Annotated in this window: 56 protein-coding genes (1 of these 56 running past the window's edge); 24 read left to right on the top strand and 32 right to left on the bottom strand. The window is 73.9% G+C overall.

The genetic code is table 11. The annotated features are described in order from the left end of the window. Positions 1-325 carry the 5' portion of an NAD-dependent epimerase/dehydratase family protein gene (locus ABTY15_RS28120; protein WP_350601366.1) on the bottom strand. It extends 572 nt beyond the left edge of the window, so the window shows 325 of its 897 coding nt (coding positions 1-325); its start codon is at positions 323-325; its stop codon lies off the left edge, out of view. A 45-nt stretch (positions 326-370) separates the two neighbouring features. On the opposite strand from ABTY15_RS28120, the gene ABTY15_RS28115 reads away from it, so the two are divergent. Beyond that, positions 371-907, top strand: coding sequence for an Lrp/AsnC family transcriptional regulator (locus tag ABTY15_RS28115; protein WP_350601364.1), 537 nt, complete (start codon positions 371-373; stop codon positions 905-907). 31 nt (positions 908-938) lie between these two features. On the opposite strand, the gene ABTY15_RS28110 is transcribed toward ABTY15_RS28115, so the two are convergent. The 7 genes from ABTY15_RS28110 to ABTY15_RS28080 all read right to left on the bottom strand — a co-directional run bounded on the left by ABTY15_RS28110 (position 939) and on the right by ABTY15_RS28080 (position 7787). After that, entirely contained in the window at positions 939-1283 is a 345-nt protein-coding gene (locus ABTY15_RS28110) for a hypothetical protein (protein ID WP_350601360.1), read from the bottom strand. 1 nt (position 1284) lies between these two features. Continuing rightward, positions 1285-2103, bottom strand: coding sequence for a VOC family protein (locus ABTY15_RS28105; RefSeq protein WP_350601359.1), 819 nt, complete (start codon positions 2101-2103; stop codon positions 1285-1287). A 106-nt stretch (positions 2104-2209) separates the two neighbouring features. Beyond that, positions 2210-2854: an alpha-ketoglutarate-dependent dioxygenase AlkB gene (locus tag ABTY15_RS28100; protein WP_350601357.1), complete on the bottom strand. Its 645-nt coding sequence runs from the start codon at positions 2852-2854 to the stop codon at positions 2210-2212. 207 nt (positions 2855-3061) lie between these two features. Continuing rightward, a complete protein-coding gene (locus tag ABTY15_RS28095; protein ID WP_350601354.1) occupies positions 3062-4171 on the bottom strand; it encodes a hypothetical protein in 1110 nt (369 codons plus the stop codon). A 228-nt stretch (positions 4172-4399) separates the two neighbouring features. Continuing rightward, a complete protein-coding gene (locus ABTY15_RS28090) occupies positions 4400-5842 on the bottom strand; it encodes a hypothetical protein (RefSeq protein ID WP_350601352.1) in 1443 nt (480 codons plus the stop codon). Between the two features lie 125 nt (positions 5843-5967). Further along, positions 5968-6465 (bottom strand): GNAT family N-acetyltransferase, encoded by a 498-nt coding sequence (locus ABTY15_RS28085; protein WP_350601351.1) that lies wholly within the window; start codon positions 6463-6465, stop codon positions 5968-5970. Further along, on the bottom strand, positions 6462-7787 hold the full coding sequence (locus ABTY15_RS28080) for a DUF6271 family protein (RefSeq protein ID WP_350601348.1): 1326 nt from the start codon (positions 7785-7787) through the stop codon (positions 6462-6464). Before ABTY15_RS28080 ends, ABTY15_RS28085 begins: the two co-directional genes overlap by 4 nt. Before the next feature lie 424 nt (positions 7788-8211). Between ABTY15_RS28080 and ABTY15_RS28075 the strand changes: the two genes are divergently transcribed. The 6 genes from ABTY15_RS28075 to ABTY15_RS28050 all read left to right on the top strand — a co-directional run bounded on the left by ABTY15_RS28075 (position 8212) and on the right by ABTY15_RS28050 (position 13868). After that, a complete protein-coding gene (locus tag ABTY15_RS28075) occupies positions 8212-9402 on the top strand; it encodes a peptidoglycan-binding protein (RefSeq protein WP_350601345.1) in 1191 nt (396 codons plus the stop codon). Between the two features lie 168 nt (positions 9403-9570). Further along, positions 9571-10578, top strand: coding sequence for an LLM class flavin-dependent oxidoreductase (locus ABTY15_RS28070; RefSeq protein WP_502893608.1), 1008 nt, complete (start codon positions 9571-9573; stop codon positions 10576-10578). Positions 10579-11193: 615 nt separating this feature from the next. Beyond that, on the top strand, positions 11194-11577 hold the full coding sequence (locus ABTY15_RS28065) for a hypothetical protein (protein WP_350601340.1): 384 nt from the start codon (positions 11194-11196) through the stop codon (positions 11575-11577). A 124-nt stretch (positions 11578-11701) separates the two neighbouring features. Beyond that, complete coding sequence (locus tag ABTY15_RS28060; protein WP_350601338.1) at positions 11702-12859, top strand: hypothetical protein; 1158 nt, start codon at positions 11702-11704, stop codon at positions 12857-12859. Between the two features lie 82 nt (positions 12860-12941). Next, positions 12942-13337: a roadblock/LC7 domain-containing protein gene (locus ABTY15_RS28055; protein WP_350601336.1), complete on the top strand. Its 396-nt coding sequence runs from the start codon at positions 12942-12944 to the stop codon at positions 13335-13337. A gap of 156 nt (positions 13338-13493) precedes the next feature. Continuing rightward, positions 13494-13868, top strand: coding sequence for a hypothetical protein (locus ABTY15_RS28050; protein ID WP_350601333.1), 375 nt, complete (start codon positions 13494-13496; stop codon positions 13866-13868). A gap of 124 nt (positions 13869-13992) precedes the next feature. Here ABTY15_RS28050 and ABTY15_RS28045 read toward each other — a convergent pair whose 3' ends face one another. The 9 genes from ABTY15_RS28045 to ABTY15_RS28005 form a co-directional block, all read right to left on the bottom strand. After that, entirely contained in the window at positions 13993-14418 is a 426-nt protein-coding gene (locus ABTY15_RS28045) for a DUF6188 family protein (RefSeq protein WP_350601331.1), read from the bottom strand. Between the two features lie 114 nt (positions 14419-14532). After that, a complete protein-coding gene (locus ABTY15_RS28040) occupies positions 14533-15714 on the bottom strand; it encodes an NUDIX hydrolase (RefSeq protein ID WP_350601329.1) in 1182 nt (393 codons plus the stop codon). Between the two features lie 169 nt (positions 15715-15883). Then, the gene (locus tag ABTY15_RS28035; protein ID WP_350601327.1) at positions 15884-16786 is read right to left on the bottom strand and encodes an SGNH/GDSL hydrolase family protein; all 903 of its coding nucleotides are present in this window, start codon (positions 16784-16786) and stop codon (positions 15884-15886) included. Further along, positions 16783-18009, bottom strand: a complete 1227-nt coding sequence (locus ABTY15_RS28030) for a glycosyltransferase (protein WP_350601325.1) — start codon at positions 18007-18009, stop codon at positions 16783-16785. The genes ABTY15_RS28035 and ABTY15_RS28030 overlap by 4 nt, the downstream gene beginning before the upstream one ends. Further along, positions 18006-19274, bottom strand: a complete 1269-nt coding sequence (locus ABTY15_RS28025) for a glycosyltransferase family 4 protein (RefSeq protein WP_350601324.1) — start codon at positions 19272-19274, stop codon at positions 18006-18008. Before ABTY15_RS28025 ends, ABTY15_RS28030 begins: the two co-directional genes overlap by 4 nt. A gap of 109 nt (positions 19275-19383) precedes the next feature. Further along, a complete protein-coding gene (locus tag ABTY15_RS28020) occupies positions 19384-19572 on the bottom strand; it encodes a YegP family protein (protein ID WP_350601322.1) in 189 nt (62 codons plus the stop codon). A 146-nt stretch (positions 19573-19718) separates the two neighbouring features. Beyond that, positions 19719-21428 carry an urease subunit alpha gene (locus ABTY15_RS28015; RefSeq protein ID WP_350601321.1) on the bottom strand — a complete coding sequence of 570 codons (1710 nt, stop codon included), beginning with the start codon at positions 21426-21428 and terminating at the stop codon, positions 19719-19721. Then, the gene (gene ureA / locus ABTY15_RS28010; RefSeq protein ID WP_350601318.1) at positions 21425-22174 is read right to left on the bottom strand and encodes an urease subunit gamma; all 750 of its coding nucleotides are present in this window, start codon (positions 22172-22174) and stop codon (positions 21425-21427) included. Before ureA ends, ABTY15_RS28015 begins: the two co-directional genes overlap by 4 nt. Positions 22175-22226: 52 nt before the next feature. After that, on the bottom strand, positions 22227-23417 hold the full coding sequence (locus ABTY15_RS28005) for an agmatine deiminase family protein (RefSeq protein ID WP_350601316.1): 1191 nt from the start codon (positions 23415-23417) through the stop codon (positions 22227-22229). A 172-nt stretch (positions 23418-23589) separates the two neighbouring features. Between ABTY15_RS28005 and tatA the strand changes: the two genes are divergently transcribed. Beyond that, a complete protein-coding gene (gene tatA / locus ABTY15_RS28000) occupies positions 23590-23904 on the top strand; it encodes a Sec-independent protein translocase subunit TatA (protein WP_350601314.1) in 315 nt (104 codons plus the stop codon). Beyond that, the gene (locus tag ABTY15_RS27995; protein WP_350601312.1) at positions 23901-24836 is read left to right on the top strand and encodes a DUF4436 family protein; all 936 of its coding nucleotides are present in this window, start codon (positions 23901-23903) and stop codon (positions 24834-24836) included. Before tatA ends, ABTY15_RS27995 begins: the two co-directional genes overlap by 4 nt. A gap of 126 nt (positions 24837-24962) precedes the next feature. Here ABTY15_RS27995 and ABTY15_RS27990 read toward each other — a convergent pair whose 3' ends face one another. After that, positions 24963-25601 carry a TetR/AcrR family transcriptional regulator gene (locus ABTY15_RS27990; protein WP_350601309.1) on the bottom strand — a complete coding sequence of 213 codons (639 nt, stop codon included), beginning with the start codon at positions 25599-25601 and terminating at the stop codon, positions 24963-24965. Between the two features lie 154 nt (positions 25602-25755). Here ABTY15_RS27990 and ABTY15_RS27985 point away from each other — a divergent pair, with 154 nt between their 5' ends. Then, positions 25756-26949 (top strand): agmatine deiminase family protein, encoded by a 1194-nt coding sequence (locus tag ABTY15_RS27985; protein WP_350601308.1) that lies wholly within the window; start codon positions 25756-25758, stop codon positions 26947-26949. Positions 26950-27058: 109 nt separating this feature from the next. On the opposite strand, the gene ABTY15_RS27980 is transcribed toward ABTY15_RS27985, so the two are convergent. The 3 genes from ABTY15_RS27980 to ABTY15_RS27970 all read right to left on the bottom strand — a co-directional run bounded on the left by ABTY15_RS27980 (position 27059) and on the right by ABTY15_RS27970 (position 30106). Further along, the gene (locus tag ABTY15_RS27980) at positions 27059-28216 is read right to left on the bottom strand and encodes an agmatine deiminase family protein (protein ID WP_350601306.1); all 1158 of its coding nucleotides are present in this window, start codon (positions 28214-28216) and stop codon (positions 27059-27061) included. A 48-nt stretch (positions 28217-28264) separates the two neighbouring features. Further along, positions 28265-29302 carry an agmatine deiminase family protein gene (locus ABTY15_RS27975; protein WP_350601303.1) on the bottom strand — a complete coding sequence of 346 codons (1038 nt, stop codon included), beginning with the start codon at positions 29300-29302 and terminating at the stop codon, positions 28265-28267. Positions 29303-29536: 234 nt separating this feature from the next. Then, complete coding sequence (locus ABTY15_RS27970) at positions 29537-30106, bottom strand: TetR/AcrR family transcriptional regulator (protein ID WP_350601300.1); 570 nt, start codon at positions 30104-30106, stop codon at positions 29537-29539. A gap of 161 nt (positions 30107-30267) precedes the next feature. Here ABTY15_RS27970 and ABTY15_RS27965 point away from each other — a divergent pair, with 161 nt between their 5' ends. The 11 genes from ABTY15_RS27965 to ABTY15_RS27915 all read left to right on the top strand — a co-directional run bounded on the left by ABTY15_RS27965 (position 30268) and on the right by ABTY15_RS27915 (position 41732). After that, positions 30268-31455, top strand: a complete 1188-nt coding sequence (locus ABTY15_RS27965; protein WP_350601297.1) for an agmatine deiminase family protein — start codon at positions 30268-30270, stop codon at positions 31453-31455. Positions 31456-31564: 109 nt separating this feature from the next. Further along, the gene (locus ABTY15_RS27960; RefSeq protein ID WP_350601295.1) at positions 31565-32575 is read left to right on the top strand and encodes an agmatine deiminase family protein; all 1011 of its coding nucleotides are present in this window, start codon (positions 31565-31567) and stop codon (positions 32573-32575) included. Positions 32576-32622: 47 nt separating this feature from the next. Then, on the top strand, positions 32623-34257 hold the full coding sequence (locus tag ABTY15_RS27955) for an ABC transporter substrate-binding protein (RefSeq protein WP_350601292.1): 1635 nt from the start codon (positions 32623-32625) through the stop codon (positions 34255-34257). After that, positions 34254-35213, top strand: coding sequence for an ABC transporter permease (locus ABTY15_RS27950; protein ID WP_350601291.1), 960 nt, complete (start codon positions 34254-34256; stop codon positions 35211-35213). Before ABTY15_RS27955 ends, ABTY15_RS27950 begins: the two co-directional genes overlap by 4 nt. Continuing rightward, a complete protein-coding gene (locus ABTY15_RS27945; protein WP_350601288.1) occupies positions 35210-36064 on the top strand; it encodes an ABC transporter permease in 855 nt (284 codons plus the stop codon). Before ABTY15_RS27950 ends, ABTY15_RS27945 begins: the two co-directional genes overlap by 4 nt. Before the next feature lie 76 nt (positions 36065-36140). Continuing rightward, positions 36141-37097, top strand: a complete 957-nt coding sequence (locus ABTY15_RS27940) for an ABC transporter ATP-binding protein (RefSeq protein WP_350601286.1) — start codon at positions 36141-36143, stop codon at positions 37095-37097. Next, positions 37090-37887: an ABC transporter ATP-binding protein gene (locus ABTY15_RS27935; RefSeq protein ID WP_350601284.1), complete on the top strand. Its 798-nt coding sequence runs from the start codon at positions 37090-37092 to the stop codon at positions 37885-37887. Before ABTY15_RS27940 ends, ABTY15_RS27935 begins: the two co-directional genes overlap by 8 nt. Positions 37888-37920: 33 nt before the next feature. Continuing rightward, positions 37921-39084: an agmatine deiminase family protein gene (locus tag ABTY15_RS27930; RefSeq protein WP_350601281.1), complete on the top strand. Its 1164-nt coding sequence runs from the start codon at positions 37921-37923 to the stop codon at positions 39082-39084. A gap of 101 nt (positions 39085-39185) precedes the next feature. Then, complete coding sequence (locus ABTY15_RS27925; protein ID WP_350601279.1) at positions 39186-40001, top strand: GNAT family N-acetyltransferase; 816 nt, start codon at positions 39186-39188, stop codon at positions 39999-40001. A gap of 128 nt (positions 40002-40129) precedes the next feature. Beyond that, on the top strand, positions 40130-41323 hold the full coding sequence (locus ABTY15_RS27920; RefSeq protein ID WP_350601276.1) for a hypothetical protein: 1194 nt from the start codon (positions 40130-40132) through the stop codon (positions 41321-41323). A gap of 199 nt (positions 41324-41522) precedes the next feature. Continuing rightward, positions 41523-41732, top strand: a complete 210-nt coding sequence (locus ABTY15_RS27915; RefSeq protein ID WP_350601273.1) for a hypothetical protein — start codon at positions 41523-41525, stop codon at positions 41730-41732. 44 nt (positions 41733-41776) lie between these two features. Here ABTY15_RS27915 and ABTY15_RS27910 read toward each other — a convergent pair whose 3' ends face one another. Both ABTY15_RS27910 and ABTY15_RS27905 read right to left on the bottom strand, forming a co-directional pair. Next, the gene (locus tag ABTY15_RS27910) at positions 41777-43873 is read right to left on the bottom strand and encodes an MMPL family transporter (protein ID WP_350601270.1); all 2097 of its coding nucleotides are present in this window, start codon (positions 43871-43873) and stop codon (positions 41777-41779) included. Positions 43874-43980: 107 nt separating this feature from the next. After that, a complete protein-coding gene (locus ABTY15_RS27905; protein ID WP_350601267.1) occupies positions 43981-44940 on the bottom strand; it encodes a deoxyribonuclease IV in 960 nt (319 codons plus the stop codon). A gap of 369 nt (positions 44941-45309) precedes the next feature. On the opposite strand from ABTY15_RS27905, the gene ABTY15_RS27900 reads away from it, so the two are divergent. Continuing rightward, a complete protein-coding gene (locus ABTY15_RS27900) occupies positions 45310-46389 on the top strand; it encodes a right-handed parallel beta-helix repeat-containing protein (protein WP_350601265.1) in 1080 nt (359 codons plus the stop codon). 55 nt (positions 46390-46444) lie between these two features. Next, positions 46445-47476: a methyltransferase gene (locus tag ABTY15_RS27895; RefSeq protein WP_350601263.1), complete on the top strand. Its 1032-nt coding sequence runs from the start codon at positions 46445-46447 to the stop codon at positions 47474-47476. Positions 47477-47577: 101 nt separating this feature from the next. Here the strand turns inward: ABTY15_RS27895 and ABTY15_RS27890 are convergent, their stop codons facing one another. The 9 genes from ABTY15_RS27890 to ABTY15_RS27850 form a co-directional block, all read right to left on the bottom strand. Further along, positions 47578-48285, bottom strand: coding sequence for a class F sortase (locus tag ABTY15_RS27890; protein WP_350601259.1), 708 nt, complete (start codon positions 48283-48285; stop codon positions 47578-47580). 86 nt (positions 48286-48371) lie between these two features. Further along, a complete protein-coding gene (locus tag ABTY15_RS27885; RefSeq protein WP_350601257.1) occupies positions 48372-48824 on the bottom strand; it encodes a hypothetical protein in 453 nt (150 codons plus the stop codon). Positions 48825-49138: 314 nt separating this feature from the next. Next, the gene (locus ABTY15_RS27880) at positions 49139-49468 is read right to left on the bottom strand and encodes a TcmI family type II polyketide cyclase (RefSeq protein ID WP_350601254.1); all 330 of its coding nucleotides are present in this window, start codon (positions 49466-49468) and stop codon (positions 49139-49141) included. Next, entirely contained in the window at positions 49465-49920 is a 456-nt protein-coding gene (locus tag ABTY15_RS27875) for an SRPBCC family protein (protein WP_350601252.1), read from the bottom strand. The genes ABTY15_RS27880 and ABTY15_RS27875 overlap by 4 nt, the downstream gene beginning before the upstream one ends. Before the next feature lies 1 nt (position 49921). Then, positions 49922-50182: an acyl carrier protein gene (locus tag ABTY15_RS27870; protein ID WP_350601249.1), complete on the bottom strand. Its 261-nt coding sequence runs from the start codon at positions 50180-50182 to the stop codon at positions 49922-49924. Between the two features lie 62 nt (positions 50183-50244). Beyond that, positions 50245-51486 (bottom strand): beta-ketoacyl synthase N-terminal-like domain-containing protein, encoded by a 1242-nt coding sequence (locus ABTY15_RS27865; RefSeq protein ID WP_350601246.1) that lies wholly within the window; start codon positions 51484-51486, stop codon positions 50245-50247. Positions 51487-51491: 5 nt separating this feature from the next. Next, on the bottom strand, positions 51492-52748 hold the full coding sequence (locus ABTY15_RS27860; RefSeq protein WP_350601243.1) for a beta-ketoacyl-[acyl-carrier-protein] synthase family protein: 1257 nt from the start codon (positions 52746-52748) through the stop codon (positions 51492-51494). Further along, a complete protein-coding gene (locus ABTY15_RS27855) occupies positions 52745-53170 on the bottom strand; it encodes a cupin domain-containing protein (protein WP_350601241.1) in 426 nt (141 codons plus the stop codon). Before ABTY15_RS27855 ends, ABTY15_RS27860 begins: the two co-directional genes overlap by 4 nt. Before the next feature lie 30 nt (positions 53171-53200). After that, positions 53201-54367 (bottom strand): SchA/CurD-like domain-containing protein, encoded by a 1167-nt coding sequence (locus ABTY15_RS27850; protein ID WP_350601238.1) that lies wholly within the window; start codon positions 54365-54367, stop codon positions 53201-53203. 304 nt (positions 54368-54671) lie between these two features. Between ABTY15_RS27850 and ABTY15_RS27845 the strand changes: the two genes are divergently transcribed. After that, positions 54672-56297 carry an FAD-dependent oxidoreductase gene (locus tag ABTY15_RS27845; protein WP_350601235.1) on the top strand — a complete coding sequence of 542 codons (1626 nt, stop codon included), beginning with the start codon at positions 54672-54674 and terminating at the stop codon, positions 56295-56297. Positions 56298-56348: the final 51 nt, after the last annotated feature.

The following is a 56348-nucleotide window of genomic DNA, read 5'->3' as shown; positions in this document are numbered from 1 at the left end:
CCGGGTGCGGCACGCCGGTGTCGTAGACCTCGATGGTGGAGGTCATCAGGTAGCGCCCGGTCCGCCCGGCGAAGGCGTGGACGGCGAGTTCGGCCTGCGGCGGCGTGTAGCAGACCTGGTCGACCACCACGTCGAAGTCGCGGCCGGCCAGCGCGGCGGTCAGTGCCGCCTCGTCCCCGCGGTCGGCGACCAGCTGGGTGATGCCGGGCGGCGGGGGCGTCGAGCCCCGGTTGAGCACGCTGACCTGCGCACCCGTGTCCCGCAGCAGGGTGGTCAAGTGCCGTCCGAAGTAGCGGTTTCCGCCGATGACGAGGATCTTTTCCATGCCCACAAGTGTTATGGTGCGGCGCGGTTCGATGAAGGGGAGATCGTGGGAGTTCAGGCGCTGCGACCGAAAGACCAACGGCAGTTCGGCGGTGCGGCCGAGGATTCCTCGGCGGGCCTGAAAACGGCCCTGGACGCGGTCGACATCAGGCTGCTGGAGCTGGTGCAGTCCGAGGGGCGGATCACGCTCAGCGAGCTCGGCCGGCGGGTCAACCTCAGCCCGGCCGCAGTCGGCGAGCGGGTCCGCCGGCTGGAGGCCAACGGCACCATCACCGGTTACGCGGCCCAGGTCGCGCCCGAGCGGCTGGGGTACGGCATCCGGGCGTTCGTCCGGGTCTCGCCGCACGCCCGGGTGACGGTGAAGTACCTGCGCAGCCAGGACCTGCTGAGCCGCCCGGAGATCCTGGAGGTGCACCACGTGATCGGCGAGGACTGCTGGGTCTTCAAGATCGCGGCACGGGACACCGCGCACCTGGAGGACCTGATCGAGACGATCTCGGTCCTCGGGCGGACCACGACCTCGGTGATCCTCTCCTCCCCGGTGGAGCAGCGGGTGCTGCTGCCGTCGGAGGAGCGGGCGTAGCACACCCCGGGCCCGGGTGGTCGCCGGTCGGCTACCGGTGGACGAACGTGTAGGCCTCGCGGGCGAGTTCGCCCCAGGGGAGGCGGGAGGCCGGGTCGAGCGCGAGCCATTCGCGCATCGGCCTGCCCTTGCCCCCGTCGTAGTGCACGCCCGCGCCGGCGGACACCAGCTCGTCCACCCGGGCGCGCGGCAGCTTGACGACCAGGCGGCCGGACGAGGCCAGCATCGCGAAGATGTGACCGTCCGTTTTGAGGGCGTCGGACCCGAAGCGGCGGGCGGTGCCGTCCGAACCGGGTGCGGTGACACCGGGGAGTTCGGCCAACTCCTCGACGAGGGCAGCGAATCGCTGCTCGGATTGCTGGGTTCCGTCGGTCATCTCAGGCCGCCTCCGCGGACTCGTCGGGTGGGACGGCGATCAGGGCGAACGCCGCGCCGCTGTCGTCCCGGACCAGTGCCGAGCGGCCGAACGGCGTCGGGTCGGGCCCGGTCAGTACGGTACCGCCGAGCGTGCGCACGTGGGCTGCGGCGCGGTCGGCGTCCGCCGTCGCGAACTGGGTGAGCCAGTCGGTGGCGGGCCGGTCGGTGCTGTCGGGGCCGGGTCCGGGACCGGGACCGGGGCCGGGTTCGGGGCTGTTGGGGCCGGGGCCGCCCGGGCCGATGCCGCCGGCCGGGAAGCCGTCGGCCCGGAAGACCGTGTAGCCGCCGTCCGGCCGGTCGTAGGTGTAGCCGAACACCTGCCGGTAGAAGGTGCGGGCGGCGTCCGGGTCGGCGGAGAGGTGCTCGTTCCAGGTGAAGGTGCCGGGTTCGTTGACCAGCCCGGCCCCGGCCACCGCGGCGCCCTGCCAGAGGCCGAACGTCACGCCGAGCGGGTCCACGGCGAGCGCCGCCCGGCCCAGGTCGGGCACCTCGTACGGTTCGCGGGCGAGCCGCCCGCCCGAGACCCGCACCAGTGCGGCGGTGTGGGCGGCGTCGGCGACGGCGAGGTAGGTGGTCCAGCCCGCCGGCCGCCCCTCGGGCGCCGCGGCGACCCCGGCGACCTGCGCCCCGTACAGCGTGGCGACCCACTCGGCCGGCCCGGTCGGGACGAACTCCCAGCCGAACAGCTCCCGGTAGAAACGCTGCGCCCGCTGGACGTCCGGCACCGTGAGCGCGACCCAGCACGGGACGCCCTCGTGGTACCTGCCCGCCTTCGGCATGCCGTTCTCCTACCGCCTTCCGTCTACCGCCCGCTGCCCGCCGCTGCTTCGTGGGCCCTCCCGGCCAGCCTCCGCGCCGGTCGTGCGGACGGCAACCGCGCCCCGCTCAGGCGACGCCGCGCGGCCGGAACTGGATGCTGATCCGCGGGCCCACCGGCCGGGCCGTCTTCGGGATGGCGTGCTCCCAGGTGCGCTGGCAGGAGCCGCCCATGACCACCAGGTCTCCGTGCCCCACCGGCTGCCGCACCACCGGCCCGCCGCCGTACCGGGGCCGCAGCAGCAGCGGCCGGGGCTCCCCGACGGACAGGATCGCCACCATGGTGTCCTCGCGGGCGCCGCGCCCGATCCGGTCCCCGTGCCAGGCCACGCTGTCCCGGCCGTCCCGGTAGTAGCAGAGCCCCAGCGTCCGGAACGGCTCGCCCAGCTCCGGCGCGTAGTGCCTGCTCAGCGCCGTCCGGGCGACCCCGAGTACGGGGTGCGGCGGTTCGGCGTGCTCGGGGTAGGAGGCCAGCAGCCGTGGCACGTCCACGACCCGCTCGTACATCTCCCGCCGCTCGGCCCGCCACGGCACGGTCGCCACCAGCTCCTCGAACACCTGGTCCGCCCCGCTCAGCCACCCCGGCAGCACGTCCAGCCACGCTCCGTCACCCAGCACGACCCGCCGGAGCCCGTCGAGCTCCCCGAGCCGCACTTCGCCGCCCCCGGTGTCGTCGAACAGCGAGGGCTGGAGGTGGACGGTGGTGTGGTGCATGGCTCCAGCCTACGCCCAAATTCGAACAGGTGAGCGAACGGGGGTTGGCGTGAGCTTTGGTGGCGCGGACGCTCTCCGACAAAGGGAAAGAAGGACGGCGCCGAGCACATCTGGATGAGCGCCCCGGCCCGGCAGCTGGTGGACGAGGCGCTCATGGGGGTTGCCGGGTTGCCGGGCGGGCACCCGGGGGCGCGTGCCCAGGGTGCTTCAGGAGACCGGGTCGGGTGCGGTGGCGTCAGGGGTCCGGCCGTCCTGGGCCTGCTGGGAGCGTTCGGCGAGCAGGCGGGCGAAGGCGGTCACGAGGGGGGTTGCGATGGTGGTGGAGCCGGGGCCCGTGGCGCGCAGGTAGAGGAGCGTGGTGCCGACCCGGACGAGCGCCTCCGTGCCCCCGTTGCCCTGCTTGCGGGCGGCGCTCTGGTCGCCGATCCGCGGAATGGAGATCGAATCGGTCGCGCTCGGCCCACCGGTGCGGTTCAGCGTGAAGTCGAAGGCCCGGCCCGCGGTCTCGGCGGTGGCGAAGGTGAGCACGGTGAACTGCACGCTGTGGCCGGATGCGGAGCGGAACTTCGCGGTGGCATAGGTCAGTTGCTCCGCGCAGTCGTCCGGGAGGATGCACGGGGCGTCGCTGCTCGTGGCCGTCCCCGACGTCGGCTCGGTCTGTATCTTCCAGCCGCCCGGCAGAGCCCGCAGGTCGGGCAGGATGCCCTGCGCCTGGCCGGGGTCGCGCAGCACCGTGGCGGCGTGCGCCAGGCCGGGCCGGCCAGGCTGGAGGAGAGGGCGCGACCCGAGGTTGATGCCGACCGCGACCAGCGCGGCCACCGTGACGAGCGCCAGGGCCGCGATGATGCCCGCGCTGCCGCGCCGGGCGGACGCGGCGGACGCGCCGGCCTGGGCGCCGACGGCCGTGGCGTCGAGGGTGGTTGGGGAGAAGACGGACGAGCCGTCGGGGTGCCCGGTCTCGCCCGTCGTGGCCTGGCCGGACTTGGCTGCGGCGGCTTTGGCGGCCGCGGCCGGGGTCAGCCGGAGGTGGACGGTCGGAGGCCCCGTGGGGCGGCCGAGTTCGGTGGTGGTCAGGTACTGGGCGAACGCCGGGTCGGTGGCGAGGAGTTCGGTGACGGCGGCGGTGAGCTCGGCCCGTGCCCGGGTGTCGCCCGGGTCCGCTTCGATCGCCTCCACTGCCCGGATGCCGGTCGGTGTCGCCCGCAGCCGGGCCCGGACGAGCTCCGCCACCGCCCGACCCGGGCCACCGGCCACACCGCCGGCCACCCGTACCAGCGCCCCCACCACGACGGGGACCAGGTCTTGGCCATCGCTCATGGCAACTCCCCCTGCCGTACGAGCCGTTGACACCACGATCCCGGACCGGGCGGTGCTTCGTACCCCGGTCGGACGGAACGGAGACGGAACTGCAACGAGCCCGGCACCGCGCCGGGGCGGGTGGGGCGACCGTGGCTGGTGGGGCGGACCGGACCGGGCCGGACCGGGCCGGGCCGGGCCGGGGGCGGGCGGCGGAGTGGCTGGTGCCGCGGGAGTCCGACGACCGCCCTACGGGATGAGGGCGACCATGGCGGCCGGTGGCAGCGCCGGGTTGGCGGCGGCGGCCTCGGACACCCGGGGGTCGGCGGAGGCCAGGCAGACCGCGAGGGCGGCCGGGGTGGCGTGCGGGTGCCGGGCGATCGCGCGCAGCGCCCGGACCGCCGGGGCCTGAGCGGTGGCGAGGCGTTCCAGCAGGTCGGCGGGCGCACCGGGGTTGGCGGCCACGCCGACGGCCACCTGAGCGCCGAACCGCTCGACCATGGTGGCCAGTTGGGTGGGGGAGAGGCCGGGGTGCGGGGCGATCGATCTGACCACCTTGGCGTCCGGGTCGGCGGCCAGCCGGTCGCGGACGGGGGCGGGCAAGCCGCGGTGCTGGGCGACGAGCATCCGGACGCGGGGCCGCAACGAGCTGGCGAGATCGGCGAGTTCGGCCGGGGTGGCGGTGGCGATACGGGGGAGCAGGGTAGGGCCGATCCGGACGGTGGTGGCGATCCGGGACAGCAGGTCGAGCGGGACGTGCGGATGGTGGGCGATCCGGCGCCGGATGTCGTGGCCGTCGTCCAGGGCGAGCCGGTGCAGCAGCGGAGTGCCGACCGCCGGGTTCTCGGCGAGGTTGCCGCGCACCCAGGGGGCGGGGTCCTCGGCGAGGTACCGGTAGGCCTCGTCGGGCAGGCCGGGGTGGGTGGCGAGGCGCTCGCGCAGGGGCAGTTCGGGGTCGCCGACGAACCGGGCGGCCGCCTCGCCCGGGGTGGCGGGGTTGCCCAGGGCCAGCTGGCGGACCTCCACCGCGTCGTCGAGCAGCGCCGCCAGGACCTCCGGTGGTGTGGCCTCGTTCCCCGCGACGGCTCTGCGCACCTCCGGGTCGGGGTGGGCGGCGAGGCGCCGCAGCAGGTCCGTCCGCTCGGTGTGGAAGGCGAGTTCGGCGGCGACCTCGCCGATCCGGTCGGCGGCGAGCAGGTCCGCCACGTCGGCGGGCAGCGCGGGGCAGGAGGCGAGCCGCACCCGCACCTCTGCCGTGTCGCCCGGCTCGTCCGGGACGAACAGCCGTGCCCAGGCCGGATCCCCGCGACCCTCCTCCAGCAGGGCGAGGGCGACCAGCGGCCGCGCGACGGGGTCGACGTCCGCGGCCCGCAGCCCGCCGCTGTAGGCGAGCCAGATGGCGGCCGAATCGAAGCGGTCGGCCAGCGCCCGGACCTGGGCCCGGGTGAGGTCGGTCCGCTCCGCGAGCGCGTCGGCCAGGTCTTCCGGGCTCACGCCGACGCCGGCCGCCACGGCTGCGTCCTGGTCGGTGTCGGCCCGGTCGGTCCGGTCGGCATGGTCCTCGGGGCCGGCACGGTCCTCGCGGGCGTCGCGGGCCCGTGCCGGGGCGACGTCGGCGAGGGTGAGCAGGCGGTCGACGAGCGCGGGCGGCAGGGCGGGATTGCCGGCGAGGGCGAGCAGCAGCGAAGGCACGCGGGCATTCTGCCCGGCACCCGGTCGAGGCGCTGCCGAGTTGCGCTCGGGCCGGAGTCGGGCCGGTCGGGTGGACGACTCGTCGTGATCCCCGCGTCGGCCCGGGCGCCGCACCGAGCCGCCGCTCAGTCCACGGGCATCGACATGTAGACCGCCCGCTTCCCGTAGCAGGCCGGCACCGTCACCTCGCGGTGGGAGCGGTAGCCGAGCAGCCGTAGCAGGATGTCCGTGCCGCGCACCGCGACCATGGATATCCGCTCGAAGCCCTGCCCGCGCGCCTGCTCGCGGAAGTGCCCCATGAACCGCAGTGCGACGTCCCGGCCGCGCAACTCCTCGGCGATCACGAGGTCGTGCACGTGCAGGTTGGCGGAGTCGTACACCGTCTGCTCCGGTCGGGCCAGGTCGGGGCAGTGCAGGGGCGGGTACGGGAGGCTCAGCAGGTAGCCGCGGACCCGGCCGTGCTCCTCCAGCACGAAGCAGGTGGCGGGCGAGCCGCGGCCCCGGGACTGCAGTGCCTCCCGGCCCTCGGACAGCCCGTCGGCCGTGTAGGCGGCCTGTTCGAGCGCCACCACCGTGTCCCAGTCCCGCTCGGCCAGCGGGCGGAACCGGATGTCGTCACTCACCTGACCGGCACCTCCGCGGGGAGGGGCCGTTCGGCGCGGGCGGCGGCGATCAGGTCGGCCCAGACGCCGATCAGCAGGGCGAAGCGTTCGGCGTCCGACTGCGCCTCGTCGAGCAGCCGTGCCCGCCGGGGGGCCAGGTGGTCGGCGAACTCGGCGTACTTGCCGCCCAGGTGCCGGTAGCAGCGGTCGAGGACGTCCAGCCGGCGGACGTTCTCCGTGCGGTCCCAGGCGGCGCTGCGCCGGACGGAGTCGAGGACCGGGGCGGTGCGTACGTGGTGCCGTTCGTCGAGCAGGTCTCCTCCGAGGGCCGTCATCTCGCCGTAGACGGGGTGCAGGTACAGCATCGAGAGCAGGAACTTGACGAACCGCAGCTGGTAGGCGGTGAACCCGGGGCCGGTGCGGCGTTCGGGGGTGTAGTAGTTGACGATGTGCCGGTTGTGGACGACCCCGGGCAGGCCGGAGTCGAGGACCACGTGCAGCAGGAAGTAGTCGCTGCCGATGGTCTCGGTCGCGGGCGGCAGCGGCAGCTGCTCGTAGACGCGGCGGTCCAGCCCGATGTTGCACATGTCCACCCGCCAGATGTCGGGCGTGCCGAGGACCGACTCGTCGGCGCGGAACGGTTCGGTGCCGCCGCCGGTGAAGGAGGCCTCGACGAGCTCCCGCTTCTCCTCCTCCGACCAGACCGGCGGTGCCCACAGGCCGACCACGTCGTGGTAGGTGGCCGGGTCCAGTTCGCGGATCTCGCCTATGTCCACCGAGAGCTCGCCGACGAAGGATCCGCCGACCAGGACGACGGGCTTCTCGGCGTCCTGCGGTTGGAGTTCGCTGCGGGTGACGTCGGCCGCCGCCTCGGCCGCCCGCCGGCCGAGGGACAGCAGTTCGTGGTGGACGGGGAAGACCTTGCGGCCGTCCAGGACCTGGTACGCGCTGTCGGAGTCCCGCCGGTGCACGGAGTCGCAGCCGAGCGCGGCCGCGACCAGGAAGACCCGGTTGGTGCAGGCGCCGTAGGAGACGGCGTCCGGGAGCATCAGGTCGAGCAGCAGCTCCGGATCGGGTGCGGCGCCGGCGCGCCGGATCACCCGCCGGAGGAAGTCCCGCTGCCGGGGTTCGTCGAGGTGGTGCACGTGGACCCGGGGAGTGGTGGGCAGTGCGGCGACGGCCGCGGCGTTCTCCGCGAACGCGGGGCCCGGTGAGGTGTCGAGGACCAGCAGGTGCACCTCGACCTCGAAGTGCGCAGCGGCGTGGGCCGCCTCCTCGGCGACGGCCGCGATGGTGGCGGCGCAGCCCCGGTCGGTGGGCAGGGCGAGGCAGACGCGTCTCACGGCGGGTCCTCCCGTTGGCTCGTCGGAATCGTTCGAAGGGTGAACTCGCCCTTCCAGAGGGCGAGTTCGCGGAGCGCCCCGAGTGTCCGCCGCCGGGGCTCGCCTGTCGACAACCGTGGACTAGACCATTTTGCTTGTCAACGATTGACAGACCGGGTCCGGCCGGGGTGGGATGTGCCGCCGCCGCCGCCGCCGCCGCCGGGAGCGCGGGCCCGCTCGGACCACCGACCGCGCGCGGGCGTGCGCGCCCGGGTGTGCCGCGAGGGCGCCCGCTTCGCACGCGAGGCCGAATACCCCTCGACAACCCGAACGGCCGCTCGGGTGAGGGCGGTTCGTTGCCACACATTCCGCCGTTGGGGTCAATCCGGGGCACGAACCTGCCGATACCGGCAGCGACGTTCGTACGCCGTCCGGAGGAGACCGCATGCCCGATCTGTGGCTGCCCGGTGCCGAGATCCATGACCTCGGCGACCACGCGCCGACCGACCAGCAGTACCCGCCGAAGGCCATCGCCCACATCACCTGGGACCGCAACGCCACCGCCGCCGCCCCGCAGGACTGGTGCACCTTCGACGACCTGGTCGGGTACTTCACCGGCAGCGGCGCCGGCAACGCGCCGCACCTCGTCTGGGACCCGTTCAGCGGGCGGACGGCGCAGCTGTTCCCCGCCGACTCCCGCTCGAAGAGCCTGCTCAGCCCGCCGGAGAGCCCCACCCGCACCAACCGGGCCGGGCGGGTGGTCATCCAGATCGAGGCGGTGTTCTTCCCGTACTGCCGCTACGGGGGCGCCGTGTACCCGAGGCTCGTCGACACGCCCTGTCTCGGCTGGGACCGGCTGCACGCCTGGATCGCGTCCTGGGGCGTCCCCGACCTCTGGCCGATGGGCCGGCCCACCGACTTCTCCGACCACCGCGACGAGGGGGTGTGGGAGACCCGCGGCGGCTGGTACGCGCACGCCCACGTCCCGTTCAACGACCACAGCGACCCGGGCTCCTGGCCCGACTTCACGACCGTCCCGACGATCCCGCCGCCGCACCAGCACCCCGTGCCCCCGCCGGAGCCGGCCCCGGCTCGGTACCAGGTCACCATCAACGGCCTGCCGTACGGCTACGACGCCCGCGGCTACCAGGTCACCGCCGTCGGGCGGGGGCTGGTGTCCCAGGGCTTCGGCGGCCACTACCACTCCGGCCCGGGTCCGACCTGGACCGACGCGGACACCGAGAACTACGCGGACTACCAGCGGAGCCTGGGCTACGCCGGCCAGGACGCGGACGGGGTCCCGGGCGAGGGCTCGCTGCGCCGGCTGCTCGGCTACGTGCCGGGACCGCGGACGGTCTCGACGGCGCACGTCGTCGCGGCCGCCCGAACCGACCCGGGTGCCGAGCAGGGGCACCGCACCTACGGCTCGGAGGCGGCGATCGTCGAGCAGGCCCTGGCGGACGAGGGGCTGCTCGAACAGCGCTGGGTGGACGGCTCGTTCGGCAGCCGGACGGTGGCCGCGTACGCCGCGTGGCAGCGCCGCTGCGGCTACTCCGACTCGGACGCCGACGGTATCCCCGGGCCGGAGTCGCTCCACCGCCTGGGGGCGGCGCGGGGCTTCACCGTCACCGACTGACCGCGGACCGCGCGGGAGCGGGAGCGGGAGTGCGTGAGGGTCGCGGTCCGTCCGATCCCGGGTCGTCCCGGATCGTCGAGGATCGTCCCGGCCGTCGCGCTCCCGCTCTGCCCGTTCACCGCCACCCGGGGGGAATGCCCGCGCCGAGGGCGGGCGTTCTCCCCGGACGTGACCACCGAAGCACCAGTGACCAGGCTCTCCGTACTCGACCGCTCCCGGACGAGACAGGGCGAGGAGCCGGCGCAGGCGCTGCGGAACACGGTGGCCCTCGCACGCGAGGCCGAACGGCTGGGCTACCACCGGTTCTGGGTCTCCGAGCACCACGGTGTGCCGGGGGTGGCGGGATCGGCGCCCACCGTGCTGGCCGCGGCGGTGGCGGCGGCGACCACGCGGATCCGGGTCGGCACCGGTGGGGTGATGTTGCCCAACCACCGACCCATGGTGGTGGCCGAGCAGTTCGGAGTGCTCGCCGCCCTCTTTCCGGGCCGGATCGACATGGGGCTCGGCCGGTCGGTGGGCTTCACCGACGGCGTCCGGCGGGCGCTCGGCCGGGAGAAGGAGGCCGCGGACGACTTCGGTGCGCAGCTGGCCGAACTGCTCGGCTACTTCGACGGCTCGCAGCGGACCCACCGCGACGTCCACGCCCGCCCGGCCGAGGGCCTGCGGGTGCCGGCCTTCGTCCTGGCAACCGGCGCCGGCGCCGACCTGGCCGCCGAGGCCGGACTGCCGCTGGTCATCGCCGCCGCGCGAGGGGAGGAGCGGATGCTGGCCGCGATCGACCGCTACCGCGACCGGTTCCGCCCCTCCGTGCAGGCCGCCGAGCCGTACGTCGTCGTCTCGGGCACGGTCGCGGTCGCCGGGACCGCCGACCGGGCGCGGGAGCTGCTCGTCCCGGAGGCCTGGTCCAGCGCCTACTCCCGCACCCACGGCGAGTTCCCGCCGCTCGCCCCCGCCGCCGAGGTCCGGGCCCGGCCGATGTCCGAACGCGAACGCGCCGCCTACGAGCAGTCGCTGAAGGGCCACATCGCCGGCACCCCGGAGCAGGCCGTCGCCGAGCTCGCCGCCCTGGTGGCGCGCAGCGGCGCGGACGAGTTCCTGGTCACCACCAGCACCTACGACCGTACCGCGCTCCTCGACTCCTACCGACTGCTCGCCGAGGCGGTCGGCCAGGCCTGATCCGGGTCCCGGCCCCGGTCCCCGGCCCTCCTGCTGCCCGGGGCGCTGTCGCCCGTCCCTCCGGTTTCTGAACAGGCCTGATGACCTGCTAATGTTCTTCCCGTCGAGAGGAAATGATCTCTCGAACAGGCGTCAGCGGTGCTACCAGAGCACGTCCTACTTTCAGTAGGAAGAGTCCGTGCAACCCGGGCCTGGCGCTCCACTCGAAGGGGCTCGTTCCGTCCAACGGAACGGGCCCCTTCGTCGTTGTCGGACGCGTTCTCCCGCCGTCGTCGCGGCACGCGTCGCCCGACCCTTCCGGGCGCGGTCCCCTCTATCGCATTTCGTGGCCGAAACCCTTCTGCGCAGCCGAGTATCGGCCAAGGTCGCGTTCCAGGTGGCCGACGGAGGATGTGCGGGCGCAACGCTCGGGCCAGCGGGTTCGTCGGTTACCGGGCGTTGATGCTCCGTCACACCTTGGCCGGAATGAACTGCTTCTGGTGTGAATATGCCATTGGAATGTTCGTCATACGGAATCCGGTCAGTAGCCTTCCGTGTCGAACCCGCCACTGATGGTGGCGGTTCCGGCCGGTGCCGTGCTGCGCCCGGCCGCCCCCATTCCGCGAAGGAGCCGGTGTGCCGGGTATCGACGAATGCCTCTCCGGAGCGATGGCGATCCCCGGCGCCCGCTCCGCGAGCCTGGTCGACTGGAGCAGCGGGCTGGCGCTCGGCAGCCTCGGGCAGAGCCCGACCGGCGAGCACGAGACCGCGGCCGCCGAGACAACCGACCTGGTACGGGCAGCCGTTGAGGGCCAGACCTTCACCGGGGCGGAGGACCGACGGTCACCGTTGCAGGACATCATCCTCACTGCGAGCCGGAGTTACCACCTGATCTGCTTCATCGACACCGTTTTCGACAGCCGGCTCGTCCTCCACCTCTGGCTGGACCGCGACGAGGGCAACCTCGCCGGCGCCCGCTACCGCCTCCAGTCCCTCGCCGAGGAACTGGTGCTCGGGTGAGCGGGACACCTGCGGTGGCGGTCGGGTTTCGGCCAGCGCGCGACCCGGGCCACCTGCGCGAGTTGCGCGCGGTCCGCCACCCGGGCCACCCCGGCCACCCGTGCAGCGCCGGGCGGTGGGTGGCATGACCCTCTCCCCAACCGCCGTCCTGCCGTCCGTCGTTCCCCGGACTCCTGGCGAGGCGGTCGACCTGCTCGCCGCCCGCCGGTCCACCGGCGCCCTGCACGGCCCGCTCGGCAGCCTCTACTTCATCGACGGACAGGTGACCAACGCCGACTCGCCCCGCGCCCCCGGCCTGGCCGACCTGCTCACCGGCTGCGGCCGGATCACGTCGGAGGACTGGGCGCAGCTGGTCGAAGCCCACGGCCCGCACGCCGGGGTCGGGGAGGCGCTCGTCGAGTACGGCCGGCTCACCCGGGGCGAACTCGAACTCGGCCACCTGGGCACGCTCTTCGACGCCGCGTTCTTCGTCCTCGCGGACCTGGCGGGCGGGGTCTGGCGCTTCGAACCCGACATCCGGCACTGGCTCGGACCGGTGACGGCGGTCGACGCCGGCCGGGTGCAGCGCGAGGTCGAGCGCCGACAGCTGCTGCTGGACCGGATCTGGCCGTGGCCGCAGCTCGACACCGCACCCGTCCGTCCGGCCGAACGGCCCCGGCAGCTCACGCAACCGGCGCAGCCCGCGCGTCGCGTGGTGGGGCGGCGCCAGCGCGAGCTGCTCGACCACGCCGATGGCCGAAGAACCCCGGCCGACCTGGCGCGCCTGCTCGGCCGGTCCGGGTTCGGGGTGACGGCGGACGTCCGGCGCCTGGCCGCCGCCGGACTGCTCGACGCCCCGCGCGTCGAGGGCCCCGACCACGGCCTCCCGGGTCAGGAGACCCCGCACCACGAAACCTCGCACGAAGCCCCGCACGAGCCTCCGCGCCGCACCCACCCGCGCCACGCGGGCCCGCCCGCCGCCGCACCGGCCGGTCCCCCCGGAGCGCCGGCGGCTCCCGTACCACCCGTAACCCCCGGCGCGCCGGCACCACCCAGAGCACCCACCGCCCAGACCGCACCCACAGCACGCGCCACCTCCGCAACCTCCGCAGCCGCGGCACCGAGTCCCGCCCGCGGCCTGCACCGTCGGGTCCCCGGCGCCACCCTCACCGGCGCCGGGGCCGCCGGCCTCACCCACTCGGCCCGCCCGCCGACACCGGCAGCGGCCCACCCGCTGACCGTCCCCGACCCGGACATCGCGCTCCTGACCCGGGTCCGAACCCTTCTGGAGGCCCGACTTTGAACCACTCTCCGCCCGCGACCCCGCCGTCCCGGCCATGAGGCGGGCGCTCAAGCAGCGTGTCGGAAGGAGACAACTGATCGCCTTGGAGACCGAGCTGCTCGCCGAACTCCGCGCCGTCAAGCACCGGGTCCCGCACCTCGCGGGCGGCCTGGTGGCCAGCGTGGACGGCCTGCTGGTCGCGCACGACACCCATGGGACCGAACCCTCGGGCCTGGCCGCGATGACCGCGGCCTCGCTCTCACTGGCCCAGCGGCTCGCCGACACCACCGGTCAGGGGGAGTTCCGCGAGTCGCTGGTGCGCGGTGAGCACGGCTACGTCGCCACCTACGCGGCCGGCGGCAGCTGCGTGCTGACCCTGCTGGCGCACCCGGACGTCAACGTCGGCCGACTGCACCTGGAGGCCCGCCGCTCCGCCCAGCGGATCACGGGGCTGCTCAACGAGGCCCTCATGCCCAGGGATCCGCGCGACGTGGGCTGACCGGCCCGCTCCCGACGGGCCGCCCGCCCGGCCCGCCCGGCCGCCCGACCGACCCGCCCCCACAGACCGACCTGTCGACCAACCGACCAACCGACCAACCGACCAACCGACCGACCGACCTATCCATCCCCCAACGAACGAACGGAAGTTACCGACATGAGCGACGCAGCCGGCGCACTCAAGCAGGCCATGACCAGCATCGAGGGCGCCATCGGGGCCGCACTCGTGGACTACAACAGCGGCATGGCCCTCGCCACCCTGGACGGCCCCGGCGGCCTGGACCTCAACGTGGCCGCCGCCGGGAACACCGACGTGGTCCGCGCCAAGATGCGCACCATGGACATGCTCGGCCTGGGGGACGGGATCGAGGACATCCTGATCACCCTCAGCACCCAGTACCACCTGATCCGCCCGCTCACCAGCCGCAGCGGCAAGGGCCTGTTCCTCTACCTCGCGCTGGACAAGGCGCGCGCCAACCTGGCGATGGCCCGCCACCAGCTCCTCAAGATCGAGGCCGACCTGGAGGTCTGAGCCGAAGGGGCCGCACCAGGCCGTGCGGCGCCGTACGCAAGGACGCACGACGCCGCACCAGGCCGATCCAGGACGCACGGGCCCTGACCGGCCGTGCGGCTCCCGGCAGTGCCCGGCGGTGGCCTCAGGCCCCGCCGGGCACCGTCCAGCCGACTTCGCCGCCCGGCAGCCCGGCGCACACCGCACCCTCGGCGGTCTCGACGCTCCACGGCGCGAGCAGTGCGTGCGGCGGTACGGACAGTGCGCCGCCCTCGGCGAAGCCCAGCTCCAGCCCGCCGGCCAGGGTGATCCGGGCGGTGTCGACGGTCCGGCCGACGAGGGCGAGCAGGGGTGCGGTCGGACGGATGGTCAGCGCGGGGAAGAAGTGCTCCACCTCGGCGGGGGCGTCGAAGGACGGTGCCGCGAACCGGAACTCGTGCGCCACCCGGACGGTCACCGGCCCCTCCAGTCTGAGGTCGAGCCGACCGCCGCCGCTGACCGCCTCCACCCGCCGGCCGGTCAGCACCTCCGTGATCCCGTTGGCGATTCCAGGCGTGATCCCGTTCTGCATGTCCCCAGTGTGCCCACCGGCCGCTCGTCGAGCCAGGCCGAACCACGATCCGGCCACCGCCCCCGCGCGGCCCACCGGACCCGGCCCGCGCCGCCTACCGGACGATCCACCCGCCTACCCGACGGCCTGCCCCCGGACCAGCTCGACCGGCCCACCGGCCGCCTCCCGGGCGGCGAGCGCGGCGGCCGTCCGGGCCCAGGACGGCGCGGTCAGCAGTTCCTGCGCCTCCTCCGGCGTGCAGAGCCGCCACTCCACCAGCTCGTCCTCCGGCAACGTGATCGTGTCGAGCATGCGGTCCGTCACCGTGCCCCCGTCGAACAGGTAGACCAGGACGGCGGTGTCCCGGCCCGTCGCGGGGTCGGCGTCCGGCTCGGCGGCCGCGCCGGGCTGCCAGTCCAGCGCCAGCAGCCGCCCCGGTTCGACCTCCCACCCGAGCTCCTCGCGGACCTCCCGCCGGGTGGCCGCCCGGGGCAGTTCCCGGTCCGCCTCGATGCCGCCGCCGGGCAGCGTCCAGTACGGCACCTGCCCGCGCGGCCCGTCCCACGGCCGCAGCCGGACGAGCAGCACCCGCCCGGCCGCGTCGGTGAACACGGCCCGCGCCTTGGCCCGGATCCGCGGCCGGGTGGCGAGGTAGGTGGCCCGGTCGAGCGGCGGCTCCAGCCGTCCCGCCGCGCCCTCCGGCAGGTCCGTCCCGGCCATCGCAACCGTCCCAGCCATCCCAGCCGTCCCAGTCACCCCGGCGAGCCCGGTGTACTCGGGCGGCGGCCCGACGGTGAGGTGGTCGAGCGTGTGCCCGGCGGGCAGGCTGTCCTCCAGCTCCAGCGGACCGGCCGTCCGCGGCGCCCGCAGGCAGGACGTGACCCGCCGGGAGAGCCGGGGCGGCAGCGCGTGAGCGGCTTGGTCCGGGGTCAGCCAGGCCCAGCCGCCGACCTCCGCCAGGTCCGGCCGGAACGCCGCCGCCTGCTCGGGCGTGAGCGGTTCCGCCCAGTACAGGTACGCGGCGATCGGCGGCCGGTGGTGGTCGAGCGTCCAGTCGACGCAGGCCAGCGGCCCGAGCCGGGGCGTGAACCCGAGCTCCTCGGCCACCTCGCGCAGGGCGGTGTCCCGGGGCGAGCGGTCCTGCGGCTCCCAGCCGCCGCCCGGGATCGCCACCGGGTGCTTCCGGTCGTACGGCAGGCGCACCACCAGCACCCGCCCCTGGTCGTCCGGGAACAACACCCCGGCCGCCGCCAACAGTTCCCGCCCGGACAGCTCCCGCTCGACCAGTTCCGGTCCACCCGTGGGTGACGCCTCCACCGCTACTCCCTCCGCCGGGCCCGATCCGTCGGCCCCGGGCTTCGGCAGGCCACGCGCTTCAGCGGGCCTCCTGCTGCCGACGACACCCACGGATACCCGCACGGTTCCCCTCGCACGCCATGTCTGATCATCAGTCAACCCGCCGAGGGTCCCGCCGGGCCGGCCCGCCTCACCCCAACGAGGCCAGCGCCTGCGCTGCCGCCCGGGCCATCTGCTCGTCGTGACGACCGGTCGCGCCGCGCACCCGGGCCGCCCCCTCGGACGCCGCCAGGGCCAGCAGGCCGGGCAGCAGGTCCGTGCTGCGGGCGGCGACCCAGCGGGTGCCCTGGGTGGCCATCCACCACAGGTCGGCGGCCCGGCCGGGCGGGGGCTCGGCGGGCTCGGCGACCGGTGGCGGGCCGAGGCGGTGACCGGCGCCGAGCGGCCGGTCCGTACCGGCGAGCAGCTCGTGGAACCGGCGGGCGATCAGGTGGTGGCCCTCGGCGCTGGGGTGCAGTCGGTCCACGCTCAGCAGTCGCCGCTCCTGGCACCAGGGCAGGTCGGCGATGTGCAGGTGGAGGGCCCGGTGGCGGGCGGTGAGCGCGTGGACGACGGTGTTGACCGCACGCATCCGCCGGGCGAGCGGTCGGGCGAGCGGCGCGGGCAGCCGGAGCAGGGTGCCGGGATCGGGCAGGCAGGCGGTCAGCAACCTGGCGCCGTGGCCGGACAGTTCACCGAGCGTGGCGTCCAACTCCAGGGTGGCGGCCCGGATGTCGAATCCGGACCGCAGGGTGTCGTTGCCGCCGACCACCACGGCCGCCAGCCGGGGGCGCAGCGCCAGCGCCGCCGGTAGCTGACGTACCGTCAACTCGCTCGCCAGGGCGCCGCTGAACGCCAGGTTGGTGAACTCGACGCCCGCCCCCTCGGGCGCCAGCGAATGGGCGAGGACGGCGGCCCAGCCGCGCCACCCGTCGCCGACCGGGTCGCCGACCCCCTCCGTGAGCGAGTCCCCGAGCGCCACGAAGCGGACCGGCTCACCCGGCGCGGGGCGTCTCTCCGTCGCTCGCGCGGGCCCGGCGCCGAGCATGCTCATCTCCGAGCCCCCTTCTCCTCGGCGGGCCCTGCCGATGCCGACGTCTCCACCGACGCCCGCACGTCCGCCTGGGGAGCGTCCCGCACCCCGTGTGCCGCCAGGAACGCCGCCACCGCCGCCGGCCAGCCGTACCGTTCGGCCTGCGCCCGGGTCGCGGCGCGGCGCGCCTCCTCCGGCCGGGCCAGCAACTCCCGTACGGCTGCGGCGAATCCGGCCCCGGTGTCGGCGGCGGCCACCCCGGCGAGCCCGATCAGTCCGGGCAGCGCCGAGGAGCGGCTGACCGCCACCGGGGTCCCGCAGGCCAGCGCCTCCATCGCGGCCAGCCCGAAGGTCTCCACCGGCCCGGGCGCCAGCACCACGTCCGCGCAGCCGAGCAGCCGGGCCAGGGCGTCGCGTCGACTCAGGTGCCCGAGGAAGCGCACCGGCAGCCGCAGCCGTTCGGCCCGCGCCGCCAACCGGTCGCGCAGCGGGCCGGTGCCGGCGACCACCAGGACGGCGGGCAGCCGCCTCGCCCGCAGGTCGGCCAGTGCCTCGATCGCCCGCTCGGGCCGCTTCTCCGCCGAGAGACGGGAGCAGAGCACCAGCAGCAGCTCACCCGGTTCGGCGTAGCGCGCCCGTTCGTACGCCCGCGCGGGCTCCGGCAGCGGGCGCATGGCGTCCAGGTCCACGCCGAGCGGTGCCCGCGCCAGGTTCGGTACGCCGAGCCGCCGGAACTCCGCCGCCGCCCAGTCGGTCGTGCAGACCACGGAGTCGTAGGCGCGGGCCGTCGCGGTGTTGAGCCGGTCGGCGGCCGCGCGGGCGAGCGGGCCGGGCAGGCCCCAGGTGCGCAGCACTCCGGCGGCGCTCTCGTGCGACACCATCACCGAACGGACGCCGTGCCGCCGTGCCCATGCGCCGGTCCAGCGCAGCGTGGTGCGGTCGGACACCTCCAGCCGGTCGGGGGAGAGCCGGGTCAGCTCGGCCGCCACCGCGCGCCGGTCGGTGAGCAGCCGGTACCCGCCGGAGCCCGGCAGCACGGGCCCGGGCAGGGTGATCACCAGGCCCTGCCCGGTCTCCTGCTCGCCGCGCCGCTCCCCGGGCACGATCAGCACCGGCCGGTGTCCGGCGGCCAGGTATCCGGCGCCCAGGTGCCGCAGCGCGGTGCGCAGGCCGCCCGAGACCGGGGTGACGAAGTTGGCGAGCCGGACGATCCGCAGCGGCTCGCGGGAGGACGTGGCCGTCATACCGGCAGCTCCTCCGAAACGGTCGCCGACTCCGCGACCCCCACCGCCTCCGGCCCGACCCCCACCGCCTCCGGCCCGACGGCCACCGAACGAGGTGCCGCACCGTCCACCGACACCGCCCCCCGGTGCTCGGCCAGCACCTCCTCGTAGTGCCGCAGCAGCATGTCCCCGACCGCCTCCCAGGTCCGCGCGGTCACCTCCGCCCGCCCGGCGCGCCCGTAGGCGGCCCGCAGCCCGGGGTCGGCGGCCAGCGCCGCGACCGCCCGGGCCACCGCCGCTCCGTCCCGGGGCGGCACCAGCAGGCCGGTCCGGTGGTGTCCGACGAGGTCCAACGGTCCACCGGCGGCCGGGCCGATCACCGGCACGCCGCTGGCCATGGCCTCCTGGATGGTCTGACAGAAGGTCTCCAGCGGGCCGGTGTGCACGAACATGTCCAGGGTCGCGAAGCAGCGGGCCAGCTCCTCGCCCGTCCGGCGGCCGAGGAACACCGCGCCGGGCATCGAGGCCTTCAGCCCAGGTGCCGACGGTCCGTCGCCGATCACCACCACCCGGACCCCGGGCAGCGCCGAGGCCGCGGCCAGCAGGTCGACCCGCTTCTCGGGCGCCAGCCGGCCCACGTACCCGACCAGCACCTCCCCGCCGGGGGCGAGCGCCCGGTGCAGGGCCTCGTCCCGGTGCCGGGGGTGGAACCGCGCCGAGTCGACGCCGCGCGGCCACAGCTGCACCCGGGGCACCCCGTGCGCGGTGAGGTCCTGTGCGGCCGGGGTGGACGGCGCCAGCGTGCGGGCGGCCGCCCGGTGGACCGTCCGGATCCGGCGCCAGGCGGCGGCCTCGCCGAGCCCCCGCCCGGCGCGGTAGGCGTGCGCGTAGCCGGCGAGGTCGGTCTGGTAGACGGCGACGGCCGGCACGCCCAGCCGGGCGGCCACCTGCATCCCGCGCGCGCCGAGCACGAACGGGCTGGCCAGGTGCACGAGGTCGGGCCGGTGCCCGGCGACGGCGGCCGCCAGCTGCCGGCTCGGCAGCGCGATCCGCACCTGCGGGTACCCGGGCAGCGGGACGGACGGGATGCGGACCACCGGCAGCTCCGCCGCGTCGGCCCCGGCGCCGAAGGTCTGCGGCGGGCACTCGGCGCCGCGTGCCGGCGTGGGGGTGACGACCAGCGGCTGGTGGCCCCGGCGGACCAGGTGCTCGGCCGTCCGCAGCACGCTGTGGGCGACTCCGTTGACCTCGGGCGGAAAGGATTCGGTGACGATGACGACGCGCATGCCAGTGTTCTGTCCGCGTCCGGCATGCACCCGGCCAAAGGGATCTGTCGTACAAGCGAACGCGGGTCGGCGATTTGCACCACCGACCCGCGCCCCGCACCGCGCCGCCTCAGGCCGGCCCGGCCGCCTCCTTGAGCTCCGCGTACGGAGCGAGCTTGCGGATCGACTCGATGCTCCTGATGCAGTCGTCCCGGCTCTCCTGCGGGTCGCCGGTCACCACGATCGATCCGTTGCTCGCCTTGAGGTGGAACCGGTGCATCCCGGTCTCATCCATGTACAGCTCGAACTTCCCAGCCATGCCAGTCGCAGCCTCTCGCTCGGTCAGCCCCCTCGCTCCGCAACCTAGGGCCCGCCCCGGCGACCCGCCCGCCGACCGGACCCGTTCGGGTCAGGTGCCGCTCGCGGGCCCGGTCGGGCCAGGGCTTCGGGGGCGGCGGCCGCCGGTCACAGGAAGTAGAGCCGGCTGAGTGCGACCTCCTGGGCGGGCTCGGAGTGCAGCGGGGTGCCGTCGAGGGTCACCAGGCCGCTCCGGGCGTCCACCGCGACGCTGCCCAGACGGCTGTTGCGGATCATGTCGCCGGGTCCGATGCCGCGCGTGTTCCGGACGGCGACGCGGCGACGGCGGGTCGTCATGGTGTCGTGCGGGCGGTCCCGGCTGCCGGATTCGGCGGCGGCGCGGCTGACGAAGGCCACCGACAGGTCGGCGGGGGTGGCGCCGTGGGCGCCGAACAGCGGTCCCAGGACCAGGGGTTGGCAGGTCTCGGTGGCGCCGTTGGGGTCGCCCGTCACCCCGTAGGCGGGGAAGCCGGCCTTGAGCACGAGCTGTGGCTTGGCGCCGAAGGAGGCGGGCCGCCAGAGCACGATGTCGGCGAGCTTGCCGACCTCGATCGAGCCGACCTCGTGCGAAAGCCCGTGTGCGATGGCCGGGTTGATCGTCAGCTTGGCGACGTAGCGCAGCACCCGCTCGTTGTCGTCCTGCGGCCCGTCGCCCTCCAGCGGCCCGAGTTCGGCCTTCATCTTCCCCGCCATGGCGAAGGTACGGCGCACGGTCTCGCCGGCCCGGCCCATGCCCTGGGCGTCGGAGGAGGTGATGCCGATGGCCCCCAGGTCGTGCAGCACGTCCTCGGCGCCCATGGTGCCGGCCCGGATGCGGTCGCGGGCCATGGCGGCGTCGCCGGGCAGGTCGGTCTTGAGGCCGTGGACGGAGACGATCATCCCGTAGTGCTCGGCGACCGCGTCGCGGCCGAACGGCAGGGTGGGGTTGGTGGAGGAGCCGATGACGTTCGGCACGCCGGCCATCTTGAGGACGTTGGGGACGTGTCCGCCGCCGCAGCCCTCGATGTGGAAGGCGTGGATGGTCCGGCCCTCCAGCACCTTGAGGGTGTCCTCGACCGACAGGCACTCGTTCAACCCGTCGGTGTGCAGGGCGACTTGGACGTCATGCGCCTCGGCCACCGACAGCGCGGTGTCCAGGGCGCGGGTGTGCGCGCCCATGTCCTCGTGCACCTTGAACCCGCAGGCGCCGCCCTCGGCCAGCGCCTCCACCAGCGGAGCCGGGTGCGAGGAGGAACCACGGCCCAGGAAGCCGATGTTGACCGGCCAGGCGTCGAAGGAATTGAAGGCGTGCCGCAGCGCCCAGGGCGAGTTGACGCCGACGCCCCAGACCGGGCCGAACTCCTGGCCGATGATCGTGGTGACGCCGGAGGCCAGCGAGGCCTCCATGATCCGCGGGGACATCAGGTGGACGTGGGTGTCGATGGCGCCGGCGGTGGCGATCAGCCCCTCGCCGGAGACGATCGCCGTCCCGGTGCCCACCACGACGTCCACACCGTCGAGCGTGTCCGGGTTGCCGGCCCGGCCGATCGAGGCGATCCGGCCCTCCCAGATGCCGATCGAGGTCTTCCGGATGCCCTGGATCGCGTCGATCACCAGCACATTGCTGATCACCACGTCGCAGGTGTCCCGGACGGCGGCCGCCTTCAGGTGCAGGCCGTCCCGGGCGGTCTTGCCGAAGCCGACCAGGAACTCGTCGCCCGGCGCCTGGGAGTCGGACTCGACCCGGACGACCAGCCCGCTGTCCCCGAGCCGGACCCGGTCCCCGGTGCGCGGGCCGTGCACGGCCGCGTACTCGTGCGCCTCGATGGTGCTGCTCACCGCTCGTTCTCCGCTCCGTCGTGGTTGCCGTTCACTCCGGGGCAATCCCGTCCGTCGTCGTCGCCGTTCACCCCGAGGTATCCCTGTTCGGCGGCCCGCCGCAGCGCCTCCCGCCGGACCCGGGGCGAGTCCAGCGGCCCGTCCACCAGCCCGGCGAAGCCGATCGCGACCCGCTCGCCGCCGATCGGCACCAGCCCGACCTCGACGGTGGCGCCCGGGTCGAAGCGGACCGAGGAGCCGGCCGGGACGGCCAGGTGCATGCCGTACGCGGCGGCGCGCTCGAAGTCCAGGCGCGGGTTGGCCTCGAAGAAGTGGAAGTGCGAGGTGACCGAGACCGGCACCTCGGCGGTGTTGCGGACCGCCAGCGTGCGGACCGGCCGCGGTACGGGGGCGGAGCCCTCGCCGAGGAGGACGGCGCCGGGGGCCGCCTCGCCGAGGCCGCCGCCGCCGAACGGGTCGGCGATGACGGCGAGCCGGGTGCCGTCCTGGAACACGGCCTCGACCTGGATCTCGGTGACCAGGTCCGGCACGCCGGGCAGTACGTCGTCGGCGGTGAGGACGGCGCGGCCGAGCGCCACGGCCTCGGCCAGCCGCAGCCCGTCGCGGGCGGCCTCGCAGACGGTGTCCGAGATCAGCGCGGTGGCCTCGGGGATGTTGAGGCGCAGGCCGCGGGCCCGGCGGGCACGGGCGAGTTCGGCGGCGGTGAAGATCAGCAGCCGGTCGCGTTCGGTGGGGGTCAGCTGCACGGGGGTGGGTTCTCCCTCGGGGTACGGGGTGCGGGGTGCGGGGTGGTCGGCGTCAGCCGGCGGGCTGGTCGTGGGTGGAGCAGTGGATGCCGCCGCCGCCGGAGGCGATGGTGTCGATCTGCAGCGGCACGATCTCGCGGCCCGGGAAGTGGTCCCGGAACACCTCCTGCGCGTGGTCGTCGGCTCGGGGGTCGCCGAACAGCGGCAGGTAGACGGCCTTGTTGCCGATGTAGAAGTTCATGTACGAGGAGACGAAGGCGTCGCCGCGGCCGGTGGTCTTGTCCGGGTCGGGCTGGCTGATCTCGACGACCGTCAGCTTCTTGCCGGTGGCGTCGGTCGCGTCCGCCAGCACGGCCCGGGCCTGGTCGGCCGAGCGGGACCAGACGTCCGCCGGGGTGCCGGGGAAGGCGCGGTCCAGGAAGACCACGCCGGGTGCGGCGAACCGGGCCAGGCAGTCGACGTGGGCGTCGGTGATGTCCTTGCCCTTGACGCCAGCCAGCCAGATCACCTTGGTGACACCCAGGGCCTGCTTGAGCTCCGCCTCGACCTGGTCGCGGTTGCGCCCGGGGTTGCGGTTGTCGTTGACCACGGAGCTCTCGGTGACCAGCAGGGTGCCCAGACCGTCGGTCTCGAAGGAGCCGCCCTCGGCGGTGAGCGGGGTCTCGACCCGCTCGATCCCGTACGTGTCCAGCACCGCCCGGGCGATCCGGGCGTCGTTGGTGTGCTCCTGCTTGCCGCCCCAGCCGCTGAAGTTGAAGTCGACGCCCTTGACCTTGCCGCCCTCCTCGACGAACACCGGCACGGTGTCGCGGGCCCACAGGTCGTCCACCGGGACGGACAGCAGCTCGACGTCCTTGCCACAGGCGTTGCGGGCCGAGGTCTCCTGGCCGGGGCGGACGAGCAGGACCAGCGGTTCGCGTTCGCCGATGGCCCGGGCCACCTCGGCGATGTCCTTCCGTACTGCCCCGAGGTGCTCGCCCCAGACGTTCTCGGAGGCCGGCCAGGCCATGAACGTCCGCTCGTGCTTCTCCCACTCGCCGCCCAGCCTGCGTCCGCGCGCCGGGGCGGAGGCCGGAGTGGCGGCCGTGGCAGCCCCGGTCGGCTGCTCGGCGGCAGCGGAGGACGGGGCTGCCGGGTCGGCGGGGTCCGCACCGGAGGCGCAGGCGGTCGCGCCGAGGGCGAGCACCGAGGCACCGGCGAGGGAGCGCAGCACCGTGCGGCGGGCAAGGAACGACTGGGTCACGGTGAACTCCCGTGGGGCTGAGGGTGGATCGGTAGGCGCCGGGACTGCACTGTTCCATTGACTGAAAAATCAGTCAAGCTCTATGGTGAAGCCACCCAAACCATCCCGAGACGACCCGGGCCGCCGCGCGGGCGGCTCCGGTCACGACGAAGAAAGGCCTGGTGAGGCGGCGATGCTGCGCAATGGTCTGGAGCCCTGGCACCTCCTGGTGGTGCTGGCTGTGGTGGTGCTGCTCTTCGGCTCCAAGAAGCTGCCCGACATGGCGCGCGGACTGGGGAAGTCGATGCGCATCCTCAAGGCCGAGACGGCGGCCATGCGGGAGGACGACCCGCCCGCCGGCGCGAGCCCGTCAGCCGCGGCGAGCCCGTCCCCCGGGGCGACCCCGTCCGTCGGTGCGGTACCGCCCGCTGACCCGACCCCGACCCCGACCCCGACCCCGGCCGCGAGACCGACGGCCGAGCCGGACCGGCGGTCGTCCCGACCGTGATCACCGACGACATCAGCGCACCCCCCGCGGCCCCGCGCCGACGCTCCCGCTCCCGCTCCCGCCCCCGCCGCCGTTGGCGGTTCGCCGCCGTCCTGGCGGTGGTCGTCGCGCTGTGCGGCAGCGGCATCGGGCTCTACCTCAACGAACGCAACACCCGCGAGCAGACCCGCGAGCTGGCGCTCCCGTCGGTACCGGACTGGATCGAACTCGACGTCACCGCACAGGACGTGGATCCGGCGGCCCAGCAGTTGACGCTCTACGTCACCCCGGTCCCGCACGGCCGGTTCGCCGCCGGACCGGACTCCCAGACGTTCAGCCGCCCGGTCGAGATCTCCGTCACCGGTACCCCCAAGGTGACCATCAAGGCAGCCGAGGGCGAGACCGCGGCATCGCAGCTCGTCCAGGTGGGGATGTACGACGGCACCAAGACCGACTACCCCTTCGACCGCTACCGGATGGAGGTCGGCTTCGCTGCCACCAGCGGGGCCTCGGCCGTGCCGGTCGGCCTGGTCTTCACCGACACCGACCCGTTCTTCGTCCTGCGCCCGCAGGCCGCGGCCGCGAGCACCGGCGCCGTGACCCTGGACGCGAAGGTCACCCGCTCCCGCAGCACCTTCATCCTCTCCTGGTTCATGATCGCGGCGATGTGGGCCCTGGCCCTCGCCGTGCTCGGCGCGGCCGAGGTGCTCTACCGCAAGCGGGAGGGCCTGGTCTGGCCCTCGCTGGGCTGGATGGCGGCGAGCCTGTTCGCCCTGATCGGCATGCGCAACGCGGCCCCCGGCTCGCCGCCGATCGGATCGCTGATGGACTACGTCGCGTTCTTCTGGGCCGAGGGGATCATCGCCGCCAGCCTGACCTGGACCGCCTGGTGCGGCATCCGCACCGAGCACCGGCTGCGCCGCGAGCAGGAGGCCGCTGCGGACGGGGCGTGAAGCGGCCGCCCGCGCCCGGCCCGGGCGGTGGGTCGCCCTGACCCGGACCCGCCCCCGGCCCGGGCGGTGGGTCGCCCTGACCCGCACCCGCCGCCGGCCGGGCGGACGTCCGCGCCCCCGCCCCGGTCACCCGGTGGACGACAGCGCGGCCATCAGCGTCCGCAGCACCTGCCCGGCGTCCACCGTCCCGTCGAGCGATCCGATGGCGGCCAGCCCGTCCACCGCGGCGGCGAAGGCCTCGCCGAGCGGGCGGGGGTCGGAGCCGTCACCGCGCTCGTCCGCCAGGGTCCGGAACAGGCGGACGAAGCAGGACCGCCACCGCCCGTACTCCGCCTCCAGGCTGGCCCGGACCCGCTCGTCGTTGAGGGCGAGCCAGTGCAGGGCCGCGTGCAGGCGCGCCAGGTCGGGGCTCTCGGGCCGGGTGAGCAGGGCCAGCACCCGCTCGGCCCGCTCGGCGAAGCCGCCCGGACCGTCCACCGCCTCCTCCAGCGGGGTGATCCACTCCGGCCGGATGTCGACCACCACCGCGACGATCAGTTCGGTGCGGTCCGCGAAGTGGTAGTGGCACATGCCGTGCGAAACGCCGGACAGCGCGGCCACATTGCGGGTGGTGAACCGGCCGGCGTCGCCGCCCGCGAGCAGCGTCCGGGCCGCCGCGATCAGCCTGGTCCGGGTCTGCTCGCCCTTGCTGGACGCCCGCGTCCGACCGGTGCCGCCCGGCGCGGAGGACGCTTGCCGCTCTGTGCCTGTCGCCCGTGTCGCCATGGCCGCCACTGTAACGACCGGGAGGCGCGGGGGAGGGGCGGGCCGGAATCCGGTCCGGGCGGATTCCTGCGCGGGATATTGACCGAGCGCTTGGCCAGTTCTACGTTCTGGGTCAACTCCACGGCACATCACCGGAATTGACACGGAGGTAGGAGTGGACGATCGCGATCACCCCAGCACCGACCCGACGCCCGGCGACGGGAACGGGAGCCTCGGCAGGCGCGGGTTCCTGACGGCCGCCGGACTGACCGTCGCCGGTGCCGCGCTGGGCGCGGCGACCGCCGGCCGGGCGGCGGCCGACCCGCGCCGCACGCCCCGCACCGCCACGGCGTCCGCCGCCGGCTACGCCGTCCCGCTGGACACCGTCCCGCACACCCGGACGTGGATGGCCTGGCCGGACAACAGCACCATCTGGAAGGGCAAGCTCGGCGGCGCCCAGTCGAACATCGCCCTGATCGCCAGGACCATCGCCAAGTACGAGCCGGTGACGATGTGCGCGAACCCGGCCAGCGTCGCCAGGGCGCAGTCGATGTGCGGCTCACGCGTCACCGTCATCGGCTCCGTCCCGGTCGACGACTGCTGGATGCGCGACACCGGCCCGGTCTTCCGCACCAACGGCGCGGGCGGCCTCGACGCGATCGGCCTCAACTTCAACGGCTGGGGCAACAAGCAGAACCCGCACGGCAACGACGCCCTGGTGGCCCAGCGCGTCGCGGCCTACCTCGGCATCCCGTTCACGGCCGCCGGGCTCGTCACCGAAGGCGGCGCCGTCGAGACCGATGCCGCCGGCACCCTGATGGCGACCCGCAGCAGCATCGTCAACTCCAACCGCAACCCCGGGATGTCCCAGGCCCAGATCGAGACCGCCCTGTGCGCGGCCTACGGCGCGTCCAAGGTGATCTGGTTCCCCGGGATCCAGGGCCAGGACATCACCGACGACCACGTCGACGCCACCTCGAGGTTCCTCGGCGCCGCCTCGGCGGTGGTCCAGCTGCCGCTGCCCACCGACACCGACGTCTGGTCCAACGACGAGCGCCAGCAGTACCAGATCCTGTCGACCTCGACCGGCGCGCTGGGCACCCCGGTCACGGTCGCCCGGATCCAGGGCCCCGACTACAACCTGATCCGCTCGACCAACCCCGACTTCGTCGGCTCCTACGCCAACTACTACCTCTGCAACAACGCGGTGATCTCCGCCCAGTTCGGCGACACCGCGGCCGACGCCGCCGCGCGGAGCGCGCTCGCGCGGCTCTTCCCCGGCCGGACCGTCGAGCAGCTCAACATCGACTACATCGGCGCGGGCGGTGGCGGGATCCACTGCGTCACCCAGCAGCAGCCCGCGGTGTGAGTCACCGGGGACGCACGAGCGGTGCGGCCGCTCCGACGATCGGACCGGCCGCACCGCTTCGCCCCGGCCGGGAGGTCCGCGCCGATCGGCCCGGACCCTCCCGGCCCGGTCAGCCGGCGGCGGGGATGTCGTGGGTGGCGCAGTGGATGCCGCCCCCGCCGGCCGCGATCGCGTCGATCTTCACCGGGACGATCTCCCGGTCCGGGAAGTGCTGCTTGAGGATCTGCTGGGCGCGGTCGTCGGCCCGGCCGTCCCCGAACCTGGGCAGGTAGACGCCCTTCGAACCGACGTAGAAGTTCATGTAGGAGGAGACGAAGGCGTCGCCGCGCCCGGTGATCTTGTCGGGGTCGGGCTGCTGGAGCTCGATGACCTGCAACTGCTTGCCGCGCGCGTCGGTGGCGCTCTTCAGGACGCCGCGCGCCTGGTCGGCGGAGCGCGACCAGACGTCGGCGGGCGTGCCCGGGAAGGCCTGGTCGAGCAGCACGACGCCGGGCGCGACGAAGCGGGTCAGGCAGTCGACGTGGGCGTCGGTGATGTCCTTGCCCTTGACGCCGGCCAGCCAGATCACCTTGGTGACGCCGAGCACCTTCTTCAGCTCGGCCTCGACCTCGTCCCGGCTCATGCCGGGGTTGCGGTTGTCGTTGACCACGGAGCTCTCGGTGACCAGCAGGGTGCCCAGGCCGTCGGTCTCGAAGGAGCCGCCCTCGGCGACCAGCCTGGTCTCGACCCGCTCGACGCCGTACTTGGCCAGGACGGCCCGGGCGATCCTGGAGTCGTTGCCGTGCTGCTGCTTGTTGCCCCAGCCGTTGAAGTTGAAGTCGACGCCCTTGACCTTGCCGCCCTCCTCGACGAACACCGGCAGGGTGTCCCGGGCCCACAGGTCGTCCACCGCCACCGGTACCACCTCGACGGCCGAGCCGCAGGCCTTCTGCGCGGCCTCCTGCTGCTCGGGCCGGGCCATCAGGACGACCGGTTCGCGGGCGGCGATGGCCTGGGCGAGGCCCGCGATGTCCCGGCGGACGTCGCCGAGCTGCTCGCCCCAGACGTTCTCGGAGGTGGGCCAGGACATCACCGTACGCAGGTGCTTCTCCCACTCCGCGCCGAACCGGCGGGCCCCGGCCGCGGCCGAGCCGCCGGGCTGCGGGGTCGAGGCGGCGTCCTCGGCGGCGAGGTCGTCGAGGTCGGAGCAGGCGGTCAGGCCGAGGGCCAGCACGCCGGCGCCGGCCAGGGAGCGCAGCACGGTGCGGCGGGACAGGTCAGTGGTCATACGAGGTCTCCGGGCGGGGATTTCGAGGGTGGGCCGGGGGTGCGGGGGTTACGGCAGCGGTTCGTGCATGGTCGAGCAGTGGATGCCGCCGCCGCCGGCCATCAGCCGGTCGACGTCGAGCTGGACGACCCGGCGGCCGGGGAAGGCCGCGGCGAGGGTGTCCCGCGCGGCGGCGTCCTTGTACGGGTCGCCGAACTGGGCGGTGATGACGCCGCCGTTGACGAGGTGGAAGTTGAGGTAGGAGTCGACGAACTTGGAGCTGCGGGAGCGGACGGTGTCCGGGCCGTGCACCGGGATCACCTGGAGCCGGCGGCCCCGGGCGTCGGTGGCGGCGGACAGGATCGCGAACTGCTCGCGGGCGTCCCGCGCCCAGGCGTCGTTGCGGTCGGTCGGCGGCAGCTGGACCATCACCACGCCGGGCCGGATGAACCGGGAGGTGACGTCGACATGGTCGTCGGTGATGTCCTGGCCCTTGATCCCGGGCAGCCAGATCATCTTGTCCGCGCCGTAGGCGTCCAGGACGGCGTCCTCGATCTCGTCCCGGCTCATGCCGCGGTTGCGGTTCTTGTTGACCAGGCTGCTCTCGGTGGCCATCACCGTGCCGTCGCCGTCGGTCTCGATGGCGCCGCCCTCGCCGACGAAGTCCGCGTAGGAGTGGCGCAGGCCCCGGCGGGCGGCGACGAGCTCGGCGACCCGGGCGTCGTCGTGGTGGACCTGCTTGTTACCCCAGCCGTTGAAGTTGAGGACCACGGCGTCCAGGCCGCCGTAGCCGTCCCGGCGGAAGACCGGGGCGATGTCGCGCATCCACAGGTCGTCGGTGGGGATCGTGGTGATCACCTCCACGGTGGGGCCGCACCACGAGCGGGCCTTGTCCGCGGTGTAGTCGTCGGGGGCGCACATGACCACCGGCTCGAACTCGGCGATCGTGCGGGCGATCAGGGCGATGTCCTCCTGGACGCCGCCCAGGCGCAGCCCCCACACGCCCCGGCGGGAGGGCCAGGACATCCAGGTCCGGGCGTGCGGGACGTCGTCCGCCGGCACCCAGGGGCCCGACTCGCTGGAGTGGTCTTCGTGGTAGTAGCTCACGGGGGTCTCCTGATCGTGCGGTGGTGCGCAGGTGCGTCTCCACTCTCCGCACTGTGGCGCGCCGGGGCGCAGTGGGACGGGCGGGACCGGCAGCGCCTGCTGTCACCAGCAGCGTCGCACTGACTGAATAGTCAGTCAAGTTGGGAGCCGTGACATCACCCCTGTCGCAGGGATCGTCACGGAGTGCGGTGCCGCCTCCGCTGCGCTGCCGCGGGGGCCTCGGCGCGCGCCGGCTCAGCGCTCCAGTTCCGCCTCGACGGCCCCGTGCAGGAGCCGGCGGGCATGGTCGAGGCTCAGCGAGCCGCTGAGCCAGCGCACGCTGAGGCCCTCGATCAGGGCGGTGAGCCGTTCGGCGGCGGCCGCGTGCGCGGGGGCGGTGCCGGTGGGGTCGGCGCGGGCGAGGAGTTCGGCGATGTCGTGCACCCAGGTGTGGGTGCTCCTCGCCAGCTCCTCGCGCAGCTCCGGTTCGAAGACGGCGGTGGCCCGCAACTCGCCCCAGGCGGTGCTGTTCTCGCGCACCTCGGCAGTGTCCTGGAGTTCGCGCAGCAGGACCCGCTCCAGGTCGCTGCGCGGGTCCCCGGTCCGGGGCGGGGGCTCCTGGTCGGCGGTGTAGTGGTCGGCGCGGTCGCTGATGAACTCCAGCGTCCGGCGCAGGGTGCCGGCCCGGTCGGTGAAGTGGTAGTAGATCAGCGCGGTCGAGACACCGGCCTCCGCGGCCAGCTCGCCCATGCGCAGTCCGCGTACGCCGCGCCGGGCGATGACGCGGGTGGCGGCTTTGAGTATTCCTGTCCGGCGGTCCGACATGATCACGAACTCTACCGGGCTCCGGGGCCGCTCGTTGCACAATCCTGACGAAACTTTCAGAACTAGCGGGTAACTGCACTCCAGGGGCTTGACTGAATTTTCAGTGCGGTGAAGGATGCGGGGCAACCCCCACACCTCCCACCTCATCCAGGGAGCGTTCCTTGAACACCCACACCCCCTCACGACGGAGCCTGCTCCGGTTCGGCGCCGCGGCCGTACCGCTGGCCGCGCTCGGAGCGGCCTTCCCGGCCATGGCCCGGGCCGACGAGGCACCGCAAGTCCAGGCCGGCGAGGCGGCCACCGCCACACCGAGGCTGCGGATGCCGGCCGAGAGCGACCGGCACGACCGCACGTTCATGGCTTGGCCCGCCCTGTCGTCGATCTGGGGCCGCAAGCTGTCGGCGGTCCGCGACGACATCGCCCGGGTCGCCTACGAGATCTCCCGCTACGAGCCGGTCGTCCTGGTTGCCCGCCCCGGGCAGGCCGCCGGCGCCAGGTACTGGTGCGGTCGCGGCAGTACCTACGGCATCACCGTCGTCGAGATCCCCAACGACGACCTGTGGATCCGCGACTTCGGCCCGACCTTCACGGTCGCGCCGGGCGCCGTCGCCGGGGTGGACACCAACTTCAACGGCTGGGGCAAGACCGGCACCTCCTACTACCAGCCCTTCGCCAAGGACGCCGCGGTCGCCGCGACCCTCCTCGCCGAGTACGGCGTCAGCCGCGTCAGCGCCCCCTTCGTCGGCGAGGGCGGTGCCCTGGAGACCGACGGCCAGGGCACTCTGCTGGCCACCGTCAGCTCGCTGGTCAACCCCAACCGCAACCCGGGCATGACCCAGGATCAGGTCGAACAGGCCCTGAAGAGCTCGCTCGGGATGGACAAGGTGATCTGGCTCGCCGGCCTGGCCGGCCAGGACATCACCGACGACCACATCGACTGCCTGGCCCGTTTCACCGCGCCCGGCCGGGTCGTCCTCGACCAGCCCGGCCCCGGCACCGACCAGCTCTGGATCGACGTCTACCAGCAGGCCAAGCAGGTCCTGCGGAACGCGACCGACGCCCAGGGCCGCGCCCTGACCGTGGTGGAGCTCCCCGGCCCGGACCGCGCCCTGATCCGCGGCCGCGGCAAGGACTTCCTGTCCAGCTACACCAACTTCTACGTCGCCAACGGGGCCGTGTTCGTGCCCCAGTTCGGCGACGGCTACGCCGACGGCATCGCCTACGCCGTCCTGCAAGCCGAGTTCCCGGACCGCGACATCGTCCAGATCAACATCGACAACATCGCCTCCGGCGGTGGCGGCATCCACTGCGCCACCCAGTCCCAGCCCGCCGTACCGGCGGCCCGGTGACGTCCGGCGGCCCGCCCGGAACCCCCACGGCGGCGGGCCGCCGGGTCTCGGCCCCGACCCCGACCCTGCCCAACGGCACCCGATCAGCTCCAACCGGAAGAGGAATCCCGTGACGTTCCGAATGCCCGCAGAGTGGACCGACCACGAGAGCTGCCTGATGGCCTGGCCCGTACGGCCGGAGCTGTGGGGCGACACCTTGGACGAGGTGAAGCGCGAGTACGCGGCGGTCGCCCGCGCCATCGCGGAGTTCGAGCCGGTCACCATGGTGGCGCCGCCCGGCCACGGCGACGACGCCCGCTCGATCTGCGGCGAGGGCATCGCCGTCGTCGAACTCCCGCTGGACGACTCCTGGTTCCGCGACAGCGCGCCGATCTTCGTCCTGGACGGGAACGGCGGGCGCGCCGGCGTCGACTTCCGCTTCAACGCCTGGGGCGGCAAGCACCACCCCTGGGACGCCGACGACCGGATCAGCGCCCTGCTGCTGGACCACCTCGACGTCCCGGCGATCCGCTCCGAGATGATCCTCGAAGGCGGGGCGATCACCGTGGACGGCGAGGGCACGCTGATCACCACCGAGCAGTGCCTGCTCCACCCGAACCGCAACCCGGACCTGAGCCGGGAGGAGATCGAGGCGGAGCTCAAGGCCCGCCTCGGCGTCGTCAAGGTGATCTGGCTCCCCTACGGCGGCCTGCTGGACACCGAGACCGACGGACACGTCGACGGGGTCTGCGCCTTCGTCGCCCCCGGCAAGGTGATCGTGCAGCTGCCCGCCGATCCCGAGCACCCGGACTACGTGCGGATGCGGGCCAACCGCGCCGTCCTGGAGCACTCCACCGACGCCCAGGGCCGGCCCTTCGAGATCATCGAGGTCCCGCAGGCCGCATTCGTCGAGGTCGACGGCAGCCGCGTCGAGGTCGGCTACCTGAACTTCTACCTGGCCAACGGCGGTGTCGTCGTCCCGGTCGCCGACCACCCCGAGGACGAGGGCGCGCTGGCCGTGCTCGCCGCCGCCTACCCCGACCGCAAGGTGGTCGGCGTGCGCGCCCGCGTGATCGCCTACGGCGGCGGCGGCGTCCACTGCATCACCCAGCAGGTCCCGGCCGCCCGCGCCACCGCCTGAACTCCCAGGGCCTCCACCCGACTCCACCGAACGGAAGACCCACCCTCATGCCCCCCACCGCACCCCGCAGACGCCTCCCCCTCGCCGCCGCGCTGCTCTCCGCGGTCGCCCTGGTGGCCGCCTGCTCCGGCCCGCCGCACGGCGAGGCGTCCGGAGACTCCGCCGTCAAGCTCTCGGCCTCCACCCCGCCGGCCGCGGGCGAGATCGACTCCTTCACCTGGGCCACCTACGCCGAACCGCCCACCCTGGACTACATCCAGGCCTTCGACTACCCGCAGAACACCGTCCTCGCGAACGTCTGCGAGAGCCTGATGCGCTGGACGCCCCAGCTCACCCTGGCCCCCGGCCTCGCGGAGAAGGCGAGCAACCCCGACCCGACCACCTGGGTCTACGACCTGCGCGCGGGCGTGCACTTCCACGACGGCTCGGTGATGACCGCCGACGACGTGGTCTACAGCCTCGGCCGCCAGCTGAACCCGGACAACGCGGCCGCCTGGAACCAGGTGTTCCAGAACGTCGACTCGCTCACCAGGACCGGTCCGCTCCAGGTCACCGTCAAGCTCAAGCAGCCCGACTCCCAGTTCCCCCAGTACATGGCCACCGCCGCCGGCGTCGTCGCCGCCAAGGCGGGCGTCGAGGCGGCCGGCAAGGACTACGGCACCACCGGCAGCTTGGACTGCACCGGCCCCTTCAAGCTCGGCGCCTGGGCCAAGGGCCAGTCGATCGAGCTCCAGCGCTTCGACGGCTACTGGGGCACCAAGGCCAAGGCCAAGAAGGCCGTGTTCAGCTTCCTCACCGACGCGTCCGCCCGCACCAACGCGATGCTCACCGGCGACGTCGACGGCGGCTACCTGATCCCCACCGAGAGCTACGACCGGCTGCGGAAGAACGGGCCGGGCACGCTCTACTTCGGCGAGGGCCTGAGCACCGTCAACGTCAACGTCACCAACCTGCACGGCCCGCTCGGCGACGTGCGCGTCCGCCAGGCGCTCTCCCTCGCCCTGGACCGCTCCGGCTTCGTGAGGACCGGCCTCGGCGGCGCCGGCACCGTCACCGGCTCGCTCACCACCAGGGCCGTCTGGGCCGGCGCCCCCGAGGACGTCCGCAAGGCGGCCTTCGACGGCCTCACCCCGACGGCACAGGACATCGACAAGGCCAAGGCCCTCGTCAAGGAGGCCGGCGCGAACGGCAAGCCGCTCGTCATGGCCACCAGCACCATCGGCCAGGACGTCTCGCTGCTCGCCACCGCCGTCCAGGCCGCCGGGTCGAAGATCGGTCTCGACGTCCAGCTGAAGACGATCGCCCCGAACGCCTTCACCGCGCTGTTCACCGATCCCAAGGCGCGCGAGGGCATCGACATGTTCCCGGAGACGTACTACGACTCCGTCACCGACCCGCTCGACCTGCTCGTCAACTTCCGCACCGGCGCCTACCAGAACTTCGGCGGCTACAGCGACAAGGCCTACGACGACCTGGTCGAGCAGGCCACCGCCGAGTACGACCCGGCCAAGCGCGGCGCGATCGAGGCCAAGCTCCAGCAGGCCGCCTCCCAGCAGTTGCTCTGGATCCCGGTCGCCGAGTGGCCGACCGCCGTCTTCCTCAACAAGCGGATCACCGGAGCCCCGACCACCATCTCGTACATGTACTACCCGTGGGCCGCCGACGTGGGGGCCGCGCGGTGAGCTTCCTCCGATTCGCCGCCCGGCGGCTGGTCGAGATGGCGGTCACCCTGCTCGGCGCCTCCTTCGTGGTCTTCGGCGCGATGTACCTGGCGCCGGGCAGCCCCGCGAGCTTCCTCCTGTCGGGCCGGTCGGCCTCGCCGGCCGCCCTGGCGGCGATCAACGAGCAGTACCACCTGGACGACCCCTTCCTGGTCCGGTACTTCCGCTGGCTCGGCCAGGTGCTCCAGGGCGACTTCGGGCGCTCCATCACCTACCGCACCGACGTGTCCAAGCTGCTCGCCGACCGGCTGCCGGCGACCCTGCTGCTGGTGGGCATGGCCCTGGCGGTCGTGGTCGTCGTCGGCCTGGCGCTCGGCCGGCTCGGCGCGGTGCGCGGCGGCGCGACCGACTCCACGATTCTGGTCTCCACCACGATCGCGCTGGGCACGCCGTCCTTCGTCGCGGCCGTCCTGCTCCAGGGCCTGTTCGCGGTCAAGCTGGGCTGGTTCCCGACCGGCGGCGCCGGCGAGGGGTTCGGCGACATGCTCCGGCACCTCACCCTGCCGGCGGTCGCCCTGGCGCTGTACCTGATCGGCATGCTCGCCCGGGTCACCCGCTCGGCGATGCTGGACGCCCTGGAGGGCGAGCACGTCACGGTGGCCCGCAGCCGGGGCGTCCCGGAGCGCGAGGTGATCCGCCGGCACGTGTTCCGCAACTCGCTGGGCACCGTGCTGACCACCGGCGGCCTGATCGTCTCCACCCTGCTGGTCTGCACCATCCTGGTGGAGTCGGCGTTCAGCATCGGCGGCATCGGCCAGCTGCTCGAACTGTCCACCACCACCAAGGACTTCCCGACCGTCCAGGCCATCTCCCTGATCATCGTCGCCCTGTTCATGATCGTGAACCTGGTCGTCGACCTGCTCCACCCGCTCGTCGACCCCCGGGTCACCCTCGGCTCCAGGAGGTCCGACGCATGAGTGTCGCCCTCACCCGAAGGCCCGGCCTCGGCCGCCTCAAGGCCGCCCGCGCCCCGCTCCACCTGACCTGCCTCGGCTTCGCCGCCCTGCTGGTGCTCGCCGCGCTGCTCGCGTCCTGGCTCGCGCCGTACGACCCGAACGCCGTCGACCTCGGCAACGCCCTCGCCGGGCCCTCGCCGGACCACCTGCTCGGCGTCGACGCGGCCGGCCGCGACACCCTCTCCCGGCTGCTGCTCGGCGCCCGCACCTCGCTGCTCGGGCCGCTCGGCGTGGTCGCCTTCTCCACGGTCGCCGGGGTGCTCGTCGGCCTCGCGGCGGGCTGGCGGGGCGGCTGGCTGGACTCCGTCCTGTCCCGCAGCACCGAACTGGTCTTCGCCTTCCCCGGCATGCTGCTCGCCATCCTGATCGTCTCGGTGTACGGGGAGGGCCTGCTCGCCCCGGTCATCGCGCTCGCGATCGCCTACCTGCCCTACGTCTCCCGGCTCACCCGCTCGCTGGTGCTGGCCGAACGGACCAGGCCCTACGTCGCCGCCTACCAGGTCCAGGGCCACTCCGCGGTACAGATCTGCCTGCGGCACGTCCTGCCCAACATCGCCCCGGTCGTCCTCGCCCAGTCCGCCGTCAACTTCGGCTACGCCCTGATGGACCTCGCCGGTCTCTCCTTCCTCGGCCTCGGTGTCCCGGCCCTCACCCCCGACTGGGGCCGGATGGTCTTCGACGGCCAGACCGCGATCCAGCACGGCTACCCGCTCTCCGCGATCCTGCCCTGCGTCCTCATCGTGCTCACCGTCGTCGCCTTCAACGTCGTCGGCGAACGCTGGGCCGACCAGGTCGCCCGGAGGACGCCATGAACGGAGGACGCCTCAACGAAGGACGCCTCAACGGTGGACGTCGTGAACCGGAGGACGCCATGAATCGGAGGACCGCGTGACCGCCCTCGACATCCAGGGCCTCCGGCTCCAACTGCCCGGCACCGCCCGCCCCGTCCTCGACGGCGTCGACCTCACCGTCGCCGCCGGCGAGACCGTCGCCCTGGTCGGCGAGTCCGGCTCCGGCAAGACCCTCACCTCCCGCACCGCCCTCGGCCTGCTGCCGCCGGGCGCCCGGACCGAGGGCCGGGTCCTGGTCGACGGCCAGGACGTCCTGACCATGGGCCCCGACCGGCTGCGCGCCCTGCGCACCGGCCAGGCCGCGATGATCTTCCAGGACCCCCGGGCCGCCATCAACCCGCTGCGCCGCATCGGCGACTTCCTCACCGAGAGCGTGCGGCTCACCGGCGCCATGAGCGCCGCGGACGCCGACCGGCGCGCCGAGGAACTCCTCGACGCCGTCGGCCTCGGACCGGAACTGCTGCGCCGCTACCCGGGGCAGCTGTCCGGCGGCATGCTCCAACGCGTCATGATCGCCGCCGCCCTGATGGGCGACCCGATCCTGCTGCTCGCCGACGAACCCACCACCGCGCTCGACGTCACCAGCCAGGCCGAGGTGGTCGCCCTGCTCGACCGGCTGCGCGCACGCTTCGGCACCGGGCTGCTGTTCGTCACCCACGACCTCGGCCTCGCCGCCGCGATCAGCGACCGGGTCTACGTCATGTACGCCGGGCGGATCGCCGAAACCGGTCCGGCCGAGGCGCTCTTCGACCGGCCCCGCCACCCCTACACGGCGGCCCTGCTCGCCTCCACCCCCCGGCTGGACGCACCGGCCGGCCGGCTCGCCGCCATCGACGGTCAACCACCGGACCTGCGGCAGGAGTTGACCGGTTGTGCGTTCGCCGCCCGGTGCCGCCATGCGACCGCGTTGTGCCGGGAGCAGGCACCCGCGCTCCGGGGGGCGCACCCGGCCGCCTGCCACCACCCGCTCGAAGGGGGCCACGCCGATGTCTGAGCCCGTTCTGCAGGTCACCGGGCTGTGCCGGACCTTCGGCGCCGTCCGGGCGGTGGACGACGTCTCCTTCACGCTCGGTGCCGGCGGGTCACTCGGCATCGTCGGTGAGTCCGGCTCCGGCAAGACCACTACCGCGCGCATCGTCGTCGGTCTCGAACAGGCCGACGAGGGGCAGGTCACCGTCCAGGGCCGGGCCCGCGCCGGCCGTGCCCGGGGGAGGGCCGAGCGGCTGGCCCGCGCCCGCGAGGTGCAGATGGTCTTCCAGGACCCGTACCTCTCCCTGGACCCGCGCACCAGCGTCGAGGGGGTCCTGCGGGAGACGCTGCGCCTGCACTTCCCCGGCACCGACCACCAGGCCCGGATCAGGGAACTCCTGGACCAGGTCGGACTCGGCACCAGGGCCGCCGATGCGCTGCCCCGCCGACTCTCCGGTGGTCAGCGCCAACGCGTCGCCATCGCAAGGGCGTTGGCCGTCCAGCCGGCCGTCCTGGTGCTGGACGAGGCGGTCGCGGCGCTGGACGTGTCGGTCCAGGCGCAGGTCCTCAACCTGCTCGCCGGCATCCGCGAACAGACCGGCATCGGCTACCTGTTCATCACCCACGACCTCGGCGTGGTCCGGTGCGTCACCGACGAGGTCATCGTGATGCGGCACGGGCGGATCGTCGAATCCGGCCCGACCGCCCGGGTCCTCGACGCGCCCGAGCACCCGTACACCCGGCTCCTGCTGGAGTCCGTCCCCCGGCCCGGCTGGGACCCGGACGGGATCGCCGCCGCCCGCCGGGCTCTGTAGAGCGCGCCGAAACAGCCTGATAAGGACACAATGATGGACCAGCCCGCAATCTCCCGGCGCCGACTCCTCCGCGCCGGCGCCGTGACCGCCCCCCTGGTGGCGTTCGGCCCGCTCCTCACCGGCACCGCCCGTGCCACGACCCCCGCGCCGGCGCTGCGCATGCCCGCCGAGACCGACCCGCACACCCGGACCTTCATGGCCTGGCCCGAGCCGACCGCCGCCTGGGGCGCCCAACTCCCCGCCGTACAGCGGGACATCGCGAACCTCGCCAAGGTGATCTCGCGCTTCGAGCCGGTCGTGATGGTGATCAACCCGGAGTCGGTGGCCGGCGCCACCCCGCTCTGCGACACCGGCTCGATCCCCTCCTCCCACGGCATCACGTTCCTGCCGATCTCCAACGACGACCTGTGGATCCGGGACTTCGGCCCGACCTTCCTGGTCGGCCCGGGCGCCATCGCCGGCCTGGACACCAACTTCAACGGCTGGGGCAAGACCGGCACCTCCTACGAGCAGTCCTTCGCCAACGACGCCAAGGCGGCCGCCGCGCTGCTCGCCCAGTACCGGATCAGCCGCGTCCAGGCCCCGTTCACCGGTGAGGGCGGCTCACTGGAGACCGACGGGCAGGGCACCCTGCTCGCCACCGTCAGCTCGCTGGTGAACCCCAACCGCAACCCCGGGCTGAGCCAGGCCGACATCGAGCAGCGGCTCAAGTCCTCGCTCGGCGTGGAGAAGGTGATCTGGCTGGCCGGCCTGGCGGGCCAGGACATCACGGACAGCCACATCGACTGCGTGGCCCGGTTCAGCGCGCCCGGGCGGGTCATCCTGGACAAGCCCGGGCCGGGCGCCGCCCCGCTCTGGGCCAACGTCTACCAGCAGGCCAAGCAGGTGCTCCAGACCGCCACCGACGCCAAGGGTCGCCCGCTGACGATCGTGGAGCTGCCCGGCCCGGACCACGCCAGGATGCCGCCGACCGGCGCCGCCTTCCTGTCGAGCTACACCAACCACTACACCGCCAACGGCGCCGTCCTGATGCCGCAGTTCGGGGACGCGGCCGCCGACGAGGCGGCCCGCGCCATCCTGGCGGCCGAGTACCCGGGCCGGGTGGTCGTCCCGGTGAACATCAACGCCATCGCCGCCGGTGGTGGCGGCATCCACTGCGCCACCCAGTCCCAGCCGGTCGTCCCCCCGGCGGTCTGACCCGCGGCCCGGCCCGACCGTCCGGCGCAAGCCGTCCGGTCGGGCCGGGCCGGTGCCTGTCTCGTGTGCGTCCGACCGGTGGCCGTTCTAGGCTGTCGTCCGTGTCCAGTACCGAGGTCGAGCGGATCAACGGGTTCCTGGCCGGGTTCGCGCGCCGGCAGGCCGAGCGGACGGCCGAACTCCCCTGCGGGTTCGCGGTGTACGACGACCGGTACGCCGAGTCGTGGTCGAACAACCAGGTGTTCGTCGACCGCGCCGGGGCCGAGCCGGCCGCGGTGCCCGGCCTGGTGGACGAGGCGATGGGGGAGCGGCCGTTCCGTCTGGTCTCCGTGCTCGACGGTTCCTTCGGGGACGCGTGCGTGGAGCCGTTCCTCAGGGCCGGGTACGAGCACCACGACTACCTGCTGATGCTGCACACCGGCCCGGCCCCCGCGGTCGCGCCGTCCAGCCGGGAGCCGGCCGCCGCGTTCACCGCGGAACCCGCCGGGCGCACCGCCGAGGACGTCGACCTGGAGGCGATCCGGGCGCCGCTCTCCGCGCGCTGGCGCGCCCTGCTGCCGGAGGCCGGCGAGGAGGTGGTCCGCCGACTGGTCGACCGCCGCGAGACCCGCACCCGCGGGGCTGCGATCGTGCGCACCCTCGGCTCGCGGGCCGAGAACGGCGAGGTGGCCGCCTGGGGCGACCTCTACCTCGAACCCGCCCTCGGCATCGCCCAGATCGAGGACCTGATGACCGCCGAGACCCAGCTCCGCCGCGGCCACGCCGACGCGGTCCTGGCGACCGCGCTGCGCCGGGCGGTGAACGCCGGCTGCGGCACCCGCTTCCTGATCGCCGACGCCGAGGACTGGCCGCGCCACTGGTACGAGCGCCGCGGCTTCGCCGTGATCGGCCGCTCCCACGGCTTCCAGCGGACCTGAACCACCCGCCCGCCGGCCGGTCCGGCCGGGTCGGGGTCAGGTGGTGTGTAACAGATCGTCAGTTCCAGCTGCTCCTACTCGTGACGGACGTGGTGATCGTCCGAGGACGAGAAGCGAGGAGCCGAACGATGAAGCGGATACCGGGCCGAGCGGCCGCCCTGCTGGTGGCGACGGTGACGGCGGTGGCCGCGCCGCAAGCCGTCGCCGCGCACGCGACGCAGGCCGGGTTCACCCCCGCCAAACTGCCGGTCTCCGGCGCGGTGCTGAGCAGCGGGGTCCAGCTCGACCGGCACACCACCTGGGCGGCCGGCTTCCGGATCACCGGCTCGGACCAGCGCCTGCGCTTCGCGCCGGTGGTCCTGAGCCACGACGACCGCTCCGAGCAGTGGACCGAACTGCCCGCCCCCGCACCGGACTACGACGGCAGGGCGACCGCCGTCGCGGGGAGTTCGACGAACGACGCCTGGCTCTTCGGCGACCGGGAGCCGAACACCGGCCGGATCCTCGCCCAGCACTGGGACGGCAAGGGGTGGACGGCCACCCGGATCGAGCCGCCGGAGGGTGAGCTCAACGGTGCCTACCTGCTGGGTGCTTCGGCCCCGCGCCGGAACAGTGCCTGGGCGGTCGGCGGCGCGACGGTCGTCACCAAGCGCACCCCCGACCCCGACCACGGCGGTACCGTGATCGAGACCCGGACCACCGGGCTGATCGAGCACTGGGACGGCACCGCCTGGCACCGGCAGAGCGTGGCGGGGATCGACGGCGACTGGTGGCTCAGCTCCGTCACCGAGATCTCCGGGAACGACGTCTGGGCGGTCGGCAACACCGCCGCCCCTGAGGACAAGCCCGTGCTGCTGCACTACGACGGCCGCACCTGGACCCGGGTCGCCGCGCCCGCCTTCACCGGCCTGTACGGCGAGTACCAGGGCGTCGCGGCGGCCGGTCCCGACGACGTCTGGGTGGTCGGCCGTGCCGTCCTCGCGGACAAGGACCGCGGCCACCCGCTGGTCGCGCACTACGACGGCCGCTCCTGGAGCACCGTCCCGGCACCCGACGGCGTGGCCGGCAAACTCTGGTCGGTCACCGCCGTCCCCGGCGGCATGGCCGCGGTCGGCTGGGACCCGAGCGGCGCGGACGACCGCCCGCTCGGCCTGCGCTACACCAACGGCCGCTGGCAGAGCCTCGACCTGTCCGTGGACGGCTACCAGAACACCAGTTACCAGTCCGTCGTCGCCGCCCGCGGCGGCCGCCTGACGGCCATCGGCGCCGGCGGCACCTCCAAGTCCCCGGACTACCAGCCGCTGATCGTCACCGGTCACTGACCCGACGGTTCCCCCGAACGAGGGAGATCGGTCACCCGGTTGTCGCACCGCGGTTGCGGCGCGCGCCGACTTGTGGGGGTTCGTGTGCAAACCTGAGCGCGGCGCTTCCTTGGTGGGGGTGCCGTTGCGTCTGTCGAGCGGTCGAACCGGCCGGTCGTGGGCGCGGGTTGAGGACCAGAGACGAACCAGAGGACATCAGATGTCGCTTCGTGGAAAGATCCGCAAGCTCGCCGTGATCGTGACCGTGACCGGTGCCGCCGTGATGGCCGCGCCGACCGCGGCCATGGCGTACAGCCACACCCCGTCGGTGCCGTCGGAGTCGCAGAGCCTGGAGTCCGGCTCCGCCGGTGTCGGCCTGTTCGGCCCGCACGCCAACTGGTTCAACTTCCACGAGCACAGCGAGGGCTGATCCGCCCTAGCCCGGAGCCCGGGGGCCGCGTACGGCTCCCGGGCTCACGGCTGTCTGCTCAGCTCGGCCTCCACCGGCGAGGCGCGGCGGGAGAGCCGACCGGGCCACCACATGTGCCGGTCGAGGTCCATGGTGAGCGCGGTGACCAGGACGGACCGGACGACCAGGGTGTCCAGCAGGACGCCGAGGGCCACCGCGAAGCCGATCTCGGCGAATCCGACGATGGGCAGGGTGCCGAGCACGGCGAAGGTGCTGGCGAGGATCAGACCGGCCGAGGTGATCACCCCGCCGGTCGCGGAGAGGCCGGCCACCGCGCCCTGCCGGGTGCCGTGCTGGGCCGACTCCTCCCGGACCCGGGTCATCAGGAAGATGTTGTAGTCGATCCCCAGCGCGACCAGGAAGACGAAGACGAACAGCGGGAACGCGTTGTCCTCGCCCTGGAACTGGAACACGTGGGTGAAGAAGAACGCGCTGATGCCGAGGGCGGCCGCGAACGACAGCACCACGGTCGCGATGAGCACCAGCGGCGCGGTGACGGCCCGCAGCAGGACCGCCAGGATCAGCAGCACCACGCCGAGCACCAGCGGGATGATCGCCCGGTTGTCGCCGGCGGCGGCGCGCCCGGCGTCGAGGATCACCGCGGTGTTGCCGCCCACCTTGGCGTCGGCGTTCGGGACGGCGTGGACGGCGTCGCGGACCCGGTCGACGGTGTCCTTGGCGGCCTGGCTGTCCGGCGGGTCGGTGAGGGTGGCCCGGAACAGGGCCTGCCCGCCGTGCGTGACGGGGGCGTCGGTGCCGGCGACGCCCGGGGTGGCCTGGGCCGCCGCACGGACGGCCGCGGCCCCGCCCTCGGTGGAGATGACGGTCAACGGCGCGCCGGTGCCGCCGGGGAAGTGCTGTTCCAGCACCTGCTGGCCGACCACCGAGTCCGGGGTGCCGGTGAAGGTGCCCGCCGTGCTGAGGCCGTTGGCGTTCAGCGAGACCAGTCCGAGGCAGCAGACCGCGAGGGCCAGCGCGGTGCCGATCCACACCTTGCGGGGGCGTTGGCCGATCCACGCCCCGATGTGGGCCCAGCGGCCGGTCCGGGTCGGCTCCGGCGTGCCGTACCCGGGCTTGACCGGCCAGAACACCCACCGGCCCACGATCACCAGCAGGGCCGGCAGCAGGGTGAGCATGGCGGCCAGCGCCACCAGGACGCCGATCGCGCAGACCGGCCCGAGGCCGCTGGTGGAGTTCATCTCGGCGATGAGCAGGCAGAGCATCGAGGCGACGACGGTCGCCGAGGAGGCGAGGATGGCCGGTCCGGCCCGGTGCAGGGCGAAGGCCATCGCCTCGTGCCGGTCCTGGTGCCGGCGTAGTTCCTCCCGGTAGCGGGCGGTGAGCAGCAGCGCGTAGTCGGTGCCCGCACCGAGGACGAGGACGATCAGGATGCCGGCGCTCTGCGCGTTGACGGTCAGCCCGGCGTGCTCGGCGAGCAGGTAGATCAGGGCCTGGGAGACGATCAGCGCGCCGGCGGCGGAGATCAGCGGCAGGGTCCACAGCACGGGGCTGCGGTAGGTGAGCAGCAGCAGGACGACCACGACGCCGACGGTGGCGGCGAGCAGCGAGCTGTCGATGCCCGCGAAGGCCTTGGCCTGGTCGGCGCCGACCCCGGCCGGGCCGGTGACGTGGGTGGCCATGCCCTGGCTGTTGTCGGCGGCGGTCTGCCGCAGGCTGTCGACGGCCGGTTTGAGGTCCTTCCAGCCGTTGGTGCCGATGTCGATCGGCACGATGGTCTGCATCGCCCGGCCGTCCGCGGAGACCACCGGGCCGATCACCCGCCCGACGACGTGCGGGGCGGCAGCGAAGGCGGCCGCGTCGCGGGCGGCCTCGACCCGGTCGGCGGGGGTGATCCCGCCGGGCCGCTCGTACACCACGACGGCCTGCGCGGTGTCCACCGGCTGGAAGGCCCGCTGTTCGGTGAGGACCTGGGTGGACTCGGCGCTGCCGGGCAGCCAGCTGGACGCCTGGTTGTCCTCGGCGCCCATGAGCTTGCCGGCGAGCGGGCCGGTCACCATCAGCAGGATCACCCAGACGGCGAGCACCACCCACTTGCCGCGTCGGCCGCACGGCAGCGCGGCGAGTTTCCGGGTCGGGCTCATCACGGACCCCCAGGGCCTGAGGCAGTACTCGTCCCAGCCTGCCACCGCCGCTGCGGCCCGGCAGCCCGGCGGCGCCCGGCAGGGCCCGGCCACCCCCTGGCGACCCCTTATATGCGGACGGCGGCCCGCTCGCGCAGCTCCTTCAGCACCGCGATGTCCATCGCGTGGCCGGTGCCGTCCCCGCCGTGCTTGCGGTCCGGCGTCTCGACGACCAGCGGGACGCCGGCCGTCTCCGGGTGCTCGAACAGCTCGCGGAACGGTTCGGCGCCGATCATCCCGGCGCCGATGTTGGCGTGCCGGTCCTTGCGCGCGCCGACCACGTCCTCGGAGTCGTTGGCGTGGATCAGCCGCAGTCGGCCCGGTCCGGCGGCGGCCGCCAGGGCGTCCAGCGCGGCGGTCACCCCGCCCGGTTCGGCGAGGTCGTGCCCGGCGGCGAAGGCATGGCAGGTGTCCAAGCAAACTCCCACCTTCGGGTGACCGTCCAGCGCCGCCACGTACTCGGCGAGCTCCTCCAGCCGCGAACAGAGCGAGCTGCCCTGCCCGGCGGTGGGCTCCAGCAGCAGCCAGGGCGCGTCCTCACCGAGCGCGTCCAGCTCGTCCAGCAGCGGCCGGACGTCGGCGCGCACCTGGGCCATCGCCTCGGCCCGCCGCGAGCCGCCGCCGGGCGCGGTGCCGACGGCCGACCCGGTGTGCAGCACCACGCCCAGCGCGCCGATCGCGTGCCCGCGCCGCAGCGAGTGCCGCAGCGAGGCGGCCGAGCGCTCCCGGGTCGCAGGGTTGTCCGAGCCGAAGTTGATCAGGTACGGCGCGTGCACCCAGGCCGGGAGGCCCTGCTCGGCGCAGGCCGCGCGGAACTCCTCGTCCTGTGCCGGGTTGCCCGGGGGAGTGGCCCAGCCGCGCGGGTTCGCCACGAAGACCTGCACCGACTCGGCGCCGACCCGCCGCGCGTACGCCAGACCGGTCCCGGCCAGCCCCCGCGCGGCCACCGGGACGTGCGCGCCGACCGGGTTGCGGAGGGCGGCGGCGGACGGGTCGGGCAGAACGGGTGCGGCAGGTGCGGTGGTCATGGCCCCGAGGATGTCACGCGGCCGTGGCCCGGCGGCGGGCAGCCCGGGTCGCGAGACCGGACGGACGCGCCCCGCAAACCGGCCCGCCCTGCCCGATCGAGTGAACCCCCGGGCCGATCGCCGGCCCGACCCCCGGACCGGGCAGCGGAGGCCCGCCCGCCTCCGACGCCTGACCGACCGTCACCTCCGGCGCGCCCGAGCGCCCCCGCGACCCGCGCCGACGCGCCACGCCGACCCGTACCGCGACCGGCCGACGCCCCGTCAGCCCCACAGCCCAGCCCTGGTGGCGGGCCCGGTGGGGCGACCTTAGCGTCGACTCGGCCGTACCCACCGGCCGCCACCACCCGGACAAGGACAGGTCACCCACTGATGCCCACGCGACGGATCCACCACCTCGCCGCGGCCACCGCCGCCGCGACCGCCCTGACCACCGCCGTCACCACCCTGGCCGCCGCCCCGGCGGCCCACGCCGCCTCGGGCCGGCTGCACCTCGTGCTGCCCGGCGAATCGATTCAGCAGGCCGTCGACGCCGCCCGCTCCGGCGACACCGTCCAGCTGTTCCCCGGCACCTACCGCGGCAGCGTCCGCATCACCACCCCCGGCCTCACCCTGCGCGGCGCCGGCCCGGCCAGCGTGATCACCCCCGGGGACGGCAAGGAGAACGCCTGCGCCACCGCCGGGCACGGCCTCTGCGTGGTCGGCACCGAGGCCGCCCCGCTGCCGGACGTCACGGTCGAGGCCCTGGCCGTCACCGGCTTCCGCAAGAACGGCATCGACGCCAGCGGGACGTCCGGCCTGACCGTGCGCGCCACCTACGTCCACGACAACGCCCAGCAGGGCATCAGCCAGGAGATGTCCACCCGGGCCGTCATCGCCGGCAACCGCTCCGTCGACAACGGCCAGTCCGGCGTCTTCCTCGCCAACTACGCCAACCGCGAGGGCGGCGCGCCCGACACCGGGGGCACGGTCGTCGAGGGCAACCTCCTGACCGGCAACCGGGTCGGTGTCACCGTCCGCCGGCTGCGCGGGCTGGCCGTCCAGGGCAACGAGATCCGCGAGAACTGCGGCGGCGTCTTCGTGGTCGGCGACGAGGGCGTGCCCCGGGCCGGGGACCTCGACATCCGGAAGAACCGGGTGGTGGCCAACAACCGGTTCTGCCCGGCCAACCCGCGCCTCGGCGCCATCCAGGGCGCGGGCATCGTGCTGACCGGTACCGAGGACGCCCGGGTCACCGACAACGAGGTCCACGACAACGTCGGCACCTCCGACTTCTCCGGCGGCATCGTGCTCTTCAAGAGCGTCGTCGGCGTCGCCAACGCCCGGAACACCATCACCGGCAACCACCTGAGCGGCAACAGCCCGGCGGACATCGCCGACCGCGACACCGGGGGCGACAACTCCTTCGCCCGCAACACCTGTTCGCGCTCCGAGCCGTCCGGCCACTGCTGACGCACGCCGCCCCGGCCGCACCACCACCCCCGCCCCCCGACCGGAGAGACCACCCATGACCACCGCACCCACCACCAGCCCCCAGGCCGCGATGCGCCTGCGCGAGCTCGTCTTCGGCGCCGCCTGCGCCGCCGCCGTCCGCGCGGCCGCCCGGCTCGGCGTGGCCGACGCGCTCGGCGACACGCCGACCGGCGTCACCGAGCTCGCCGCCGAGCTGAAGACCGAGCCCCGCCCGCTGCGCCGCCTGCTGCGCGCCCTGACCTGCTACGGCATCTTCAGCGAGACCGCCGACGGCCGTTTCGAGCACACCGAGATGTCCCGCCTGCTGCGCGAGGACGCCCCCAACTCGCTGCGCTACATCTCCCTCTGGTGCACCGAGCCGTGGACCTGGGAGGCCTGGCCCAAGCTGGACGAGGCGGTGCGCTCGGGCCGCAACGTCTTCCCCGAGCTGTTCGGCAAGGAGTTCTTCGACTACCTGCACAGCGACGCGGGCGACTCGGCGCGGGTCTTCGACAAGGCGATGACCACCTCCAGCCGGCAGTCGGCCCGGGACTTCGCCGAGTACCTGGACCTCACCGGCGTCGACTCGGTGGTGGACATCGGCGGCGGCCAGGGCCACGTGCTGGCCAGCCTGCTGGAGAAGCACCCGGCGCTGCACGGCACCCTGCTCGACCTGCCCAAGGTGGTCGCGGGCGCCGACCCCCGGCTCCGCGACGGCGGCGCCTTCTCCGCCCGCGCCCGGCTGGTGCCCGGCGACTGCCGGGTGGACATCCCGGTCCGCGCCGACCTCTACATCATCAAGAACATCCTGGAGTGGGACGACGAGTCCACCCGTCGCACCCTCGCCAACGTGGTCGCCGCGGCCCGGCCGGGCGCCCGTGTCGTGGTGGTCGAGAACCTGGTCGACGACAGTCCGTCGATGCGCTTCACCACGGCGATGGACCTGATGCTGATGCTCAACGTCGGCGGCGCCAAGCACTCCGAGGAGAGCATGGTGCGGCTGATGGAGGAGGCGGGGCTGAAGGTCTCCGAGGTCCGCCCGGTCAACCCCTACCTGCACGCCTTCGAGGCCGTCGTGCTCGACTGAGCCCGACCGCACGGCGACGACCGTGCCGACCGGACGAACGACCGCCGGTCCCCGAGGAGTCGGGGACCGGCGGTCGTCCGGTTGCGGGTCAGGCCTGCGGGTCAGGCCTTCCTGGAGGACTCCAGGTGCGCGAACACCACCACGTTGTCCAGGTAGTCGCGCCGCTTCTTGTCGTACGTGCCGCCGCAGGTGATCAGCCGCAGCTGGGCGTCGGGCGTCTTCCCGTAGACCTTCTGGTCCGGGAAGGCGTTCTTGGCGAAGGTCTCCACCGAGTCCACCGAGAACACCGCGACCGTGCCGTCGGCGCGGCTGACCTCGACCTTGTTGCCCGGCAGCAGCAGGCTCAGCAGCAGGAACACCGCGGGGCCCTTGGTGGTGTCGACGTGCCCGGCGATCACGGAGCTGCCGCGCTCGCCCGGGGTCACGCCGTCCCGGTACCAGCCGACCAGGTTCTTGTCGTCCGGCGGCGGGGCGTTGAGCTGCCCCGCCGGATTGAGCGTCAGCTCGGTGAACGGCGCGTCCACGGCGATCTGCGGGATCCGCAGCCGGGTCGGCTTGGAGGGCTTCAGCACCGGCGCCCCGGGGGCGGCCGGCGGGCTCGGCTTCGCGGTCGCCGTCGGGGTGGGGGAGGCCGCCGCCGAGGGCCCGGGGACGGCCGCCGCCGTCGCGGCCGGGGGAGCGGCCTGACCGGGGGCCGCGTCGTCGCTCGGCGCCGTGTCCACCGAGTTGTACATCAGAAGCACCCCGACCGCCGCCGCGGCCATGCCGGCGCGCAGCACCCGGGACGTGCCAGGGACCGGACCGCCCATCGCTCCTCTTCCTTCCGGGTCTCCGAAAACCCGCCGCCCCCGTGCGCCCCCACCCCGACGGGGGAGGCGCCCAGGGGTGGCAGGGGTCAGACAGCGGCGCCGGCCGTGCGGCGGCCGCGGCGCAGCGCGTAGGCGCCGGCGCCGAGGCCGCCGAGCAGCAGGACCGCGCCGGAGGCCAGCCCGCCGCCGGACAGGGACAGCCCGCCGCCACCGGTGTGCACGCCGCCGTGCGGGGCCTTGTGCTCCTCGCCCTTGCCCTCGGAGCCCTTGTGCTCCTCGCTCTTGCCGTCGGGGGCCTTGCCCTCGGAGCCCTTGCTGTCGGAGGCCTTGTGCTCCTCGGTGGCGGCGCCGCCGGCCTTCTTGTCCTCCCAGGCCTTCCCGTCGGAGGCGGTGCTGCTCTTGTCGGACTTCTCCGGCTTCTCCTGCCAGGTGAGGTTCTTGCCCTGGTCCGTCGACCCGTCGGCGAAGGCCATGGGGGCGCCCGCGGTCAGGACGGCGGCGACGGCCGCCGCGGCGAGCAGTGTGCGTGCAGAACGCATGAGGATGATCCTTCCGGCGCGGACCGCGACCGCCGGCACGGTGCCGGACAAGGGGACTCGCGGGTGGTGCGCCTGATCCACCGTCAACCACCGTGCGGCCGCCTGCCACCGGAGCGTCGCAGGTCAGGCACGGGCTGTGCGCCCTTCGGGTGGACTCCCGGGAGTGTTCACCCGAGTGCCCGGGCGATCCGGGTGAACCCGGTCCGGCCGGCGCTGCGCCGGGGAACAGCGGCCGGGGCGCACGGGAGCGGCCGCACACGCGTGGGCCCGCCCCCGGCGGTGGTGCCGGGGGCGGGCCCAGGGGGGTGCCGGGATCAGCGTTCCCAGCGGTAGAACTCGCGCGCCATCGCGTCCTTCGGCTCCCGCCAGGTGGCCGGGTCGTAGGCCTGGACGAAGGCGGTGAGCCGGTCGCTGACGGCCCGGAACTCCGGGTGGCCGACGACCTTGGCGACGGCCGGGCCCGGCGGGCGGTCGGCCTCGATCAGGTGCAGGTAGACGTCGCCGAACTGGAACAGGCTGCGGCCGGTGACGCCGATCAGGTGCGGCAGTTCGCCCTGGTCGGAGCGGGCGAAGACGTCGGCGATGTCCGGGCCGGCCTCCGGCTTCATCCGGGCGACGATCAGCGCGCGGTGGGTCCCGGTCACTTCTCCTCCGCCCGCTTCTCGACCTTCTCGCGGATCAGCTGCAACTGGATCCGCGAGTTGCGGTTGATGTGGTTGACCATGCCCTCGTCGTCGACCGGGGCGGTGGGCTTCATCGCGAAGTCCTGGATCCAGCGCATCCTCGTCCCGGCCGGGACCTCCGCGTACTCCCAGCGGATGTCCATGAACTCGAACGGGCCGGGCTCGACCCGCCGGGCGCGCACCGCGAGCGAGGCCTTGTCGGTGGTGCGCTCGGAGACCCAGCTCCACACCTGGCCGTTCTCGTCCGGGTGCATGGTGAGCCGGAAGCGCACGCTGTCGCCGTCGCGCTCCAGCACCTCCACCGAGGCGTACTCGCTGAACAGGTCCGGCCAGTTCTCCAGGTCGTTGGTGATCTCCCAGACCAGGTCGAGCGGCGCGGCGATGACGATCTCGTTGTCGGTGTGTCCGGGCATGTCAGGCACCGGCCTTCGCGGCGAGGGAGCGGTTGACCAGCTCCATGAACTCGGCCGGGGTCTTGGCGGACTCGGCGCCCGGGGTGACCTTGAGGCCGTGCCGGTTCTCCAGCTCGCCGACGACCCCGAGCAGGCCGAGCGAGTCGACGCCGAAGTCGTCGAAGTGCGCGCCGGGGCTTTCCAGTTCGAGGGGGTCGACGGCGACGCCGGCCCGGGCCTGGATCAGCGCGGCCAGTTCGGAGTAGCTGAGGGTGTTGCTCACGGGGTGTCCCTTCAGGACGGATACGGGTCAGGACGGTTGCGGGCGGGACGGTTGCGGGTGGGTCAGGCCCGGTCGCCGCGCCGGAGCACCAGCGCGGAGTTGGAACCCATCAGCCCGCGGCTGAGCACCAGCGCGGTGCGCAGTTCGGCCGGTCGGGCGCGGCCGGTCACCAGGGCGAGGTCGTGGCAGACCTCGGTGACGTTGGGGGTGGGCGGCAGGACGTCGTCCTCCATGGCCAGCACGGCGGCGGCGACGTCCAGCAGGGGCGCGCCGCAGTAGGCCCGGCCGGTGCCGGTCTTGGGCGCGGTGACCGGCACGTCCTCGGCGGAGGGGCCGAGCGCGTCGGCCAGGGCGAGCGCCTCGGCCCGGTCGGCGGCCGGGACGCCGAGCGCGTCGGCGAAGACCACGTCGATCTCCTCGGGCGCGGTCCGGGCCTCGTCCAGCGCGATGCGGATCGCGGCGGCCAGCCCCTCGCGGGACTCCTCCCAGCGGGAGGCCCCGGTGAAGGTGGCGCCGTGCCCGGCCAGGTACGCGCGGACGGTGGCACCGCGCCGCCGGGCCGCCTGCTCGTCCTCCAGCAGCAGCATCGCGCCGCCCTCGGCGGGGGCGAAGCCGCAGGCCCGCGCGGTGAACGGCAGATAGGCCCGGTCGGGCCGCTCGGCGAGGCTCAGCTCGGGGTAGCCGAGCTGGCAGACCATCGAGTACGGCGCCAGCGGGGCCTCGGCGGCGCCGGCCACCACCGCGTCGGTGCCGCGCTCGATCGAGCGGGCGGCGTGCGCGAGGGCGTCCAGCCCGCCGGCCTCGTCGCTGGCGACCACGCCGCAGGGGCCCTTGTAGCCGCCGCGGATCGAGATCTGGCCGGTGCTGGCCGCGTAGAACCAGGCGATCGACTGGTACGGCCCGACGAACTTTGGCCCCTGGCCCCAGAGTTGCTGGAGCTCGCGCTGGCCGAACTCGCCGCCGCCGGAGCCCGCCGCGGTCACCACGCCGACGGCGAACGGCTGTTCGGCGTCGGCCCGGTACCCGGCGTCCGCCACCGCCAGGTCGGCGGCGGCCATCGCGTAGTGCGTGAAGCGGTCGGTCTGCACCAGGTAGCGGCTGTCGATGACGGCGTGCGGGTCGAAGTCCCGGACCTGGCCGGCGATGCGCAGTGGCAGCTCGGTGCAGCCCTCACGGGATATCCGGTCCAGGACGCTCACGCCCTGCCTGGTGGCCTTCCAGAAGGCGTCGGCCCCCACGCCGTTCGGCGCCACCACGCCGAGGCCGGTGACCACCGCCCGGCGGCCCTGCTGACGTGACGTCATGGATCTCACCCCGTTCTGTTGAGCACGACGGCGGACTGGAATCCGCCGAATCCGCTGCCGACCGAGAGGATGTGGCTCAGCGGCAGCTCGCGCGCGGTGCGCGGCACGTAGTCGAGGTCGCACTCCGGGTCCGGAGTCTCGTAGTTGGCGGTCGGCGGCACGACGCCGTGGGCGAGTGCCAGGGTGCAGGCGACCACCTCGATCGCGCCGATCGCGCCGAGCGAGTGGCCGACCATCGACTTGATCGAGCTCATCGGCGTGCGCCGGGCGTGCTCGCCGAGCGAGCGCTTGACGGCGGCCGTCTCGTGCCGGTCGTTCTGCTTGGTGCCCGAGCCGTGCGCGTTGACGTAGTCGACGTCGGTGCGGTCGACCCGGGCGTGCGCGAGCGCGTCGTCGATCGCCCGGGACATCTCCAGCCCCTCCTGGGTGAGGCCGGTCATGTGGTACGCGTTGCCGAAGGTGGCGAAGCCGCCGACCTCGCCGTAGATCCGGGCGCCCCGGCGGCGCGCGTGCTCCAACTCCTCCAGCACCAGGACGGCGCCGCCCTCGCCGAGGACGAAGCCGTCCCGGTGGGCGTCGAAGGGGCGGGAGGCGTGCGCCGGGTCGTCGTTGCGCTCGCTGGTGGCCTTGATGGCGTCGAAGCAGGCGACGGTGATCGGCGAGATCGGGGAGTCGGAGGCGCCGGCGACGCAGATGTCGGCGCGCCCCTCCTCGACCGCCTGGAAGCCGTAGCCGATCGCGTCCAGGCCGGAGGTGCAGCCGGTGGAGACGGTCTGCACCGGGCCGTGCGCGCCGGTGCGTTCGGCGACCGCGGAGGCCAGCGTGCTGGGCGCGAACGCCCGGTGCAGCTGCGGTTCGGCCCGCTGGTGGTCGACGTCCCAGCGGGCGCCGGCCGAGCTGACCAGGGCGTAGTCGTGTTCCAGCCGGGTGGTGCCGCCGACGGCGGTGCCGAGCGAGACGGCGATCCGCCACGGGTCCTCGGCGGCCAGGTCCAGGCCCGCGTCGGCGATCGCCTCGTCCGCCGCGACCATCGCGAACTGCACGTAGCGGTCGGCCCGTTGGACTTCCTCGGGGGAGAGGCCGTGGGCCGCCGGGTCGAAGTCGCACTCGGCGGCGATCCGGGAGCGGAAGCCGGTGGGATCGAAGAGCGTGATGCCCCGGGTGGCGGTGCGGCCGGCGGTGAGGAGGTCCCAGAACGCCGGGACCCCGACACCGCCGGGTGCGACCACACCGATCCCGGTGATCGCGACGCGCCGGGTCACGAGGCCACCTTGGCGGGTTCCGGCGGGCCGGAGGCGGCGGTCTCCTCGGTGTCGACGTGGCCGAGTTCGGGGCGCGGGGCGAGCGGTCCGAGGTGGAAGACCATCCGGGCCTCGGTGTCGCCGACGTTGCGGAAGCGGTGGCGCATGTTGACCGGGATCATCAAGCCCTGGTTGGGCCGGATCGGGCGGGTCTCCCCGTCCAGGTCCACCTCCAGGTCGCCGCAGACCACGAAGACGAACTCCTCGGAGTACGGGTGGTAGTGCTCGCCGATCCGCTCGCCGGGCTGGACGATCGCCAGGCCCATGAACCCGCTGGTCGCCCCGCAGCTGGTGGGGGTGAGCATGGCGCGCAGGTCGCCGCCGCGCCGACGGTTCTCCGGTGCCTCGTCGACGTGCACGATCCGTGGGTACTGCGTGGTCATGATGCTTCCTCCGAGTGGTGTGACTGTCAATCAGTTGTTCGTCGAGCTGCGGTCGGTGACCGGGTTCATGGCGCGGGCGGCGAGGATTGCGCTGAGCCCGGCGACGGTGCGCAGGTCGCCCTTCGGGCCGAGGTCGAGCAGCCGGCCGAGCGCGGCCGCCTCCGGCTCGCCCGCGACGCCGAGCGCCGCCGCCGGGTCGGCCTCGGCCGGCACCCGCAGGTCGATCAGCCGCACCACCACGTCCTCCCGCTGGAAGACGGTGCTCGCCGCGACCGGGCCGGTCGGGTCGGCGGTGGCGAGGTTGTCGTAGTCGGCCAACAGCTCCGCGACGGCCTGCCCCTTGCCCGGCTTGACCGGGTACAGCACGGCGTGCCGGTGCAGCCGCGCGGAGGCGGGGGCGCTGGCGATCGCCTGGTGCTTGGCGGGCAGCGCGGCCCGGGCGAAGAAGGCCCGCGCGGCCTGCGGGTCGCCCAGCTCGCGGTGCTCCTCCAGGTGCGGGTTGATGGCCTCCTCGACGGCCCGCACCTCGGGCTGCATGGCGACGTGGCGCAGCGCGTCGCCCAGGTTGCCGACCACCTCGACCGCCCGGACCACCCGGTTGCCGTGCATGAACAGCGAGGTACGGCGCAGCCGGGTGTGCTCGTCCACCTCGGCCTTGGGGGAGGCGTAGCCGGACAGGATCCGGGCCACCTCCTGCTCGCTGCCGGGCTTGACGGTGAAGGTGAGGGCGTGCCGGACGACGCCGTCCGGGCCCGGCGCGGCCTTCGGCGGGCCGACGTGCCCGGCGGGCTCGCTGCGCGGTAGGCCGGGCGGGACCTCCATCGGCGCCCGGGTGCCGCGGTGGCCGGCCGCCGAGGTCTCGCGCAGGATCGCGTAGCGCAGCGAACGGAAGTTGTCGCTGACGCAGCCGTGCATCGGCTTGACCATCTCGCGGTGGGCCGGGCTGTCCACCCACTCCAGGAAGGTCTCCTGGTCCTCCCACTCGCTGGTGATCAGCCACTGCCGGGGGTCGTTGATGGACTGGCACAGCTGGTCGCTGACATGGCCGGGCACCGCGGCCACCTGGTGGCGCAGCGTCTCGTAGACGTCGAGGAAGCGCTGCTGGGCGCCGTCCTGGATCTCCAGCATCAGCACCACCCTCAGCCGGGTGTCGGACTCGGCGTGTTGCTTCGGCTGCGGTTCGGACAGAGTCGTCATGATCCACTTTCTGCTCTGGGCCGCACGCTGCGGGCCGTGGCGGGCCGCGTCCGGCGGGTGCTCCCGGCCTGGGGAGGGGGGTGCGACGGTGGTCGGCCCGGGCGATCGGCGCCAGGCCTGAGGTCGATCGTGCGCGGCGGGCCCGGGGGGCGCGAGATTTGCGGGCCATCCGGGCGAAGGGGCGGCACAAGGGGCACCCGGCGGGGGATGGAAGAGCGGGGCCACCGCCGGTGCGGGCCCCGTCGAGGGCGGCCCCGAGCCCATTCGCCGGGCCGCGGAATCCCCGTACAGGGCGGAGCAATTGATGAATCCGAAGGTTGACGACCGGGTGCCGGTCCTGATCGTGGGCGGCTCGCTGGTCGGGCTGTCGGCCTCGCTCTTCCTCGGCCGACTGGGTGTCAGACACCTGCTGGTCGAGAAGCACGCCGACACCTCGCACCACCCGCGTGGCCGAGGCAACAACGTCCGCACGATGGAGCTGTACCGGGTGGCCGGGATCGAGCCGGCGATCCGGGAGGCGGCTTCCGTCCTGGCCCCGAACCACGGCATCCTCCAGGCGCCCTCCCTGACCGGCGAGGAGCAGGAGTGGCTGTTCCGGGAGATCGACCCGGGCGGCCGGCTGGCCCGGTTCAGCCCCACCTCGTGGTGCCTGTGCAGCCAGAACGACCTGGAGCCGGTGCTGCTGCGCTCGGCCCGGGAACTCGGCGGCGACCTGCGGTTCAGCACCGAGCTGCTCTCCTTCGAGGAGGACGAGGGCGGTGTGACCTCGGTGCTGCGCAGCCGGGAGACCGGTGAGGAGCGCGTGGTGCGCTCGGCCTACCTGGTCGCGGCGGACGGGCCGCGCAGCCCGGTCCGCGAGCGGCTCGGCATCGGCCAGAGCGGCAAGGGCGAGCTGTTCCACAACGTCAGCATCACCTTTCGGGCCAAGCGGCTGGCCGAGGTGGTCGGCGACCGGCACTTCATCGCCTGCTACCTCACCAACCCGGAGGCCGACGGCGCGCTGCTGCCGGTCGACAACCAGGAGGAGTGGGTCTTCCACGCGCCCTGGCACCCGGAGCACGGCGAGCCGCTGGAGGCGTTCACCGACGAGCGCTGCGAGCGGCACATCCGCACCGCCGTCGGTATGCCGGGCCTCGAGGTGGAGGTCACCGGCAAGGCGCCCTGGCACGCGGCCGAGCGGGTCGCCGACCGCTACGGCACCGGCCGGGTCTTCCTCGCCGGGGACTCGGCGCACGAGATGTCGCCGACCGGCGCCTTCGGCTCCAACACCGGCATCCAGGACGCCCACAACCTGGCCTGGAAGCTGGCCGCGGTGCTGTGCGGCTGGGCCGGGCCGCGGCTGCTGGAGACGTACGGGCAGGAGCGCCGCCCGGTCGCCCGGGTGACCGGCGAGCGCGCCTCCGCCCGCTCGGCCGAGCACAGCCACCCCGGCTACGCGGTGGTCCCGGGCGTCGGCCGCCAGGCCGGGGTGCTCGCGGTGGCCCTCGGCTACCGCTACCCCGTCGGCGCCGTCCTCGGGACCGACCCGGCGGGCCCGGTCGTCCCCGAGGCCTTCGAGTCGGCGGGCGAGCCCGGCAGCCGCGCCCCGCACCAGTGGCTGCTGCGCTCCGGCGTCCGGCTCTCCACGCTCGACCTGTACGAGCAGGCGATGGTGCTGCTCACCGGGCCGGAGGGCACGGCCTGGCACACCGGCGCCCGCCGGGCCGCCGACCGCCTGGCCGTCCCGCTGGACGCCTACCGGATCGGCACCGGCGCCGAGGACGACCTCGCGCCCGAACCCGGTGGCGACTTCGCCGCCCTGCACGGCGTCGGCCCGGCCGGCGCCGTGCTGGTCCGCCCGGACGGCTTCGTCGCCTGGCGCTCCCCGGAGGCCGCGGAGGATCCGGAGGCCGAGATGACCGCCGTGCTGCGGGCGGTGCTCGGTCTGTAGCAGGCATGCGGAAAGGGGCGGGCTGTTGGCGTGGAAGCTGGCAGATCGGAC

It is taken from the genome of Kitasatospora sp. NPDC097643, from assembly GCF_040302625.1.
Lineage (GTDB): Bacteria > Actinomycetota > Actinomycetes > Streptomycetales > Streptomycetaceae > Kitasatospora.
This window is presented reverse-complemented; position numbering and strand designations above follow the sequence as displayed.

Coding starts and splice junctions, on each gene's coding strand:
- ABTY15_RS28110 (WP_350601360.1), bottom strand. CDS start 1,283: ATGACCGACGGAACCCAGCAATCCGAGCAGCGATTCGCTGCCCTCGTC.
- ABTY15_RS28105 (WP_350601359.1), bottom strand. CDS start 2,103: ATGCCGAAGGCGGGCAGGTACCACGAGGGCGTCCCGTGCTGGGTCGCG.
- ABTY15_RS28100 (WP_350601357.1), bottom strand. CDS start 2,854: ATGCACCACACCACCGTCCACCTCCAGCCCTCGCTGTTCGACGACACC.
- ABTY15_RS28095 (WP_350601354.1), bottom strand. CDS start 4,171: ATGAGCGATGGCCAAGACCTGGTCCCCGTCGTGGTGGGGGCGCTGGTA.
- ABTY15_RS28075 (WP_350601345.1), top strand. CDS start 8,212: ATGCCCGATCTGTGGCTGCCCGGTGCCGAGATCCATGACCTCGGCGAC.
- ABTY15_RS28060 (WP_350601338.1), top strand. CDS start 11,702: ATGACCCTCTCCCCAACCGCCGTCCTGCCGTCCGTCGTTCCCCGGACT.
- ABTY15_RS28050 (WP_350601333.1), top strand. CDS start 13,494: ATGAGCGACGCAGCCGGCGCACTCAAGCAGGCCATGACCAGCATCGAG.
- ABTY15_RS28045 (WP_350601331.1), bottom strand. CDS start 14,418: ATGCAGAACGGGATCACGCCTGGAATCGCCAACGGGATCACGGAGGTG.
- ABTY15_RS28035 (WP_350601327.1), bottom strand. CDS start 16,786: ATGAGCATGCTCGGCGCCGGGCCCGCGCGAGCGACGGAGAGACGCCCC.
- ABTY15_RS28030 (WP_350601325.1), bottom strand. CDS start 18,009: ATGACGGCCACGTCCTCCCGCGAGCCGCTGCGGATCGTCCGGCTCGCC.
- ABTY15_RS28025 (WP_350601324.1), bottom strand. CDS start 19,274: ATGCGCGTCGTCATCGTCACCGAATCCTTTCCGCCCGAGGTCAACGGA.
- ABTY15_RS28020 (WP_350601322.1), bottom strand. CDS start 19,572: ATGGCTGGGAAGTTCGAGCTGTACATGGATGAGACCGGGATGCACCGG.
- tatA (WP_350601314.1), top strand. CDS start 23,590: ATGCTGCGCAATGGTCTGGAGCCCTGGCACCTCCTGGTGGTGCTGGCT.
- ABTY15_RS27990 (WP_350601309.1), bottom strand. CDS start 25,601: ATGGCGACACGGGCGACAGGCACAGAGCGGCAAGCGTCCTCCGCGCCG.
- ABTY15_RS27980 (WP_350601306.1), bottom strand. CDS start 28,216: ATGACCACTGACCTGTCCCGCCGCACCGTGCTGCGCTCCCTGGCCGGC.
- ABTY15_RS27970 (WP_350601300.1), bottom strand. CDS start 30,106: ATGTCGGACCGCCGGACAGGAATACTCAAAGCCGCCACCCGCGTCATC.
- ABTY15_RS27955 (WP_350601292.1), top strand. CDS start 32,623: ATGCCCCCCACCGCACCCCGCAGACGCCTCCCCCTCGCCGCCGCGCTG.
- ABTY15_RS27945 (WP_350601288.1), top strand. CDS start 35,210: ATGAGTGTCGCCCTCACCCGAAGGCCCGGCCTCGGCCGCCTCAAGGCC.
- ABTY15_RS27935 (WP_350601284.1), top strand. CDS start 37,090: ATGTCTGAGCCCGTTCTGCAGGTCACCGGGCTGTGCCGGACCTTCGGC.
- ABTY15_RS27930 (WP_350601281.1), top strand. CDS start 37,921: ATGGACCAGCCCGCAATCTCCCGGCGCCGACTCCTCCGCGCCGGCGCC.
- ABTY15_RS27920 (WP_350601276.1), top strand. CDS start 40,130: ATGAAGCGGATACCGGGCCGAGCGGCCGCCCTGCTGGTGGCGACGGTG.
- ABTY15_RS27915 (WP_350601273.1), top strand. CDS start 41,523: ATGTCGCTTCGTGGAAAGATCCGCAAGCTCGCCGTGATCGTGACCGTG.
- ABTY15_RS27910 (WP_350601270.1), bottom strand. CDS start 43,873: ATGAGCCCGACCCGGAAACTCGCCGCGCTGCCGTGCGGCCGACGCGGC.
- ABTY15_RS27905 (WP_350601267.1), bottom strand. CDS start 44,940: ATGACCACCGCACCTGCCGCACCCGTTCTGCCCGACCCGTCCGCCGCC.
- ABTY15_RS27900 (WP_350601265.1), top strand. CDS start 45,310: ATGCCCACGCGACGGATCCACCACCTCGCCGCGGCCACCGCCGCCGCG.
- ABTY15_RS27895 (WP_350601263.1), top strand. CDS start 46,445: ATGACCACCGCACCCACCACCAGCCCCCAGGCCGCGATGCGCCTGCGC.
- ABTY15_RS27890 (WP_350601259.1), bottom strand. CDS start 48,285: ATGGGCGGTCCGGTCCCTGGCACGTCCCGGGTGCTGCGCGCCGGCATG.
- ABTY15_RS27885 (WP_350601257.1), bottom strand. CDS start 48,824: ATGCGTTCTGCACGCACACTGCTCGCCGCGGCGGCCGTCGCCGCCGTC.
- ABTY15_RS27875 (WP_350601252.1), bottom strand. CDS start 49,920: ATGCCCGGACACACCGACAACGAGATCGTCATCGCCGCGCCGCTCGAC.
- ABTY15_RS27865 (WP_350601246.1), bottom strand. CDS start 51,486: ATGACGTCACGTCAGCAGGGCCGCCGGGCGGTGGTCACCGGCCTCGGC.
- ABTY15_RS27855 (WP_350601241.1), bottom strand. CDS start 53,170: ATGACCACGCAGTACCCACGGATCGTGCACGTCGACGAGGCACCGGAG.
- ABTY15_RS27850 (WP_350601238.1), bottom strand. CDS start 54,367: ATGACGACTCTGTCCGAACCGCAGCCGAAGCAACACGCCGAGTCCGAC.
- ABTY15_RS27845 (WP_350601235.1), top strand. CDS start 54,672: ATGAATCCGAAGGTTGACGACCGGGTGCCGGTCCTGATCGTGGGCGGC.